Origin of the sequence: Micromonospora fiedleri (genome assembly GCF_016774385.1) — a bacterium.
In the GTDB taxonomy this organism is placed as follows: domain Bacteria; phylum Actinomycetota; class Actinomycetes; order Mycobacteriales; family Micromonosporaceae; genus Micromonospora; species Micromonospora gifhornensis.
Genome location: NZ_JAETXL010000009.1, coordinates 227,601 through 285,271, shown reverse-complemented (window position 1 = coordinate 285,271; position 57,671 = coordinate 227,601). Strand labels below are relative to the sequence as shown.

Below are 57,671 nucleotides of genomic sequence, written 5' to 3'. Positions count from 1 at the left end.
CGCCGCCCACGCCGTACGGGCTCGTCGTCGCGGTGACGAACAGCAGCGTGGCGGCGGCGAACCCGATGCCGGCATGCCACCGGGCGATGACTCCGGTACGGATGCCGGACGCCGACAGCCCGACCAGTGCGGTGGCGAGGAAGACCTGGTTGAAGCCGAACAGGGCGGTGTGCAGGCCCCACAGGCCGGCGACGCCGCCCGGCTCGTGCTGGGCGGCGGACATCAGGGCGAGGCGGGTGGCCTCTACGCTTGTGAACACCACCGACTGCATGAGAACTCCGGCCAGACCGACCAGGGACCACGGGTCGACGCGGCCACGCTCGTCGCGTCCGAGGCAGACGCACACCCCGACGGCGAAGAACGTGGCCAGCAACCAGGCGGCCGGCAGCAGCGCCGAGGCCAGTCGCAGTGACCCGGAACTCGCCGCGAAGACCGTGGTGATCTCGTCGACGGATGCCGCTTCGGACGGGGTGGGAAGACCCGCTGCGGCCAGCAGGACGTTGGCCGTGACCAGGATGGCGACGAAACCTGTCCCGGCCACCCCGGCAAGACGAGAAAAACGCATGAGGGTCGACCTCCGTTCGACGTTACGCCGACGTGTGCACGAGCCGGTGGAAGGCGGGTAGGGCCCGCATCCCGTGGGCGTCGAGGCGGGCTCGTACGAAGCGATGGAAGCTCGGACGGGTGAGTTGCCCGACCAGGAAACGGATCGGCCCGGCCGGCAGTCGCACATAGTTGACCAGGGCGAACGGCGAAGGCTCGGTGGGCCGTAGGGCGGTGGAGTTGTCCACTGCGGTCTTGGTGGTGTACCAGCCGGTGACTGATCGCCAGACGGCTTCGGCGTCGGTGCCGGGCGCGGCGGTGAAGTGGTTGAGCAGGAAGACTCCGTCGGTGCGAGCCTCAGTGTCGCCTATCCGGGCGACGTTGACGCCGGCGAGGAGCTGCTCGCCGTCGAGGGCCGAGACCTCGCCGCAGGTGCGTACCGTTTCCAGGTCGTCCACGTGCTTCGTCCGTACGAGCATGGCGAGGTCGTAGCGGGGCGCGCCTGGCAGCGGCGGGATGAACACCGCACGGAAGACGCGCACAGACGCCACGTCCGGGCGGTGCAGGAGTACGGGACGGCCTGAACGAGCCGCGCCGCCGCCTGTTGCCGGCGCGCGGTACGGGTGTAGACGGGTGCCTGTCGCGGGGGCTCGGCCTGGAAGCCCAGATAGATGAATCCGTGTGACTCCGGCTCGACGAACTGGGGCAGCGGGTAGGACATCCGGATCCTCCGGCGTAGACGGGACAGTGCGGTCAGCCTTATCTGATCCCCAACTGCGGAGCAGTGGTAACTGTTACCGTATAAGATAGTCAGGAAGGCGTACAATAATCGGGTGTCCGATGATCTCGCACCCGGCACGGACCGGCCGCTGGCCGGCCGGGCCAACTTCCTGCTCTCCCAGCTCGGATTCCACACCGCGCAGACCTTCGCGACGCGACTGGCGCCGCTGGGCATCGCACCGAATCACTTCGGGCTGCTCATGCACCTTGAGCGCGGCGAAGGAAGCACCCAGCAACAGCTCGCCGACGTGCTGGGCATCCACCGCAAGGTCATGGTCGGACTCCTCGACGACCTCGAGCATCGCGACCTGGTCGAGCGTCGCCGACACCCCACCGACCGCCGCGCCCACGCCATCCACCTGACCGACGCAGCACACGACCTGCTACCCCGCGCCCGCAGGATCGCCGACCAGCACGAGGATGAAATCCTCACGCCGCTCGATGCCGACGAGCGCGCACATCTCGTCGCCGTCCTGCAACGGCTCGCCGAGCACACCGGCAACCCGGCGGGCGTCCACCCCGGTCTGCAGAACAGCGCGCGATCAGCGACGCGGTGACCCCGGCGGCAGGACCGGCAGGACAAGGAACACCTCAGCAAGCACGGGTGCACGCCGAGAGCCGAACGTAACAAGGATGGTTGCTTCTGGGGTGGTGGTCGGGCGAGACTGTCGGGATGGCGGCCAACAGCAGGGTGACGATCGCGGCCCACGCGTTGGCGTGGCTGGAACTGGCCAGACGGCGCGGTCGCGAGGTGCTCACCTCTGAAGAGGTGGCGGCCAGCGTCAACACGAACGCGGTCATCATCCGACGCAGCCTCGGTGACCTCCAGCGGGCCGGCCTGGTGACGGCACGCCGCGGCAACGGCGCCGGCTTCTCCCTCGGGCGGCCGGCAGCAGAGATCACGTTGCTGGACATCTGGCTCGCCGTCTCGCCGGAGCCGCTACTCGCCCTGCACCACTCCGAACCGAACCTGGAGTGCCCGGTCGGACGCGGCATCCGCCCGGTGCTCACCGACCTGTACGACGAAGCGACCGACGCGTTCCGGGCGGCGCTGGCGGGCTGGACCGTCTCCGACGTCTTGGAAAGGACCCTGGCATGATCGTCGAATTGCGCCGTTACACCCTGCGTGCGGGACGCCGCGACGAACTGATCGACCTCTTCGACCGCGAGTTCGTCGAAACCCAGGAAGAACTGGGGATGGCCGTGCTGGGCCAGTTCCGCGACCTCGACCGGCCCGACCAGTTCGTGTGGCTGCGCGGATTCGCCGACATGCCATCACGCCGGACCGCCCTGACGGCCTTCTACACAGGACCGGTGTGGGCGGAACACGGACCAGCGGCGAACGCGACGATGCTCGACTCGGACAACGTACTGCTGCTCCGCGAGATCGTCGCGGTGCCGGTACCGGACCGCAGCACCGCCAACCCCGACTCGGTCCTGTACGCGACAATCTGGTACGGAAGCGGTCCTTTCCCCGATCCCGCCCACAGCTCGACGGACACGCTGGCCGTGTTGAAGACCGAGTACAGCGCGAACAACTTCCCCCGGCTGCCGGTCCGTGAGCAGGAGCACGCCCTGGTCTGGCTCACCCGCTCGCCCCTACCGGCAGAGCCTCCCGCAGGGGTGATCACGACCGAAAACCTCCGCCTCAGCCCCACCCACCGCTCCAGGCTTCACTGACAAACCCCACAGCGGGCTCCGCCGACGTCGACGCGCCGGGACAAGGCGCTCACTCCACCCCGGACGGCTTGTACGCGATGACGAGTTCCCAGGTGCCCGGCAGCACTGCCACGTCGTGGAAGCCGACCTCGGTGAGCAGCTTGGTGTAGAAGTCCGCCTCGCGGAGTCGGCTGACGCTGCTGTCGACGCCGATCAGGAAGTAGCTCCAGAAGAACTGCATGGCCAGCCGGTCCGGGGTGCGGAACTCCTCGCAGATCAGGATCAGCCCGCCCGGCTCCAACGCCGCGTACGCCTGCTGGACCAGTTCGCGGGCCACCGCGTTCGGCCAGTCGTGCAGGACCCGGACGAAGGACAGCGCGTCGTAGCCGCCCGGTAGGGGTTCGCGGAAGAAGTCGCCGCCGACGAAACCGAGCCGGTCGGCGTGGCCACGGGCGTCGCGGGTGGCGGCCACCAGTGGTGCCACCGCCGGCAGGTTGTACACGTCGGCCCGCAGGTCCGGCGCGGTGTCGAGGATGTGGGCGGCGAGGCTGCCGTCACCACCGCCGACGTCCAGCAGCCGGTGCCGGTCCGACCAGAGTCGACTCGAGTGCCGGCGTACCGTCTCGATCGCCGGTCCCAGCCCGAGGGCCATGCTGCGCTCGAACTCGGCGGTCTGTTCGGCCGTCTTCGGCGGCCACGCGAACCCGTCATCGATGCTGACCTCACCCCGCAGGCTCTCGGCCAGTCGGCCGTGCAACTGCCGCCACGGGTAGCGGTCTCTGTCCCGCTCGGTGGCGTCGGGACCGACCACCGCGTTGACCGCGTCCCGCAGCCCCGGCACGGCGCGGTAGCTGGTCGCGCCGATGTCGTCGTCGGGCTCGTCGCGGGTCAGCAGGCCGAGGCTCTCGATGCAGTCGAGGAACTTGTACAGCCGCAGCGGAAGCACCCCGAACCGGGTGGCCAACGCGTCGAGGCGGACCGGTCCGGCCTCCAACGCGTCGAGCAGTCCCAGGTCGAGTGCCGTGTGCAGCACGTCCGTGGCCTTGGGGCCGTTGACGAGCAGACTCATCAACGCCCGGGGCGAGAGGGTGACGGTCACCGGTGCAGCTCCTCTTCCAGCGCATCCATGAACAGGTCGATCTCGTCGACGGTGTTGTAGACATGCGGGCCGACCCGCAGGTAGCCGCGCCAACTGCAGATCACGTCCCGAGCGGCCAGCCGCTGCTTGACAACCTCGCCGCCGGGGACGTCCAGACACACCACGCCCCCTCGGGCAGCGTCGGTGGGGCTGACCACCGCGATGCCGGCGGCGTCGGCCCGGTCCAGCAGCCGCTGGGTGAGCGCCAGCGAGTGCCGCCGGATGGCGTCGGCTCCGACATCGAGCAGCAGGTCCAGGCCGACCTGGGAGATCAGCGAGGTGACCGGGTACGGTGTGCCGCCGGCGAAGCGACGGATGCCGGGCGCCCAGCCGGGCGACGGTCGGAACGTCAGCGCGCGGTCGCCGGCCTGCCAGCCGGTGGCTGCCGGAGTCAGCAGCGGCACCAGGTCCGGCCGGACGTAGAGGAACGCGGTGCCAGCGCCGCACAGCCACTTGTGGGATCCGCCCAGGACGACGTCGACGCCGAGCGCGGTGACGTCCAACGGCACCACCCCGACGGTCTGGAAGGCGTCCACCACCACCAGCGCACCGACCTCGTGGGCTCGGCTCACCAGCCGGGACAGGTCGACGGTCGCCCCGGAGGTGAAGCTGGCGTGCGGCACGCACACCAGCAGCGTCCGCTCGTCGATCCGGGCTTCCAGCGCGTCCTGGTCCAGGTGGGGACCGCCGGTGCCGACCACGTCGAGCTGCGCGCCATATCGGGCGTACGCCCGGAAGATGAACGACACCGTCGGGTAGTCGAGATCCGTGATGACCACCCGGTTGCGGGGCGGGCGGTAGTCGAAGCAGGACGCCACCCGGGCCAGGAAGGTGCTCAGGTTCGCGTCGGTGAGCACGCTGCCCGGCGGCGCGCCGAGCAGGGCGGCCACCGAGTCGGCGTACCGGTCGAGGCCGACGTGCCAGTCCTGCCAGACGTCGTCGCGCCAGCTGCGCAGCGTCTCCCAGTAGTCGTGCAGCACCTTCTCGACGCCTCTCGGCACCGCGCCGGTGGAGTTGCTGTTCAGGTAGACGCAGCTCGCGAGCAGGGGGAACTCCGCGCGCAGGGCGGTGTGTACGGCAGCGTCGAGGCACCGGGATTTCTGCTCGGGCCGGCTCACGCGCACCGCCTTTCGTCCTGGTCGGGTGTGGCGGCGTCGGTGGTCACGGCGGCGAAGACCGGTGCGGTGCTGACCGCCGCCAGGTAGGGCGTGCCCTCGGTGTAGCCCGTGCCGGACCGCGCGCCGAGCATCCGCACCGCGACCCGCAGATGGGTACGACGCCACTGCGTCAGGGCACCAGCGAACGCGGACATCCGCCGTGCCACCAGGACGGCGTCCGCTCCGGTGAGCCGGCCGTCGGCAACCGCCCGCCGGTACGTCTGGTCCACCGTCGGCTGGCCGTCGCGTACCCGGGCCTGCACCTCCGGCACCGACTGGTAGGCGACCGACTCCAGCCGGCCCACCTCGGGCGTACGACACAGCGACTCGACCAGCTTGTAGGAGCGGGACTGGATCGCGCTGGCCCCCTCGGTGTACTGCCGGAAGGTGCGGAACGACTCCGGTTGCATGGTGGCCAGCAGGGAGAAGAGGGGCCCTGCGGTGCGCAGCAGGTCACCCGCGTGGCCGAGCCGTTCGGCGGCGGTGGCCGGCGTGTCCCCCGCCAGGGCCGTCACCGCCGCGCGAAGTTCCTCGGCGACGCCGGCGAAGATGCACTCGTACGCCTGGAGCACCCGGATGAACAGGTACTCGTCGTGCGTCACATGCACCGGCAGCATGCTCAGCCGCAACGACGGGTCCCCCGGGGAGACCAGCTCACCGGCGACGGCGAGCAAACCGGCGGCAGCGGCCGGGGTGCCCGCGCCGACCGCCTCGACCAACCCGAGACGAGCCAGCGCAGGGGCGACGGCTCGCACCCCCAGCCGGCACCGTTTGGCCACCAGCACCGGCCCGGGCCGCTCCTGGGGAAGCAGCCCGGTGGTGTGTGCGGCGGCGGCCAACTCGAACGCCAGCGTGTCGGCGACCAGGCGGACGAGGAGCCGGTCCCGGGCCCGCCGCCCGTCAACGGCCTCCACTGTGGGCGGATGGTCGGCGGAGTCCGGTAGTCGAAGCAGCCGCAGAGCCAGGTAGCTGCGATAGTCGTAGCGGCCGTCCCACTTGTCGAGTGCGATGTCCAGGAAGTCGGTCAGCTGCCGGGTCGCGGCGTCGCCGCCGACGGTGGCCCGGCGAGCCACTGCCTGCCGGGCGCTGTCGAGCAGGGCGAGGCAGTCCTTTTCGACGAAGTGCTTACCGAGTCGGTGAAATTCGGCAAGCACCGGTGCGTAGGGAAAGCTGTGCGGTTCACTCGGGCCGGACAACCAGGAAGTCAACGCACGCACATGCCACCCCTCGAAACGTGAAAATACGAATACCTGCCATCGACCGCAGACGCTGAGGTTGAGCAGGGTTATTCGTTGGTGGTGAGGCTCGTCCGCGCCTGCCACAACTCGGGAAAGAATCGGTGACCGGCGAGTTTCGCCAGCATGTTCGCCGCGCTACCGGGGCTGCCGGCCGGCCGATGACCACCAATTCGCAGGGCCACCTGGTAATGGCGGACCCGCCACACCGACACCCGTTCGTCCCACTCCACCATCGCCTCGGCGAGTCGGTGCAGCGGGTCCGACAGGTCGGTCGGGCACAGAGCCGTGGCCGCGATGCCGCGGGTGGTGAGCTGCTCGTCGAACGCCCGGCCGAGCTTTCGGCTGGCCCCCTGGACGTCGCGCCAACCAGGTGATTCCGCACCGGAGCCGTTGCCCAGCGCCGGCTGCATCGCCTGGAAATCCACTGGTGACAGGTATCGCAGCATCTCCAACTGGTCGGTGATCAAGCGTACGGCGAGCGTCGCCCGGACCAGGAACGCCTCCGCCGCCGCCAGCCGCCCCGCAGCCACCTGGGCGGTCGCCTCCGCCAACTCCGCCGCCGCCAGTTTGAGCCACAACTCGGTTGACTGATGCACCACCTGGAAAAGCAGTTCGTCGCGATGTATGACCTCGTCCGGCGACCGCTGCAAACCGAGCAGCGCATCGATACGCATGTAGCGCGCATAGTCGGTAGCGCCCTGACCTGGCAGGACAGGCGAATGGTCGTGCTTCACGGAATAGCCCTCCGTCTGGGCGCTGGCGCCGAGATCAACGTCGTGTACCGGCGGTCATCATCCAACGACGGACAGCAATGCGCCAGCCCTTGGTCGCCATGAGTTTCGGATCAATCCACTCACCGTGATTTGCGCCACCCACCCGTCGGCACACACTTAATGCCGCTGACGTGCGTCGATACGATGACGTTGCCGCTCTGGCTCACCTCGCGGTGGGAGCGGATCCGATGGTGACCACGCGCGCCCATTCCGGTGGTGAGTCCGGCACGTAGTCGGGGTCGTCCTCGTCCCACCGCCTGTCCCGGGGAAACAGCCCCACCACGGTCCGACAAGGCGGGCGTGACGTCGGCCAGGGTGTCTGCCCGTCGGTCAGCACGACGATGACATCCGGACCCGGCCGGTCTCGCAGTGCCCGGGCGAAACCGGCGCGCAGGTCGGTACCGCCGCCACCGATGAGGGGGATGTCCTCGGTTCGGCACACTGCGCGTACGACCTGGGGTGCCGCGTCACAGGGCAGGACACTGACCAGGTCGCGGCGACCACCCACGGCCCGGGAGATCGCGGCGACCTCCAGCAGGGCGCTGCCGAGTTCGACGTCGCTGACCGAGCCGGAGGTGTCGATGACGACGCGTACCCGTGGTGGCCGGCGGCGCAGCGCGGGCAGGACCACGCCGGGTGTGCCGGCGGAGCGCCGCGACGGCCGCCCGTAGGTGTAGTCCTCCCCCACGCCGGGCGCGGATACTGCCGAACGGACCGCGGCTCCCAGGATTTCCCGCCACGGTTGCGGTGGATGGAACGCCCGTTCCGCCCACCGTCGCCAGCCCTGGGGGACGTCTCCGGGTCGACCGGTGATGCCCTCGGCCACCCGGAACCGCACCGCGTCCCGTTCCTGCGGGCTGAGGGCGTGCGCGCCGTCCGGCCCGAGATCCCACCGCCGTTGCATTCCGTCGGCGCCGCTGCCGCAGTCCAGCCAGGCCAGATGCTGTATGCGCGGCCCGAGCCGGAACTGCCGCAGATAGTCCTCCATCAGCTGGCCCGCGGGCAACTGCAGGTCACCGGGCTCGACGGCGCCTTCCGGGCGGGCGAGCCCGTCACCGAAGATGTCGTCGTTGATCTCGCAGTCCGCGGCGATGTTCATCCTCAGCCGCTCCCCCGGCCCGGTCAGCCCCTGTTCCCGTGCCACCCGCTCGCTGCGCCCATGGTGGTCACGCAACAGGTGCGAGACCTCGTGCACCCACACTCCGGCGAGTTCCTCCACGGGTGTGCGGTCCACGAACCTCGGCGAGACGTAGCACCGCCAGTGCGGGTCCACCGCCATCGTCGGCACCCACCGGGACTCGACCACGTGCAGGGCGAACAATGCCGTCGCCAGGTACGGCCGGGCCCGGGCGGCGTGCAGCCGGGCGGTGAAGAGCTTGTCCCGGTCCAGCGTCCCGGCGTGGGCGGTACTCATCGGCCGCTCCCCGCGACCGCCGCGACCCGGGCCGCCGTCCGGTCGGCCCGCCGGGACACCGCGACCGCCCCGGCGAGTTGCTCGATCGACGCGGGCACGTCCCAGCCTTCCTGACGCAGTCGGGCGAGGGTGGACGCGGGCACCACCACCAGATCCGGGGCACCTGTCTGCAGCGCGCGGACCAGCACGTCCCAGGCCGCGTCCCAGCGGTCCCGCTCCGGGCGTCGGCGTACCGCCTCCACCACGGCGTCGAGGACGGCCTGACGTAGGTCGCCACGCTCGGGCAGTACGGCGGCGGCCGGGTCGGCGAGCAGCACCTCGGGGTCGGGAAGGTCCATCCGATCCAGGCTGGCCAGCAGTTCCAGTCCGGGACCGTCACCGACGGCCCCTCGGACCAGCAACGACAGCACCTCCCGCGAGGAGCCGGCGGCGGTCGCGAAGGCGACCAGGCGCAGCGTCATCTCCCAACTGCGCGGTGACGGCCACGGGCCGCCCCGACCGGCCTCACCGGCGGGCAGCCGGTGCACGAGCGCCGGGCGTGCCGACAGCAGCCCGCACACGGCACGGCGGGCGAAGGTGACGGCCTCCGGCAGCCGCTGCGGATCGAGCCGGGGCAGCACGGCCCGGGGCCAGGTCCCGCCCAGCCCGCGTACGACGGTCTCGTGGTCGTGGGTCCACTGCAAGTGGACGAAGCGGTTCGCCAGCGGCGGGCTCAGCTCCCAGCCGTCGGCGGCCGAGGATCGCGGATTGGCCGCCGCCACGATGCGGACTCCGGCCGGCAGGCGCAAGCTGCCGATCCGCCGCTCCAGCACCAGACGGAGCAGGGCGGCCTGCACCGCCGGCGGGGCGGTCGACAGTTCGTCCAGGAACAACAGCCCGCGGCCGGCGCGAACCAGGCGCACCGCCCAGTCCGGTGGGGCCATCGGCACACCCTGGTTCGCCGGGTCATCGCCGACGACGGGCAGCCCCGCGAAGTCGGACGGCTCATGGACGCTGGCGATCACCGTCGTGAGTGGCAGGTCCAGGGATGTGGCGAGCTGGGTCAGCGCAGCGGTCTTGCCGATTCCGGGCTCACCCCAGAGCAGCACCGGCAGGTCGGCGGCAACGGCCAGGGTCAGCGCCTCCAGCTGCGGGTCGCAGCGGGTCTCCGTGGTGGTGTCGGACAGCAGCGCGAGCAGGTCGGCGGCGACGTCGAGCTGCGGGGTGGGGTCGATCGAGGTACGGCTGGAAGACATATGTGATCACCTTGTGAGGTCGTCGTGGATCGGCCCGAGGGCCGAGCGAGGAGGAAGAGCGGTCCGGTCAGCGGGCGATCGCGTGACGTGGGTGCGAGCGGCGGTCCCGCTTGGGCTGCCAGTCCCGGTAGCAGGTGGCAGGTCCCGACCCGATCAATCCGGCGCGGAACAGCCCGTACGTGATCCGCCGCGTCGCGGCGTTCTCCAGTTCCTCCCGCAGCTCCCCGTAGCGCAGCAGCGCATCGGGTCCGAGGAGGGCCTCGACGGCGGCCAGCGCGCCGGCCGTGTCCCCGTGGTCCAGTCGGGCACGGATGTCGGGGAGACACTGCGGGCTGCGGTGCGCCTCGTCGATTGCCCGCAGGCATGCCAGCGGGGTGCCGGTCAGCGCGGCCAGCAGCTCCTCCCGGCGGATCTCCGCCGGGTCGTGGTCGAGGGGTGTGAGCACACCGTCCACCAGGCCGATGCGGTGCCAGGCCCCCCGGCAGGCCACGAGACGAGGCGCTGCTTCCGGGCCCGGGGACGGCAGGGTGGCGGACGGTCGGTGACCGGGCACGAGCGCGGCGGCCACCAGCGGGTGCAGCCGGTCGACCTCGATCAGCCCATGACGCAGCAGTTCCACATCGGGTGGCGTCCAGGTCGCCGCGTCGGGCAGCACCGGCACGCCGGGGACACCACCGGCCCGTGCGGCCCTGCCGAGGCGCGCAGCAGGCGAGCGTACGTCCGTGCTCTCCGCAGCGACGTCCACGACCAGACGACGCCGAGGGCCGAGCCGCACCACCACCGAACCGTTGGTGCGGCCCTCCTGTCGGAGCAGCAACGTCGCCTCGGCCGCCCACCGGTCCACCGCGTAACCACGTTCCCGCAACGCGTCCCACGGCGGGTCGGGGCGCACCGTGTTGTCGGAGGCCGACGACGGCAGACCCGAACGGATCCGCAACTCGTCGGTTCTCCGCGCATCCCACAGGTGGCGGTGCAGGTCCAGGCGGAAGCGACGGTCCGGGCGCGGATGCGGATGCGAGTTGTCGGTCCGGTCGGGGAATCCGGCAGCCCACACCGCCAGGCTGATTCGCTGGCCCGCGTCCGCCCAGGCCGGTGGAGTCCGGGCGACCAGGTGCACCGCCTCAGCACCGTCGTGTTCCGCCGGGCCGTACCGGGTCAGCGAGATGGTCAGGCCCGGGCGCAGCAGTCCGTCAGGGGCGACCCTCGGCATGTGCCAGCGCAGCAGGTCCGGCGCGAGGTGACGGAGATCGGCCCGCAGCAGGTTGGCCAGGTCCCGACCGTGAGTACGGGCAACGGCACGCAGGTCCAGGTCGACATCGACACGGGCGGCGGCGCACGCCCCGGCCCAGTCACCGACGTGACGTCGCGCAGTTGCGGCTTCGATCATGGACGGCGGTACGGCGTACTCACGTAGACGCCGCCAGAGGGAGAGACGGGAATCCGCGGTCGCGGTCGGGGAGCGCATCAGCACTCACCTTGTGCGAACCGGGCCCCCAATCTGAGAGAAGGTTTCATCGCGGCGGAGCATAACGTCCGCCGCGGGCTACGCCAAGACCCGATGTCGATCCGGGCACTGCCGCTCTCTTGTCGGGACGACGTCGCCTACGGTGCGATCGTGAGGCGGGTGATCGAGTCACCCTCCAGGGTGAACAGGTAGTGCAGGTCCGCCGAGCCGCCCGGGAAGTTCCCCTCCAGGTGTTGCAGCACATCGAACTGCGCCTCACCGATCCGGTGAGCGCCGACGAATTCCGTGGTGTACGTGTACTGGCTGCCGGCGTTGCTCAGCCAGCTCCGGATCTCGTCCCGGCCCCGGTAGGTGTGGCCCTCGTCCGTCACCACCGCGTCTGCGGCGAACGCGCGCACGGCGGTCTCGGTGTCCCGGGCTTCGTGGGCGCGAAGGTACACGGTGATCACGGTCGGCAACTCGGCCCAGGTGAGGGCGGTTTCGCGGTCTGGTGTCATGGTCATACTCCCAACGGTGGGGTCTCCCCCGGCGAGAAGGTCAAGTGCGCCGCTGCGGTGCCTCGGTCGGCGTCAGCCGGGAGTGAGTCGGAACACCGGCCAGCCGATCTCGGTACGCCACCGCCGGGCGTCCCCGGTGTCGCGGGGACCCGCCAGGTATGTCTCGTGGACGGGCCCGTCGATGCCCAGGGCGTGGGAGACGACCCAGTCCCCCAGCCGGCCGTAGGTGACGTCGATGTCGTCGTGCGGACCCGGGTGGACGGTCACGGCCAGGTCGGCCGCCGGGAACTCGACAACCTCCATCCGGCCGCCGCCGCGCGGGCTGCGGACCGGTCGGAAGACGGTCATGACGCCGACGCCGTCGGTGAACAGTTCGTTGGCGTACCGGCCACCGGGCGGCCCGGCACGTTCGGGCTGCGGGAAGGCGGCATCCAGCTCGTCCATGGCCGTGTCGAACCAGGCGAGTGAATCGTCGATCCGGACCGTCGCGCTGATGGCGACCACGGTCCGCGCAGGCACGGAACGCAGCTCGACGTCGAGTGTCGCGGCGTCCGGTTGCAGCAGTTGGCGCAGGGACACCACCGCCGCGCGCGTACGGTCGAGCTCGGCCTCGAGCCGGCGCAGGTGACCCGCGATGAGCTCGGCGCGCTGGCGCGGATCGCCGGTCGTGATGATCGACCTGACTTCGGCCAGCGGCACGTCGAGCTCGCGGAGCCGATGGATGACCTGCGCCGTCGCGATCTGGTCGGGCAGGTAGTACCGGTAGTTCGTGTGCGGATCCACAGTCGCCGGCACCAGCAGTCCGCACTCGTGATAGCGCCGCAGGGTCCGTACGCTCAGGCGCGTCACGGTGGCGAACTCGCCGATGGTCAAGCCCTTGCGCAACGTCACGGTGTCATCCTCGCGCCTCCCCCGGGGAGAGGGTCGACATTCGGCGTCTCGACGGTCTCCCGCGCGGTCGCCGACCGGGCAGCAGATGCCGTACCCCCGAAGGTCGGTCAGGCGGCCGGGAAGTCGGCTCCCCGGGACAGCGCTTCGCAGGCGCGGATGTCGTCGAGATTGCGTTCGAGCGTGGCGACGGCCGTGTCGAATCCGTCGCTGCCGAGCACGAGTCGGTGCGGGGGCGTGGCCTGGGCCATCGCGGCGATCACCGCCTGCACTCCGCGTTGCGGGTCACCGGGCTGCTTACCGTCCTGATCGATCATGGCGGCGCGTACCTGCTCCAACATCGGCAGGTACGCCGGGATGGTCTCCGCGACGGCTTCGTCGGCGAAGCCGGCATAGGCGCGGGTACGGAAGGCACCCGGTTCCACCGCCAGCACCTGGATGCCCAGCGGCGCGACCTCCCCGCGCAGCACCTCGGTGATGGCTTCGAGCGCGAACTTGGCGGCGCTGTAGTACCCGAATCCCTCGATACCGCGCAGCCCGGCCACCGAGGACATGGTGATGATCCACCCACTGCCTCGGGCTCGCATTCCGGGCAGGGCCGCCCGGATGACCGAGAGCACGGCAAAGAAGTTCAACTCGAACATGCGTCGGACGTCGGCGTCCGCCATGCCCTCGATCGACCCGAACCAGCCGCGTCCGGCATTGTTGACAAGCACATCGATGCCACCGAAACGTTCTTCGGCAGCACGCACGGCCTGCTCGACGGCCTCGGTATCGGTGACGTCCATGGGCAGGATCAGGACGCGGTCGTCGTATCGCCGGGCCCACGAGTGCAGCTCGTCGGGCCGCCTCGTCGTCACCGCCACCTGATCGCCGTTGTCGAGGGCGGCCTCTGCGTACGCGATGCCGAACCCGCCTGGGGTGCCTCCGGTGACAAACCACGTCTTCATGCTCATTCCACTCCCCCGTTGACGGCATCGGACGCTGGCTGGTCGGCGTCAGATTGCCTGGTGAACTCGCGCGTTCACCCGATCCTGAACGCTCCCCGTGCGGGAGGGTCCAGGGTTTCGATGTGGTCGGCGAGCCGGGCGGCCCCGGTGAGCAGGGCACGGCCGCGCGCGGTGAGTTGGTCCCGCCACTGGCGCAGCGACGCGGCGAGCGGTTCGGCGCCACCGGCTTCGCGTACCCGACGCAGCACGCCGGCGATGTGGTCGAGCCGGTAGCCGCCGCGACGCAGCAGGTGCGCGAGTTCGGCGTCGCGGACATCGTCTGCTGAGTAGACGCGGTAGCCGGTGGCCGCGTCGCGTAACGGCCGCAGAATGCCGGCCCGCTCCCACTTGCGCAGGGTCGCCGGTCGTACGCCGAGCCGGTGGGCCAGCACACTGATCGGTACGGCGGTGCGGCGCTGCGGTTGCGGCGGCGAGCCGGTGAGCACGGCGACGGCCGCCTCGACCGCGTCGAGGGTGTCCCGGTCGCGTTGCAGCAGCTCATGGCTGTGGTCGATGGTGCGCAGTGCCGCGTCGATGTCGCCACGGTTGACGGCCCGCATGATGTCGCCGCTGGCCGCGTAGCCGTGGCCGGGGATCAGCGCGAGGTAGGCGCTCAGCGCGGTGGCGTGCACCTCGGTGAACCGGCGGTAGCCGGACGGGCTGCGCTCGGCCGGCGGCAGGACGCCATCTCGTTCGTAGTTGCGTACCGCCTGCGCGGACAGCCCGTGACGGCGGGCGAGGTCGACCGGTCGGCGTACACCCGGGTTGGAGGGTTTCGGGGCGGTCACCGTGCTCCATCGGTTGAAAGCCTCAATCGGTGGCTCAACGATACGGTTGATGCAATGACGTCGCTTCTCGACCTGTTTGCCGTACCGCCGTCCCTGCTCGCGCTCGGTGAGCCGACGCACGGCGAATCCGCCTTCCTCCAGATCCGCAACGAGGTCTTCCTCTCGCTGGCCGAGCACGGCTACCGTTCGATCGCGTTGGAGAGCGACCGGGCTGCCGGGCTGATCGCCGACGACTTCGTGCAGGGCTCCGCCGCCGTCCCGCTCGACCGTGCGCTCGCCGAGGGGTTCAGTCACGGGTTCGGTGCCGCCCCGGCCAACCGTGACCTGCTGCTGCGGATGCGCGAATGGAACACCGGGCGGCCGGCTGCCGAACGCCTGACGTTCCACGGCTTCGACGCCCCGTTGGAACTGGAGGGTGCCCCCAGTCCACGGCGTCACCTGGTCCGGGTGTGTGAGTTCCTCGACCTGGACCGATCGGCGATCGACGACCTGGTCGGCGACGAGGCGCGCTGGAGCGACCCGGCAGCGATCTGGGAGCCGGGCAGGTCGATCGGGGGTTCGGCCGACGCCCAGCGCCTGCGGGTGATCGCCGACGACCTGCTGACCGAGTTGTACCTGCAGGCACCCCGTCGACCTGAGGGCTGGCAGGCGGCGTTCGTCCACGCCATGTCCGCCGTCGCGGTGCTGCGCTACCACGCCGCAGCCGCCGCACCACTGACCCAGGAGGCACGCTTCGCCCGCCTGGCCGGAGTCCGGGACGCGCTGATGGCCGAGAACCTGCTCGCCATCCGGTCGATGGAGGCACACCGCGGACCCACAGTGGTCTTCGCGCACAACACGCACCTTCAGCGCCAGTTGAGCACGATGACGATGGCCGGAACGGACCTGTCGTGGGCCGGTGCCGGCGCGATCGTTTCCTCGCTGCTGGGCGACCGGTACGCGGTGATCGTCGGAAGCCTCGGCGCGAGCCCCGCACTCGGCATCGAAGCGCCCGCCCTGTCGACCTACGAAGGCAGACTCCAGCAGGACACCGGGCTTCCCCGGTACGTCCGGGCGTCCGACATCGAACCGGCCGAGCGCAGAACGCACGACTACCGCTACTTCCCCCTCGATGACGCCACCGTCGCCCACGCCGACGCGGTCCTGCACATCCCGACCGGCATCGACGCGGCCACGCTCGCCGAGCGGATCCTCGCGCTGCCCGGCGTCGAGCAGGTCGTGGCGAGCCAGGAGAACGGATCACCCGAGGGCGCCTGGGGCGACCGGTTCTTCCACGTCGGCGCGGACCGTCGCCAACCGTTCGCCACCATCGTCGAACACGACGTGCCCGGCTTCGACGAAGCGTCCCAACTCGACCGTCCCGACGTCTTCCGCCTCAACCTCGACCTCGGCCGCGCCGAATTCGAGCGACTGTTCGGCTTCCCACCCAAGGACTTCGAGGAACACCGGCACGAGTTCGACTTCGCCCGGCTGGACACCGTCGTGCCGCACCCGGGCTACGCCCTGTACGGCTTCGCCAGCATCGTCATGCCCGGCCCGCACCTGCTGCCCGAGGTCGACCAGCTCCTCGCCGTCGCGCACGCCCGCGCGGTCGACCGCCACGAGCGCGCCGTACGCCGGGCGGCGGGCCAGCAGGAGTGAGGCCGCGAGCGGTACCGGCGCCTCGCTTGGCGCCGGCCGGGCCTCGCAACGAGCCTGAGCATCGAGGCCATGGGTGGAGATTCAGCCGAACCTCGTCCACTGCCCCTCGGACACCACGTCGACGGCGCCGTCGACGACCTTGATGGCCGTCTGTTCGTCGATAGCGTAGGCCGGGCCGCCGATGTCAGCCGCCCACCGCTGCGCATCGGCCGGCGTGTTCGTGGGGAAGAGGTTCAGGTGCGGGAAGATCGAGAAGTCGACGACGCCCAGAGTTCGGTCGTCCGGCGCCGACGCCCACTCGACGAAGTACGCCCCGATCCGCGGCGTCATCACCATGCTTCCCGCACTCACCCCCACCCAGACGAGGTCGGGCAGCGAGGGCAGCAGATCGGCCAGCCCGGACTCTCGCATCCAGTGACACAGGTACGTCGCATCGCCACCGTCGACCAGCAGCACATCGGTCTCCCGAACCCAGGGCACCCACCGCTGAGCGCCGATGCTGGGCAGCGCGGTCAACTCCAGGACACCGAGCGAACCCCAGCCCAGGCCGGACAGGTACCGCCAGTCGGACCCGGGGTCGGCGGCCACCAGACCCCGCACCGACGCCGGCCCGCACATCGGGTGGCCCCACTGTGCCGTCGGGATGCAGAGGGCGCGACACTCGGCGACCGGCTTACCGAGAAGCTGCCGGAGCGCGGTATGGATGCTCGGGTTCGTCACACCGCCGGACGTCAGCAACAGCTTCACGACATCTCCAAGATCGAGCGGAAGGACGATGCACCTCAGGGCCAGGGAGCCAGCCCATCGTAGGCCTGGCCACGCTCCGCCACGATCCCGAAGATGGCCCCCCAAAGATCACGCTCGATACATGATCGAGTGGCATCGGCGCGGCACCATCACCACTTGATCCCTGTTCGAGGGCGGTCTTGAGGTGCCGGGTCAGGCCACCGGGTCAGCGAACCGCTGGCGGGTAAGCTCCGCGACGATCTCGCCGTCCTCGTCCGGCTTCAACTCCTGGAAGCCGATCGAGCCGTAGAGACCCCGGGCCAGGTCGTTCGACGTGTGTACGGACAGCCGCACGCCCTGACAGTCGGGCCGCTCCATCAGCCAGCGCACCAGGGTCAGTACGGTGGCCCGGCCCAGCCCGGCACCCTGCCGCGACGCGTCGATGACCATCCCACCGATCCAGTAGCTCTGGTCGTCGTCGTCCCAACCCCACATGACGTGACCGACGACCTCGTCGTCGGCGCAGACCGCCAGCGAGTGCCACACCCCTTCACGCAGACTGAGCAGCAGATATCGCGCGGCCGACGGGGCGACGAAGTCCCGTTGGTCGTCGCGAGGTACGACGTCCGCCACCGCTCGCCAGTTGTCGTCGTCGACGGGCCGTAGCCGCACGCGTCGGCCCGCCCGGTCCGTCAGCCCAAAATCGATCATCTCTGCCGTACCTCGTGCCCGTTCATTTGCGGCGAAAAAGGCTGTCCCGCCGACTCGAAGGTGTGCTCGACAGGGACGTCGGCAAACCGGAGACGTCCTCCGAATCGCCCCGCAGCATACCGCCGGCGCCGTCGTGCCCGGCGGTCCCACCGGGCAGTCGATCTGTCCCGCGGGCCACGACCGGCTGCGTCGGTTCGCCTCGCCGGATGCAGCAGGCCACTTCGCGTGAAAAAGGCGTGAAGAATTGCGCGTTCGTCGTGATGATCGCGTTATAGCACCTGTCATTCCCGACCGGTCGGCGCTGTGATTGCCCGGCGCGGCCGACAGAAGCGGGCCGCGACGCCCCGGTCGGGAATGAGGAGTCGGTCGTGTCTGACGTGGTGTTCGTCGTGTTGACGGTGGCGCTGTTCGCGCTGCTCGCCCTGATGGTGAGGGGCGTGGAGAAGCTGTGAGCGTCGTCAATGTCGCCGGTCTGGTGCTGGCTGTCGGCCTGGCGGTTTTCCTGGTGATCGCCCTGCTGTTTCCGGAGCGGTTCTGATGAGCGGTACGAGCGCCGGGGTGTTGTTCGTTGTCTCGTTGGTGGCGGCCCTGGCCGTCGTGCACCGGCCGTTGGGCGACTACCTGTACCGCGTGGTGTGCGCCGAGCGGCATTCTCGGGTCGAGCGCGGGATCTACCGGCTGATCGGGGTGAACCCGGCCGCCGAACAGTCCTGGGGTGTGTACGCCCGCGCCGTCCTGGCGTTCTCCGCCGTTTCGGTGCTGTTCCTCTACGCCTTCCTGCGGCTGCAGAACCACCTGTGGCTGTCGCTCGGCTTCGACCCGGTGGTCGCGCACGGGGCCTGGAACACCGCGGTGTCGTTCGTGACGAACACGAACTGGCAGTGGTATTCGGGCGAGTCGACGATGGGCCATCTGGTGCAGATGGCCGGACTGGCGGTGCAGAACTTCGTCTCCGCCGCGGTGGGCATCGCGGTCGCGGTCGCACTGGTACGCGGCTTCGCCCGTAGCCGCGCCGGGACGGTGGGCAACTTCTGGGTCGACCTGACCCGGATCACGGTGCGGGTGCTGTTGCCGCTCTCCGTGCTCGCGGCGCTGGTCCTGATGATCGGTGGCGCGGTGCAGAACCTCTCCGCCGGTACGGAGATCACCACGTTGACCGGGGGCGGCCAGAGCATCACGGGTGGGCCGGTGGCCAGCCAGGAGGCGATCAAGGATCTCGGCACCAATGGTGGTGGCTTCTACAACGTCAACAGCGCGCATCCGTTCGAGAACCCGACCGCCTGGACGAACTGGTGGGAGATCTTCCTGCTGCTGGTGATCCCGTTCAGCCTGCCGCGGGTGTTCGGCCGGATGGTCGGTCAGGTCCGGCAGGGCTACGCGATCGTCGCGGTGATGGCGACCCTGGCGCTGGCCAGCGTCGCGCTGACCACCGCGTTCGAGATATCCGGTCACGGCACGGTGCCGCAGGCGGTCGGGGCGGCCCTGGAGGGCAAGGAGGTGCGGTTCGACGTGTCGAACTCGGCGACCTTCGCCGCCGCGACCACGCTGACCTCCACCGGTTCGGTGAACTCGTTCCACGACTCGTACACCGCGCTCGGTGGTGGGATGCTGCTGGTCAACATGATGCTCGGCGAGGTCGCGCCCGGCGGTGTCGGCGCGGGCCTGTACGGGCTGCTCATCCTCGCCGTGATCACGGTCTTCGTCGCCGGGCTGATGGTCGGCCGGACCCCGGAGTACGTGGGCAGGAAGATCGGAGCACGCGAGATCAAGCTGGCCTCGCTGTACTTCCTGGTCCCCCCGGCACTGGTGTTGATCGGTACGGCGGCGGCGTTCGCCACCGGCAACCACGTCACCGCGCTGAACGCCGGCCCGCACGGGCTCTCCGAGGTGCTCTACGCGTTCACCTCGGCGAGCAACAACAACGGTTCGGCGTTCGCCGGTCTGACGGTGAACACGCCGTGGTGGAACACGGCGCTCGGGTTGTGCATGCTGATCGGCCGATTCGCGCCGATCATCCTGGTGCTGGCGTTGGCCGGTTCCCTCGCACGGCAGCAACCCACCCCCGCCTCCCCCGGCACCCTCCCCACCCATCGCCCGTTGTTCGTCGGGATGGTCGTCGGCGTCACGGTGGTCCTGGTCGCGCTGACGTTCCTGCCCGCGCTGGCGCTCGGCCCCCTGGCCGAGGGGCTGTGATCAGCATGAGAGAGAAGGACATGACCGTCACCGCGCACCCCAGCGCCCCGGGCTCATCGGCCACCCACGGCAACCGGGGTGGCGGGCTGCTCGACCCGAGGCAACTCATCCGTTCGCTGCCCGACGCGTTGGGCAAACTCGACCCGCGTTCGCTGTGGCGCAACCCGGTCATGCTGATCGTCGAGATCGGTGCGGCCTTCACCACCGTCCTCGCGGTGGCGCAACCGTCGGTGTTCGCCTGGGCGATCACGGTGTGGCTGTGGCTGACCGTCGTCTTCGCCAACCTCGCCGAGGCCGTCGCCGAGGGCCGGGGCAAGGCGCAGGCCGCCGCGCTGCGTACGGCGCGGGCCGACACCGTCGCCACCCGCGTCCTCGACTGGACCGCGGGCGCCGCCCCCGGCGCCCACCGCACCGAGAGCGTCCCGGCCCCGCAGCTGCGGCAGGGCGACATCGTGGTGGTCGAGGCCGGCGAGACCATCCCCGGTGACGGTGACGTGGTCGACGGCATCGCCAGCGTCGACGAGTCCGCGATCACCGGTGAGTCCGCGCCGGTGATCCGGGAATCCGGTGGCGACCGCAGCGCGGTCACCGGCGGCACGAAGGTGCTCTCCGACCGGATCATCGTCAGGATCACCCAGAAGCCGGGCGAGAGCTTCATCGATCGCATGATCGCCCTGGTGGAGGGCGCCAACCGGCAGAAGACCCCGAACGAGATCGCGCTGAACATCCTGCTCGCCGCGCTCACGATCATCTTCCTGCTGGCGGTCGTCTCCCTCCAGCCCCTCGGCATCTTCTCGAAGGACTTCCAGGCCGCCGCCGCGGACAGCGCGGCGATCACCGACGGTGGTGTCACCGGCATCGTGCTGGTCGCGCTGCTGGTCTGCCTCATCCCGACCACCATCGGCGCGCTGCTGTCGGCGATCGGCATCGCCGGCATGGACCGCCTGGTGCAGCGCAACGTGCTCGCCATGAGCGGGCGGGCCGTGGAAGCCGCCGGCGACGTCAACACACTGCTGTTGGACAAGACCGGCACGATCACGCTCGGCAACCGGCAGGCCGCCGAGTTCCTGCCGGTCGAGGGCGTCACCGCCGGTCAGGTGGCCGACGCGGCCCAGTTGTCCAGCCTCGCCGACGAGACCCCGGAGGGCCGGTCGGTCGTGGTGCTCGCGAAGAACGAGTTCGGACTGCGGCAGCGCGAACCGGGCCTGATGCCGCACGCCACGTTCGTGCCGTTCACCGCGCAGACGCGGATGAGCGGTGTGGACCTGACAACTGGCGACGGCGGCCCGGCCCGACGCATCCGCAAGGGCGCCGCCGCCGCCGTGATGCAGTGGGTACGCCAGCACGGCGGCCACCCCACCGCACAGGTCGGCCAGGTGGTGGACGAGATCAGCGGCATGGGCGGCACGCCCCTCGTGGTGGCCGAGCACGTCGACGGTCAGCCGGCCCGCGCCCTGGGCGTCATCCACCTCAAGGACGTGGTCAAGGCCGGCATGCGGGAACGCTTCGACGAGATGCGCCGGATGGGCATCCGCACCGTCATGATCACCGGCGACAATCCGCGTACCGCGCAGGCGATCGCCGACGAGGCCGGGGTGGACGACTTCCTCGCCGAGGCCACACCGGAGGACAAGCTCGCCCTGATCCGTACGGAGCAGGCGGGCGGCCGACTGGTCGCGATGACCGGCGACGGCACCAACGACGCCCCCGCGCTCGCCCAGGCCGACGTGGGCGTCGCCATGAACACCGGCACCTCCGCCGCGAAGGAGGCCGGCAACATGGTCGACCTCGATTCCGACCCGACCAAGCTGATCGAGATCGTGGAGATCGGCAAACAACTGTTGATCACCCGAGGGGCGTTGACCACCTTCTCTATCGCCAACGACATCGCGAAGTACTTCGCGATCATCCCGGCCATGTTCGCCGGGCTCTACCCGAGTCTGGACGTACTCAACATCATGCGCCTGTCGGGTCCGGAGTCGGCGATCCTGTCGGCGGTCATCTTCAACGCGATGGTCATCGTCGCGCTGATCCCGCTCGCGCTGCGCGGCGTGCGGTACCGGCCCGCCGCCGCGTCGCGTCTGCTGCGCCGCAACCTGCTGGTCTACGGCCTCGGCGGCATCGTCGTGCCGTTCCTCGGCATCAAGCTCATCGACCTGCTCATCCAGTTCGTCCCGGGGATCTCCTGATGCGCCTACCCACCTGGCTCGCCCACCATCTCGCCGCCCTGCGCGCGCTGCTGGTCTTCACCGCGCTCGCCGGAATCGCCTACCCCCTCACCATGGTCGCCGTCGGCCGCCTCCCCGGCCTCGCCGACCGTGCCGACGGCTCGATCATCGAGGTCGACGGCCGCGTCGCCGGCAGCGCCCTGATCGGGCAGTCCTTCACCGACGCGGACGGCAGGGCCGTACCGCGCTACTTCCAGTCCCGTCCGTCGGCGGCCGGTGCCGGCTACGACCCCACCTCCACCAGCGCCACGAACCTCGGCCCGGAGGACGTCGTCGACGTCATCGCCACCGACCCCGACGAGAGCAGACAGAGTCTGCTCACCCAGGTCTGCACCCGCAGCAGGGCGGTCGGCGAACTCGATGGCGTCGACGGTCGCCGGCCGTACTGCACCGCCGACGGGGTGGGGGCGGTGCTGGCCGTCTTCCGTGCCGACGGGCTGACCGGCCCGGTCGTCCGGGTGGTCAGCGTCAACCAGACCGCACCGGCCACCCCGTTCCTCCCCGGCTACGCGGGCGTGCCGGTGGAGTTGGCCCAGCCGGGGCAGGACTACCGGGCCGCGGGGGCGAACATCGTCCCCGTCCGAGGTGACGCACCGGCCGTGCCCGCCGTACCGGCCGACGCGGTCACCGCCAGCGGCAGCGGCCTCGACCCGCACATCAGTCCGGCGTACGCGCGGCTGCAGGTCCCGCGGGTGGCCCGGGAGCGCGGCGCGGACCCGGCTGCGGTCGAACGTCTCGTCGAAGAGCACACCACCGGCCGTACGCTCGGCTTCATGGGCGCGCCCGGGGTGAACGTGCTGGAACTCAACCTCGCCCTCGACGAGACGTTCCCGCCACGCTGACGCCAGCGGGCCGGGATCGGAGTGTCCCGGCCCCGGCACCGGTACCCCGGCCGCCGACCATGTGGAGAGGACCACTGCTGTGCCGCGAGGGGAACTGCGCATCTACCTCGGTGCCGCACCCGGCGTCGGGAAGACGTACGCCATGCTCGAAGAGGCCCAGCGGCGCGCCGAACGCGGCACCGACGTGGTGATCGCCCTGGTCGAGACCCACGGCCGCCCGCACACCGCCGCCATGATCGGTGACCTGGAGGTGATCGCCCGCCGCACCGCCACCTACCGGGGTGGCACCTTCCAGGAGATGGATCTCGACGCCGTCCTCGCCCGTCACCCCGCGGTCGCCGTCGTCGACGAGTTGGCCCACACCAACGTGCCGGGGTCGCGCCACGCGAAGCGGTGGCAGGACATCCAGGAACTGCTCGACGCCGGGATCAGCGTGCTGTCCACGGTCAACATCCAGCACCTGGAGTCGCTCAACGACGTCGTCGCCCAGATCACCGGCACGACCCAACGCGAGACCGTGCCCGACCAGATCGTGCGGGCCGCCGCGCAGGTCGAACTGGTCGACATGACCCCCGAGGCGCTGCGGCGGCGGATGGCGCACGGCAACGTCTACCCACCGGACAAGATCGACGCGGCGCTGGGGAACTACTTCCGGGTCGGCAACCTCACCGCGCTACGGGAGCTGGCCCTGCTCTGGCTCGCCGGCACCGTCGACGAGCAACTCGACGCGTACCGCGCCCAGCAGGGCATCTCGGCCACCTGGGAGGCCCGCGAACGGGTGGTCGTCGCGCTCACCGGCGGCCCGGAGGGCGCCACGTTGATCCGCCGGGCCGCGCGCATCGCCGCCCGCAGCAAGGGCGCCGATCTGCTCGCCGTACACGTGGCCCGCAACGACGGCCTCGCCGGCGCCGACCCCGCCCACCTGGCCCGGCAGCGGGTGCTCGTCGAGAGCCTCGGCGGCACCTACCACCAGGTCCTCGGCGGTGACGTCCCGGCCGCGCTGCTCGATTTCGCCCGCGGCGTCAACGCCACCCAACTCGTCCTCGGCGCCAGCCGGCGGGGCCGCTTCGCCCAGGTGTTCTCCCGTGGGGTCGGGGTCACCACCACCGCGCTGTCCGGGCCCATCGACGTCCACCTGGTCACCCACCCCGAGGCCGGGCGAGGTCGGCGTACGGCCGGGGTGCCCGCGGCGTTGTCCCGGCGCCGCCGGCTGCTCGGCTTCGCACTCGCCGTGCTCGGCATGCCGGCGCTGACCGCATCGCTCACAGCGCTGCCGGATCTCACCCTCACCAGCGACATCCTGCTCTTCCTCGCCGCCGTCGTCGGCGTCGCGCTCGTCGGTGGGCTGTGGCCGGCGCTGCTCGCCGCACTCGGTGGTTCGCTGCTGTTGAACTGGTTCTTCACGCCGCCCTTCGCCACGTTGACCATCGCCGGGGCCGACAACCTGCTCGCGTTGGCGGTCTTCGTCGGCGTCGCGGTCGCCGTCAGCGGGGTCGTCGACATGGCCGCCCGCCGCACCCGGGACGCGGCCCGGGCCTCCGCCGAGGCGCGGACCCTGGCCACCGTGGCCGGGAGCGTGTTGCGCGGCCAGCGCCCGCTGACCGCCCTGCTGGATCGGCTCCGCGAGACGTTCGCGCTGCGTGCGGTGAGCGTGCTGGAGTTGGTGGATGCGGCCGACGGTCGGCCCGACCGGGCTCGCGAGGAGGCGGCCTGGCGGCTTGTCGCCAGCGTCGGCGAGGCGCCGGCGACGAGTCCGGGTGCGGGCGAGACCGCCGTGCCGGTGGACGACCGACTCACCGTCGTGCTCTGCGGCCGCCGGCTGGCGGCCTCCGATCGGCGCGTCGTCGAGGCCTTCGCCGCCCAGGCCGCCGTCGCGCTGCGTCAGCAACGCCTGGCCGCGCAGGCCGCCGCCGCCCGGCCGCTGGCGGAGGCGGACCGGATGCGCACCGCGCTGCTCGCCGCGGTCAGCCACGACCTGCGTACGCCGCTCGCCTCGGCCAAGGCGGCCGTGTCCAGCCTGCGCAGTCACGACGTCGAGTTCGACGCCGCCGACCGGGACGAGTTGCTCGCCACCGCCGACGAGTCCCTCGATCGGCTCGGCCGACTCGTCGCCAACCTGCTCGACATGAGCCGCCTACAGGCCGGGGCCCTCGGCGTACACGCCGTCGCCATCGGTGTGGAGGACGTCGTACCTCGGGCGTTGGACGAACTCGGGCCGCCCGCCGCCGGGGTCCGCACCGACATCCCCGCCGACCTGCCGGCCGCGACCGCCGATCCCGGCCTGCTGGAACGGGTCCTGGTCAACATCGTCGCCAACGCCCTGCGACACAGTCCACCGCACCGGCCGCCGCTGGTCACCGCCAGCGCCCACGCCGGCCAGGTCGAGCTGCGGATCATCGATCACGGCCCCGGCATCCCCGCCGACCAGTGGGAACACGTCTTCCAACCGTTCCAGCGCCTCGGCGACCGGGACAACACCGCGGGAGTCGGCCTCGGCCTCGCCCTGTCCCGCGGCCTCGCCGAAGCCATGGGCGGCAGCATCACTCCCGAGACCACCCCGGGTGGTGGACTGACCATGGTGCTGCGGCTGCCCGCCGCCGCATCCGTGACCGCCATGGAGGGACCGCCGGCATGAACCGGATTCTCGTCGTCGACGACGAACCGCAGATCCTGCGCGCCCTCGGCATCAACCTGCGCGCCCGTGGCTACGACGTGCAGGTCGCCGCCACCGGCACCGACGCCCTCAAGGCCGCTGCCCGGCATCCGCCCGACCTCGTCGTGCTCGACCTCGGCCTGCCCGACCTCGACGGCGTCGACGTCATCCGAGGGCTGCGCGGCTGGACCGGCGTACCGATCATCGTGCTCTCCGGCCGGGCCGGCAGCGACGACAAGGTCACCGCCCTCGACGCCGGCGCCGACGACTACGTGACCAAGCCGTTCGGCGTCGACGAGCTGCTCGCCCGCATCCGCGCCGTCACCCGCCGCCACACCACCGCTGAGACCGCCGACGGCCGGGCGGGCAGCCAGGCACGCGTGGGGCGGCACACGGTCGACCTCGCCGAACGGATCGTGACCCGCGACGACGGCACCGAGGTCCGACTCACCCCCACCCAGTGGGGTGTCCTCGAACGACTGCTGCGCCACCCCGGCAAGCTGATCACCCAACGTCAACTGCTGCAGGACGTGTGGGGACCGGAGTACCAGAACGAGACCGGCTACCTGCGTCAGTACATGGCCCAGCTTCGCCGCAAGCTGGAAACCGACCCCGCCCGACCACGACACTTGATCACCGAGCCCGGCATGGGCTACCGCTACCGCCCCTGACGTGCGGCGGTAGCGGTAGCGGCAGGCTGACCGGCGATGATCAGGCGTGGGCGTACGGTGCGGCGACGTCGAGGATCCAGGTGATGCCGAAGCGGTCGGTCAGCATCCCGAACGCCGGCGCCCACTGCGCCGGGCCGTACGCCTCGATGACCGTGGCGCCGTCCGCCAGCTTCTCCCACAGCGCGCCGACCTCTTCGACGGTCTCGCCGCGGACGGACAGGAAGAACGGCTCGCCGGTCAGCGTCATGCCGTTCTCGCGGCGAGTCGAGGGCTGCGGCGCGCCGTCGGCGACAGCGTGGCCGGGCACGTCGTACGCCATGACGCGGAAGCCGTCGGCGGCCGTGACCTGCCCCCAGACGACCTTGCCGGCGTCGGGCAACTCCTTCGGCATCCCGAAATCGCCGTACGTGACGATCATGATGTCGCCGCCGAACACCGAGTGGTAGAACTCCAGCGCCTCCCGGGCGTTGCCCCGGAAATTGAGGTGGGCGGTAGTGGTGATGCTCATGAGACTCCTGGTGAGAATCCCGGTCGGCGCGTCCGACCGGCGTCGTCCCCCAGATTCGACGACTGTGGTGACAGGTTGTGTCACCTACTGCGGCTAGGGTTCACGCCCATGCCGAAGACCTCCGCGCGACTGCTGGCGCTGTTGTCGCTGCTGCAGACGCGCCGCGAGTGGCCGGGCGCGCTGCTGGCCGAGCGGCTCGACGTCAGCCTGCGGACGGTGCGCCGCGACGTCGACCGGCTGCGCGAGCTCGGTTACCCCATCGCCGCCGTCAAGGGCCCCGATGGCGGCTACCGGCTCAGCGCCGGCACCGAGCTCCCGCCGCTGCTGTTCGATGACGAGCAGGCCGTCGCTCTCACCGTCGCGTTGCAGATCGCCGCCACCACGCGGGGCGACAGCGCCGGGGAAGCGGCAGCCCGGGCGTTGACCACCGTCCGGCAGGTCATGCCGTCCCGGCTGCGGCACCGCGTCAAGGCTCTCCAGATCACCGCCGTCGACCGGCCTGCCACCCGACCAGCCGCCCCGATCGACACCGGCGTGCTCCTGGCGATCAGCTCCGCCGTGCACGCGCGCGAGATCCTCCGCTTCGACTACGGCCCCGAGACCGCCGAGCAGCCGCCGCGCCGCGTCGAGCCACACCACGTCATCACCTGGGACGGGCGGTGGTACCTCGTCGCGTGGGACCTCGACCGGTCGGACTGGCGCACCTTCCGCGTCGAGCGGATCAGCCTGCGCATCCCCAACGGACCCCGCTTCACGCCCAGGCAGCTACCCGGCGGCGATGTCACCACCTTCGTCACCGGCAGGTTCCACGGCGCGGACGACGGCACCACCGGCTGGCCCTGCCAGGGCACCGTGATCCTCGACCTGCCCGCCGCCGCCGTGGCCCGCTACACCCGAGAGGGGATCGTCGAGGAGGTCGGCCCGGGCCGCTGCCGGCTCACGCTCGGCTCCTGGTCCTGGCCCAGCCTCGCCGCCGCCCTCGCCCGCTTCGACACCGAGATCGAGGTCGCCGGCCCCGCCGAGCTCACCGATGCCTTCGACCACCTGGCCCGCCGCTTCGCCAGGACGGCCGCCGGCCCGCCCCCGGTGGGGCATGTCGATCAGGTTCGCGCTCGTAGCCGCTGACCGCTTCGTCGTTGGTCTCACCCACAGAATCTTTCGTTGACAGCGAAACAATCATGAAGGATTGTGATATCGACGCAGGTCACTTCGCGACCGTGCTGAGCCACAGTCGACCGAAGGGGCACCCCCCTCTCACACCGGGGCCCACCGACCGACGTCTCCGGTGGTCGTTCGCCGACGAGCGCCGGGCGATCCCCACGCGGTCGGCTCTGGGCGCGTGGCCCTCGCCAGGGAAGGTAGACATGACACCGGCTAGACAACGCAGGCGCTCCCTGCTCCGCTCAGGCATCGTGGCCGCAGCGATCGTGCTGGCCCTCACCGCGGCCGCCGTACCCGCGGTGACAGCCCCGGCCGAGGGGCAGATCCTCGCCGCCGGCGGCCCGAGCGCGGTGACCGACTCCTACATCGTCGTGTTGCGGGACACCGCCGTCAGGGCCCAGGCCGTGGACAGCACCGCCCGTGACCTCGCCGTACGACAGGGTGGCAACGTCGGCCTGGTATACCGGCACGCCCTGCGGGGCTTCGAGGTCCGACTCTCCGAACGCGGTGCCCGTCGGCTCGCCGCCAACCCGGCCGTGGCCTCGGTGACGCAGAACCACACGGTCTCTGTGTCGGACGTGCAGAGCCCCACCCCGTCCTGGGGTCTGGACCGCATCGACCAGCGATCGTTGCCGCTGGACAACTCGTTCACCTACCCCCGGGTCACCCCGGCCGTACGGGCGTACGTCATCGACTCCGGCATCAACGTGGCGCACACCGACTTCGGCGGGCGGGCCGTGTCCGGCTGGGACTTCATGGAGGGCGACGCCGACGCCAACGACTGCCACGGCCACGGCACCCACGTGGCCGGCACGCTCGGCGGCTCCACCTACGGCGTGGCCAAGGACGTGCAACTGGTGGCCGTACGCGTGTTCAACTGCAGCGGCCGGGGCACCACCGCGCAGGTGATCGCCGGGGTCGACTGGGTGACCGGCGACCACGACCCCGGGGAACTGGCGGTGGCGAACATGAGCCTCGGCGGCCCGGCGTACCAACCCATGGTCGAGGCCGTGCAACGGTCGATCGCCGACGGCGTCACCTACGCGGTGTCGGCGGGCAACGAGAACGGCACTGACGCGTGCACGACCACCCCGGCCTCCGTCCCCGAGGCGATCACCGTTGCCGCCACCGGCCCCGACGACACCCGCGCACCCTTCTCCAACATCGGTCCGTGTGTGGACCTGTTCGCACCCGGCGTCGACATCACCTCGGCCTATATCGACGGCAACACCTCCACCCGCACCGCCTCCGGAACCTCGATGGCCGCCCCGCACGTCGCCGGGGCCGCCGCGCTCATCCTCGCCAACAACCCCACCTACACCCCGGCGCAGGTGACCCAGGCGCTCCTGGACAACGCCACCCCCGGCGTGGTGACCGACCCGGGCATCGGCTCACCGAACCGGCTGCTCCACGTCAACTCCACCGTGCCGGCCAACGACTTCACGCTGACCGCCACCCCGGCCAGCGGCACCGTCACGCCCGGTGGCTCCGTCTCGACCACGATCACCGGCACCGTCACCCGGGGTGTCGCCCAGCCGGTCTCCCTGGCGGTCAGCGGTCTGCCCGAGGGGGTGACGGCCACCTTCCAGCCGGCGAGCATCTCCTCGAACGGGAGCACCACACTCACGGTCAGCACCGCGGCGACGATGCTGGCCGGCAGCTACACCATCTCGGTGATCGGCACCGGAACCGACGCGATCCGGCCGGTGGCGTACCAGTTGCGCATCGACAACCCGCCCGGCTGCGTCGCCTCGGACGGCACCGACCGGGTGATCAGCGAGGGCCAGAACCTGTACGCCCCCATCACCATCACCGACTGCGCCGGTCGCGCCGCCCGCAACAGCACGATCGAGCTGCACATCGGCCACGCCAACATCAGCGAACTCGACGTGCGGCTGATCTCGCCCGCCGGCACCTGGTACTACCTGCTGGATCACACCGGCGGAGGCGCCAAGCGCGTCGACTACACATTCACCTATGACTTCTCCTCGGAGACGGCGAACGGCACCTGGCAGCTCTACGTCAGTGACAACATGTACCAGGGCACCGGGTTCCTCGACTCGTGGACACTCAACCTGGCGGGCGTCGACCTCCCGCCGCCGGCCTGCGGCGGTATCGCCACCGCCGACGTACGGATCCCGGAGAACGGCACGATCGAATCGCCGATCAACGTGGCCGACTGCGGCCGGGCACCATCGACCACCAGCTACATCGAAACCAACATCGGTCACCAGTACAACCGAGACCTGCGGCTCTCCCTCATCGCACCGGACGGACAGGCCTTCCTGCTCAAGGAGAGCCTCGTCGGGTCGTATCGGGCAAACGCCCGCGAAGCCTTCATCGCCGACCTGTCGAGCAAGCCGACAGCCGGCACCTGGAAGCTACGAATCCAGAACGTCGCCTCGTACGCAGGCATGCTTGAAGGCTGGAAGCTGACGCTCGACGGCGGTCCGCCGGCCACCACCCCACCGCCTACCACGCCTCCCCCTACCACGCCTCCGCCCACCACCCCACCCCCGACCACCCCGCCGCCCACCACCCCACCGCCCACGACCCCACCCCCGACCACGACGCCGCCGCCCACCACCCCACCGCCTGCTGGGTCCTCCTGCACCGCGGTCTACACCGTCCAGGACCAGTGGAACGGTGGATTCGTCGCCCAGGTCACCGTCACCGCGGGAACCACCGCGCTCAACGGCTGGCGGGTCACCCTCAACCTGCCGAGCGGCGCGTCGGTGGTCAACGTCTGGAACGGCGTCCGCAGCGGTACGAGCGGCGCCGTCACCGTCACGAACGAGCAGTACAACGGACAACTGGCCGCAGGTCAGAGCACCAGTTTCGGATTCCAGGGCGCCGGTAACGGCAGCGGAACCACCGCCACCTGCACCGCAAGCTGACATCCCACAACTGCCGAGCCATCCTCGTCCCGCGCACCGACGGGTTCACCCGGGCGCAGGACGAGGATGGCTGGTCACCGGCGCCGTACGAGCCGCCAGCCCAGCAATCCGTACCAGATCATGACGGGTAGCTGGAGGGCGTAGCCGAGATGTTCCAACGTTGGTGACATGCCGTTGGTCCCGGTGGTCCACGGAACGGCGACGGCGGCGAGGCCAGCCAGTGCGGCGAGCCCTCCGGCGCGGCGGAGCCGGTCCGGTAGATCGACGCTGATCGCGGTGACCGCGGCGGCGGCCGCCCAGAGCAGCCCAGCGAGATTGACCGTCCACTTCGCGGTGAGCAACACCGCGCCTGCCACATCGGCGACGGTGTCCGCCGGCGTCGCGGCGAGCTGGGTCACCGCGAGGTTGCCGGCGTCGTGGAGCAGGCCCGCCAGCCCCGCGGCAGCCAGCAACCCACCCGCGAGTACGGCAAGGTGCGGCCTGACCATCACGTCGGGCTTGCCGGCCAGCACCAGTCCCGCCGCGGTCAACGCCAGCCAGCCGAGTACGTCGAACGCGAGTTCGGTCAGATGCAGCCCGACGTGATCGCGTACGGCAGTCAATGTGGTGGCCGGATCGGCCGGATTCAGGGTCAGCCCCGATGGCACCACAATCGCCGCTGCGGTCAGGATCGCCACCAACGAGATCAGAAGGAGCATGCCGGCAAGCCGCGCACCCGGGTCATTGTCAGCCAGTGTCATGGTGGGCGACGCTAGAACTCTGCCGCAGGGAGAAGGTCAAGCATGTGGCGAATCGGGGAACTCGCCCGGATGACCGGCGCAAACGAACGAGCCCTGCGCCATTACGACAAGATCGGGCTCCTGGTGCCGACGGCCATCGACCGTACGTCCGGCTACCGCTGGTACGGCGTCGCGGCGCTGTCCCGACTGGAACGAATCCGCGGACTCCAACGCCTCGGCCTGTCCCTGCGCGACATAGCCGACCTGATCGACGCACCCGAGGCACACGTGCGGCAAGCAGCACGCGAAACAGTGGCAGGCATCCGCCGACACATCACGGCCCTGGACCAGACAGCGGACCGCGCCGAGGACTACCTCGCCACACCCGCGCCGCTCCTACCACAACAGGCCACCGTCGGCACCCGCCACCTGCGCGTCCGCCACCTCGAAGTCACCCACCCCGGCGAACTTGCGACCGTCTGCGCCGCGTACCCCACCACCACGCTGTTGACCTGGCTACGGGCACTCCCCCACGGCGGCTTCAGCGCCGCTGTCGACACCGGAGGCACCGGTGAGCGGCTCACGCTGCCGGCCCGCACGGTGGTACGCGCCGTCATCCCACCCGCCACCGGCATCATCGACGCCGGGCAGCACCTCTTCGCCTGGCTGCACCGTCATCACCTGGCCATCGCAGGCCCCACCGTCGAAGACCACCTCAGCGACGCCGACGGCGACCACGTCACAGTGCTGGAGGTGCCCATTGACACCACCCGACCAGCCGGCACCCCCGCTGGACGCCCGAAGGACCCGCTCAGCACACCCGACAAAGCTCGGGAACCAACCCCGCAGGAGCGGATGAAACACTCATGAGCCGGTGACGGCAGCGGCTATGACGGAGAAGAGAGCCGCGGCAAGCAGAACCAGTCCGACGGGCGCGCCGACAACGGCGCTCACCGTCAGCTTCCGGGCACGGGCAATCGGGAACGCGGCGAGCGCGGCGACCGTGATGAGCGCGGCAACCACGTAGATGATCGGATAGCCGATGAGGGCGGCGACCGGGAAGAGGTGCACCCCCACGACGAAGGCGATCCACACCGGGATGAGGTCCCGCCGGGCTCGGAGAACGAGCAGAAGGGATCCGAGAGCTGCGGTACCGAACTCGATGCCGACAACCACGCCGAACGCGCGGCTGGTGGTCTCGTCGAACGCGGTGCCGTCGTGCCAGTGTCGCCAGGTCAGCCAGCCACCGGCGACCGCCGTAAGGATGCTGGCCACCGAGCCGACCGCCAGGAGTCCACGCCACCGGCGAGGGGGCGCCTCCTGAGCCCAGCCGAACCAACTCGAAGCGAAAAAGCCGAAAACAACGGCGGTTGCCGCAAGATCACGCACATGCTCGGTGGTCACGCCACTCCCCGGTCCCCGGAGGACAATCCATCGAAGTCCAGGCAGTACGTAGCAGGCGCTGCCCGCACGGGGGAACGGGCAGCGCCTGAGCGGCAATGATAACCCAGGGCGTCAGCTCGGGCTCACGACGGCAGCCGGTACCCCCAGCAATGGGAAACCTCCACCCGACCTCTGGTCGAAGCCCCGCGGGAACTCCCCCGTTCCGGCAACGTCAGGGCCTCGCCCTCTCTTCGGAGGCGGGCTCACTGGAGAATCGGGCGACGGTTTCACGTACCAATGGCTCAGACAACGAGATCGATATCAACGCCAGCCTACGGGCGTCGGCCTCGACGTCGACGTGTGCAACCTTCGCCGGCTGTGGCTTCAAGGTCAGGTTCAACCTCACGCCGAACGACACGACCTTGTTCAAGGCGCCGTACGGCAACCAGAATCGCCGCCGCCTCACCAGCCGCTGCCGCCCGGGCCTGGTCCCAGCCGAGTTCAGCCGCCCGGCCTGAAGCGACGGCCCTCACCTGGGCGTCCTGCGGCCCCAGGGCCTGGATGCCATCACCGATCTCCACACATCGCCGGTACAGCCGCTGCTCCACGCCGAACACCCACCATGGATCACGCCTGGGCCGCCGCGGCGTCACCAGCACGATGTCCGGAACCGCCTGGTACAGCAGATACCACAGCGCATGCAGGTCCCGGTACATCGCGCTTCGACGAGGCCAGGCTCGAACGCCGTCCACCGCCTTCCACAACGTCGCCAGAACGAAGCTCGAACAGATCAACACCACCGAGAACGTGACAAGCGTCTGAGTCACCACCGGCTCTGGCCACGGAGGTGCGAGGTCGGCCAACTTCAGTCCGAGGAACAGCGCCTTGTGCGCAACGAACGCCGCGCCGAACGCCGCACCAGCGCTGAGCAGCAAGCCGGCGACCTGGCCTGTCCCCCACGAGAGAGCTGCATGGCCGGCATGCCGCAGTGCGATGTGCATCAGCTCGTGCAGGATCGTCTGGAGCCGGAGAATCGGCGGCGAGTCGCGGCCGTAGAGGACATAGTCGGTTTCGCCCGTGGCCACCCACAGTCCACACGGTTCCGTTTGCTCGACGCTCATGGCGACGAACTGAATGCGACGATGCCGTACCGCCTCCAGGGCCGCACCGGAACACCGTCTTGCCGTTTGTTCAGGATGTCCTGGTAGGGCGCTCGACTGTTCAGCCGAGCGCACGACCACAACAGTGGCAGACGCAAGCTGGCAGCTTAGCCAGACGAAGCCGGTTCCGGGGAGTTCCGCCGAGCGATGGGTCGTGGAGATTCCACCGCTGGGAGCAGAATGCAGATGTGAGCGTAGCCATCAGCAGTCAGGCTCGACGACCGGCCCACCGTGTGGCTCGCATCGCGACCGAAGTGTTCGCGCCTGCCCTCCTGGCCGCCGTCATGCCTATTGTGGTCGGAACCGCCAGCGCTCCGTCGATCCGTGAAGGCCTGCCATGGGCACTGACCGGAGCACTTTTCTGCGCCGTCATCCCGAACAGCTTGATCTGGTGGGGCGTACGTCGTGGTCGGCTGACGGACCATCACATTCGGGTCCGCGAGCAGCGGCGTACCCCGTTGGTCTACGGATTGTTGTCGGTCATCGCCGGCATTGCCCTGATGGTCAGCTTCGACGCTCCCCGACGACTCCTCGCCATGGTTGTCGTGATGCTCGCCATCGGCGTGGCAGTCACCGTCGTCAACCTTATCTGGAAGCTCAGCATTCACGCGGCGGTAGCCGCGGGCTCCGCCGCAGTACTTGTGATCGAGTTCGGTCCGACGCTCCTCGTGTCGGTGCCCGTAGTGGCGCTCGTCGGCTGGTCACGGGTCCGCCTGGGCGAGCACACCACCGGTCAGGTCCTCGCCGGCACCATCGTCGGCCTGCTCGTCGCAGTGCCGACGTTCGGTCTGCTGCGCTAGGCCGGCGGCCTATTCTGGCTGGTTTCGCCGACCCGATGCCTTGCTCTGCGCCTCCAGTGCGGCGACCTGTTCGACTATCGCGCGCAGGCTCGCCCGAGACGGCCCGGCAGGCATCCGTCGGGCGAGCACCGTGATGGTCTCAAGGTCAGGATCGGCTTCCATCTCGACGTTCGCGCTGACAACGTCCGGTGCGACCGAGTCGAAGAAATAGTTCGGCTGTACTCGGAAGAAGTTCGCCAACTGCTGAATAGCCGACCGCGTGGGGTTGTCTCTCTCCGATAGGCGCTGCTCACGTGTTTGACTTGGCCGCACCCGACCACTGTTGTGGCAGTGACACCGTAGCGGACAACCAAAGTGAAGCAACAGGTGAACCCGACATCAGGTATGTCGACGCCACATACCGCACAGTCGGGGCGGTGAACGCCGATCGCGGAGGGGACGAAACGGGGGATGCGCAAGCCCGCCCAGAGTCCGCACCGCAGCACTCTGGCACTGGCACGAGGGGTTGAGAGCCGGTACGGCCGCAGCGCATCAGGGGGGATCGTGACCCGACGCGAATCGGCAACCGTGGCCCCGGGCCTTGACCGCCCGGGGCCACCACAACCGGTCGGCTTTCGGGAATCCGCCTGCGAAACCGGATCGCACGGCGGCGCGGCGCATGCCGAGCGCCATCTGGCACCATGACCACGTGCGGCGAGATCCCCCCAGGCCACCGGCCTCCGTGCTGGCGGGCGCCGACGTGGTGCTCGTGGGCCTGTTCTCGGCGAAGGACACAGGGGTCGGCGCGAAGCTCGATCTACTGGCGACGTCGGTGCAGGCGTACGGTGGGCGGGTCGTGAGTCGGCACGTCCAGCGGCGCGGTGTCTCACATGGCGGTGCGGCGAAGATGAGTCTGCCGTACTCCCGCCGGACACTGCTCAGCCCTGGCAAGGCACGCGAGATCGCGACAGCATGCCGGGCTGCGCAGATCGGCGTCGCGGTCTTCGTGAACCCGCTGACGACACACCAGCAGAGCGTCCTCAGCGAGATGTTCGGATGCCTGGTGATCAGCGCTGCGGACCTCCCCACCGCCGGCCGGTGAACACTCCACATGCTGCCGACCGTGAAACGCACGACAGATGGTCTGCTGCGGTCAGGTAAGTACGGTGGCGTCGTCGAACACCAACGGTGACCACTGCGGTCGGCGCATCCGCCGACATCACCAATGATCATGACCTTCGCCATGCGTCCTCCGTACGCCTGATGCCCCGGCTGGTAGCGGTGCCGCCGGTTCCTGATTGACTCACCCCATGGAGCTGGTTGTCGATGCCGGCGATGTGTCCCTGCCGGCCACGCTTGACGTGCCGGCGGACGGGCCGGCGCGCGGCGCGATCGTCGTCCTGCACGGCTCCGGCGAGCCGCGCCGCTCGTACTTCCTCTACGAACACCTGGCACGGGTGTTTCCGGCGGCCGGTGTGGCGGTGCTGCGCTTCGATCGTCGTCCGCGTGAGCGGGGCGACGTGCCGTACGCCGTCCAGGCCGACGACGCCCTGGCGGCCGTCGCCCAGGTGCGTCGTCACATCGGTGACGTTCCCGTGGGGTTGTGGGCGTGGAGCCAGGGCGCCTGGCCCGCGTCCGCGGTCGCGGCCCGTCGACCGGAGCTGATCTCGTTCCTCGTGCTGGTCGCCGCGAGCGGGGTGAGCCCGGCGGCCCAGATGCGGTACGGGACCGCGCAGCAGTTGCTCCTCAACGGCTACGCAAGCGCGGAACTCGACGACCTGACCCGCCTGCGGGAAACGCTGGAGAACGTCGTACGCGGGCACCTCGATCGCACGACCGCGCAGGCGGTCATCGACAGGTACGCCGACCGGCCGTGGTTTCCGCTCGCCTACGTCCCACGCGACCTGGGCGACCATCCCGGCACCTGGGCGGACATGGACTACGACCCGGAGCCGGTCATCGCGCAGGTGCGCTGCCCGACGTTGCTGTTCTACGGCGAGGCCGACGAGTGGACTCCCGCCGACGACAGCATCGCCGTGTGGCGGCGCGCCGCCGCCACCGACGACCTGACCGTGCACCGGCTCGCCGGCTGCACCCACCTGCCGACCGCAGGCGGGGTCGAAGCGCTCGAGTCGATCAGCGCCGACTACCGCAGCACGATGCCCACCTGGGTCCAGCAACGAATGCGCCGTTGACCCGTCAGCGTCAGGCCCTAGATCAAGCGGCGCCGTACCCGCCACACCACCACGCCGATCAGGATCGCCGCGACGGCGACGAACAGGGCCGCCTCGATGAACTGGAACGTCCAGAACCGGTCGGCCGGGTGGTAGACCCCGAACTGCTGGATGCCCCGCGCGTGCAGGAACTGGTTGACGTTGGTGCCGGCCTGGTTGGCGGCCTCCTCCAGCTCGTAGTACTCGGTCGAGCTCAGCCTGCGCCCGGTGGCGTCCGCGTAGCCGCGTTCGATCGTCCAGTCGGCGACGCTGTGCCCCGCCTGCTCTCTTGAGCCGCCGACGGGGACCGGCGCCATGGTGGTGAGCGGCGTGGCGTACGCGGGGCGGGCCAGCAGCGCCACCGACATCCGGGCAGCGAGGAACGCCCCGAACGCGACGCCGAACGCGGGCAGGCTGCGCCGCAGGATCGCCCCTGCGGCGGTGGCGACGCCGAACGCGAACAGCGCGTACGCCATCGGCACGAGCCCTTCCAGGTCGAAGGCGTCGTACTGGAACCGCCCTTCCCAGGCGTCGAACGGCTGACGGAACCAGGTGAGCACCGCGGTGAACATCCCGGTGAGCGCGACGGTGACGCCGGCCAGTGCCGCGAGCTTGGCCGCCAGCCAGCGCATCCGCGGCACGGCCTGCGTCCAGGCGAGCTGCCAGGTGCCCTCCTCCAGTTCGCGCGCGAGCAGCGGCGCACCGAGGAACGCACCGACGACGACGGGGACCAGGTAGAAGGCCGCCAGGAGGTTCTCCAGGTACCCGTACTCCTCGTCGAGCTTGCGGAAGGCGGCTGTGCAGGCCTCGTCGACACCGGCCTCGCCCGCACAGCGGGCGGGACCGCCGGGGAACAGGTCGTGGGCCTGTGTCCCGAGCACGAGCAGGGCGACGCCGAACAGGCCGACGAGCAGACCCAGGACGCAGACCTCGGTGCGGTGCTGGCGCCAGATCAACCACCTCATGCCGCCACCTCCGACGTGACCGCGGCGTTCGGCTCGGACGGCCGACGCAGGTACGCCAGCACCAGCTCCTCCAGCGCGACCGGCTGGGCCTGCCAGCCGGGCGCGGCCGGGAGCCCGCCGTCGCGTACCAGCAGGGTCGTCTGCCGGTCGCTGTGGACGGCCTGCACGACGGTGCCGGCCCGGTCCAGGTCGGTGGCCGTACGCGGGCCGACGAGCAGCCGGTGCTCGGCGAGGAGGGTGTCGATGTCACCGGTGAGCGTGACCCGGCCACGGTTGAGCACGACCAGGTGGTCGCAGACGCGCTCCAGCTCGTGCACGACGTGGGAGGAGAACAGGACGGTCACCCCGCCTTCGGCCACCGCGCCCATCAGGACCTGGAGGAACTCGTGCCGGGCCAGCGGGTCGAGGCTGGCCACCGGCTCGTCGAGGACGAGCAGGTCCGGCCGCTTCGCCAGGGCCAGAGCCAACGCGACCTGGGCCTGCTGCCCGCCGGAGAGCGTGCCGGCCCGACGGTCGAGCGGGATACCCAGCTTCGCCAGCCGGCGCTCGGCCAGCCCCTGGTCGAACCGCAGGTTGCAGGCCCGGCCGAAGCGGAGCATCTCGGCGACCGTGAAGCGCTTGTACAGCGGATGATCCTGGGCCAGGAACCCCACCCGGGACAGGGTTTGCGGGGTGCTGGCGGTGACGTCGTGACCGAGGACCTCCACCGTGCCGGTGCTCGGGGCCAGCAACCCCACGACCAGACGCAGCAGCGTGGTCTTGCCCGCGCCGTTCGGCCCGACCAGGGCGATCACGCCGCCCGCCGGCAGGGCCAGGGTGCAGTCGCGCAACGCCCAACCCTTCCGGTACCGCTTGCCCACACCGTCGGTGCGCAGCGCGAACTCGGTCCCTGTCACGCCACGTCCTCGTTCCTCGTCTGCTGGTGGACGGACGTGAAGAGCGCGGTGACCGCCTGCTCGTCGAGGCCGGCCGCGTAGGCGCGGCGCAGCCAGGTCGCCAGGCCGCGTTGCAGCGAGGTGTACGTCGCTGCCGACATCGCGGCCGACTGCTGTGCGTTGACGAACGTGCCCTGGCCGGGCCGACCGGTGACCAGGTTCTCCTGCTCCATCTGCCGGTACGCCTTGGCGACGGTGTTCGGATTGATCGCCAGGTCCTCGACCACCTCGCGGATGAGCGGAAGGCGGTCACCGGGTTGGAGAAAGCCGAGCAGCACCGCCTGGCGGACCTGCTGGACGAGTTGCAGGTACGGCGGCACCCCGGAGCGGGTGTCGAGCCGGAAGACGAACACGGGTGACTCCTCACTGCTTTACTAGGACCATAGTAAAGCAGTGAATCACTGGACAAGGGAGCCGACGCGCCCGTCTGTGTGCGGTCAGGGCACTAGTAGTGCTTTGTTAGGTCGTTGTGGCGTGTCGCTTGTATGAGCGTCGTGCTGGTGTTTGGGTGCGTGCGTGGATGAGCGGGAAATCGCTCGGGTGCGGGCGCAGTTGGAGGACTTCGCGGCAGGGGTGTTCGCGGGGTTGCGGCGGTCGGACCAGCGAGCAACCGGTCTGCGGTATCTGCGTGGGCTGATGCTGGACGGCCGGCGTAAGTCGATGCAGCCGATGGCCGGACGACTCGGGGTCGATCACCAGCAGTTGCAGCAGTTCCTGACTTCCTCGACCTGGGATGTCGCCGGTGTACGACGGCGGCTGGCGGCGGCCGCGGTCGACCTGGTGGCGCCGCAGGTGTGGGTGGTGGACGACACCGGGTTTCCCAAGGACGGCAAGGCATCGGCGTGTGTGGCCCGGCAGTATTCCGGCACGCTCGGCAAGGTCGCCAACTGCCAGATCGCCGTCAGCGTCCACGCGGCGACCGACGCCGCCTCGGCGGTGCTGAACTGGCGGCTGTTCGTGCCGGAGTCATGGGACGACACCTGCGTCCCCGGCCCGGACGGCAAGCCCGCGAACGCGCACGCCCGCAGGCTGCGCCAGCAGCCGGTCACGCGCGACCAGGCCGGGGCGAAGAAACCACATGTGCGTGTGCAGGTGCCGCCTGCCGAGCAGATCGACCAGATCCGCCGGCGGCGCACGGCATCGAAGGTCCCCGACGCCGAGCGGTACCGGCCGAAGTGGCTGATGGCCCTGGAAATGCTCGACGAGTTGGCCGTATGGGGGCTGCGTCCGCCGCTGTTGACCGCGGACGCCGGCTACGGCCAGGTCGCGGAGTTCCGTCAGGGCCTGACCGAACGCGGCATCAGCTACATCGTGGCGACCACGTCGAGCACCACGGCTCAACCCGGTGACGCCCAGCCCGTCGAGGTCCCTTACGCCGGAGTCGGCCCCCATCCCACACCGAAGTACCCCCACCCTGCTCGCAGCCTGAAGGACCTGGCCCTCGCCCACGGCGCCGACGCGGCGCGTCTGGTGCGCTGGCGTGCCCGGCTACCCGCACCCGACCGCGACCCCGACCGGCCCGTCGGTGACCTGTCCGGACACTTCTTCGCCCTGCGGGTGCGCCCCGCCGGCCGGGCCGTCCGACGCGGACCGCACCGCGGTGACGACGGTGTCCTGCCCGAATGCTGGCTGCTCGTGCAGTGGCCTCCCGGCCAGGACGAACCCAGCGACTACTGGCTGTCCGACCTGCCCGCCGACACACCACTTGCCGAACTGGTCCGCCTGGCCAAGAGCCGCTGGCGCGTCGAGCACGACTACCGCGAACTCAAGACCGCCCTCGGCCTCGACCACTTCGAAGGACGCTCCTGGATCGGCTGGCACCGCCACGTCACCCTCGCCGCGGCCGCCCAACTGTTCCTCACCCAACTGCGGCTGGCGCGCCCAAAAGCAGTGGGGCAGACCTGAGCCTGTACGCCGTCCTGCGGCAACTGCAGTACCTACTCGCGACCTGGCTCGGGTTCTGCCCCCTCTGCCGCCAACTCGTCCCAACCTAACAAAGCACTACTAGTCCTCGTACCGGCGGTCGGCCTGCGTCACAAATTTTGGCGTGACGACCATCTGTCTGAAATATTATCGGCAGAGCCGAGCATTTCACTGAGCGAAGACAGCGGCACCCGCCCGCCGAGGGCCGGCTGCGACAGAGGTCAGACCGCGCGGAGGCGACTCCTCGCGGGCACGAGTCCGGGATGAGGAATGGTCATGGAGATCGGCATCGCTCTCGACGTGTCACGGTTGGCCCACGCGCCGCAGGAGACCGTCGCGCTGGCCCGCCTGGCCGAGGAACGCGGCCTTGACCTGGTGGTCGTCGCCGACGCGACGGCGGAGCGGTCCACCGGCCTCGACCCGTGGACGGCGGCGGTCTGGCTCGCCGGATCGACCAGCCGGATCACCATCGGCGTCCCCGGCGGCGGCACGTCACCACCCGATCCGACCGACCCCGAGGCGCCGTACCCGAAGGTCCAGGCCAAGGCAGAGGACAGCCTCGACGTCCTGGCGCCGGGTCGGCTCATCTGCGACCCGGCGGGCTGGGTCGTCGCGCCACGGGACGCGACGCCGGAGGATCTGGCCGGCGCCGCCGATACCGATCTGCCCGTCGTGGTCCCGGTGCAATCGCGCGAAGAGGTCGAGCGTCTCGCCGCGCTGGTCGCCGGTCGCGACGACCGAGCCGGGGTACGCCGACGTCCGGCGGCGGTACGCGCGCACCGCAAGCCGGCCATCGACTACGACGGCGTACCAGCGTCACTCGCCGGCACGGCGGTCGAGCCCGGTGACCCGCCCTACCGCACCCTGTCCTCGACCTACCTGCGCGGTGGGGCGCCCGGACTCGTGCTGCGACCCCGGACACCGGCGGAGGTCTCGGACGCGATCGAGTTCGCCCGGCGACACCGGCACCTGCCGCTGGGCATCCGCAGCGCCGGCCACGGCATCAGTGGCCGCTCGACGAACCGTGGCGGCCTGGTGATCGACCTGGGCGCGATGAACACGATCGAGGTGGTGGACCCCGCCCGCCGGCTCGTACGCACCGGTCCCGCCGCGACCTGGAAGCAGGTCGCCGCGGCCCTGACCCCGCACGGGTGGGCCCTCGGCTCGGGAGACTACGGCGGGGTCGGCGTCGGCGGGCTCGCCACGGCGGGCGGGATCGGCCTGCTCTCCCGCAACCACGGCCTGACGATCGATCATCTCCGGTCGGTGGACCTCGTGCTCGCCGACGGACGGCAGGTGCGGGCGAGCAGGGAGCAGCACCCGGAGCTGTTCTGGGCCGTACGGGGCGCGGGTGCCAACTTCGGCATCGCCACCTCGTTCGAGTTCGAGGTCGACGAGGTGGGCGAGGTCGGCTGGGCGCAGCTCGCCCTGGTCTCCACCGACATTGAGCAGTCGCTCCGGCGCTACGGCGAACTGGCCAGTGCCGCGCCGAGGGACACGACGGTCTTCCTCGTCACCGGGCAACCCCGCGACGGCCTCTCGACAGTCCAACTCTTCGCGGTGGTCGACAACCCGGATCCCGACATCGTCGTGGCGCGCCTGACACCGTTCCTGGAGCTCGGCATGCTCGCCCGCCAGCAGGTGGTGATGACGCCGTACGCGGGCGTGATGGGAAGCGCCGCCGACGTCGGACCGGACGGCCAGCACGGTTTCGGTGAGCCGAACTCCCGGTCGGCGTTCCTGCCCACCCTGACCCCCGAGTTCGCCCGCGACGCCGCCGCGATGCTGCGCAGCGGAGCCGTCTACTTCTTCGAGCTGCGGGCGATGGGCGGCGCGATCGCCGACGTGGCACCCGACGACACCGCCTTCACCCACCGCACCCCGGCCTTTCAACTGGCCGCGATGGGCCAGAACGACAAGCGCCTGACCGCGGTGTGGGAGCCACTGCGCCGGCATTTCGACGGGCTCTACCTCAGCTTCGAGACCGACCGCAGCCCGGCGCGGCTGCTCGACGCCTTCCCGGCACCGGTGCTGGAGCGCCTGCGCGCGTTGAAACGCCGGTACGACCCGGACAACCTCTTCCGGGACAACTTCAACATCGACCCGAGCGTCGACCCCACAGCGGTGCAGGAGGCACACGCATGACCGACTACGGACACGACCTGCTCTTCGGCGTCTTCGCCACGCCCGTCGCGCAGCAGGCCCGACAGGTTGTCGACCTGGCCGTCACCGCCGACCGGGCCGGTCTCGACCTGGTCAGCTTTCAGGACCACCCGTACCAGCCCTCGTTCCTGGACACCTCGACCCTGCTCGCCTTCACCGCGGCCCGCACCGAGCGCATCCACGTCAACGCCAACGTCGCCAGCCTGCCGCTGCGGCCGCCGGCGGTGCTGGCCCGGGCCGCCGCCTCGCTCGACATCCTCAGCGGTGGCCGCTTCGCACTCGGCATCGGCGCCGGTGCGTTCTGGGACGGCATCGCCGCCATGGGGGGACGGCGGCTGAGCGCCGCCCAGGGCGTCACCGCGCTGGGCGAAGGCATCGAGATCATCCGCGAGATCTGGGACACCGACGCCCCCGGCGAGGTGAGCTACGACGGGCGGTACTACTCGGTGCAGGGGGCCCGACGTGGTCCGCGGCCCGCCCACGACATCCCGATCTGGGTCGGCGCGTACAAGCCGAAGATGCTCGCCCTCACCGGCGCGGTCGGCGACGGCTGGCTGCCCACCATCGAGTACCTGCCCCGGGGAGCCGATTCCCTGCCCGAACTCAACGCCCGGATCGACGCCGCGGCGCACGACGCCGGTCGCGACCCGGCCGCCGTACGACGGCTGATGAACTTCATGAATGTGCAGTTCTCGTCGGCGCCGCGCGGGCTGCTTCACGGCCCGGCCGACGCCTGGGTCGAGCAGATCGCCGACCTGGCCCTGCGGCACGGCGTCAGCGCCTTCATCATCGGCGGCGACGACCCGAGCATGACGCAGCACTTCGGCGCCGAGATCGCACCCGCGGTACGGGCGATCGTCGAGCGGGAACGCCGACCCGCCGCGCCGGATCGGGCGCAGGGCGAGAGGTGACCGCGTGGTGGGGTGGCCCGACCCACCCCACCACGCGGGGATCAGCTACGCAGGGACCACTGCTGGTTGGTGCCGCCGTGGCAGGCCCAGAGGTGGACCTTGGTGCCGTTGGCGGTGCCGTAACCGCTGGCGTCGAGACAGAGCCCGGACGCGACACCGGTGATGGTGCCGTTGCTGTTGACGTTCCACTGCTGGTTGGTCTGGCCGTTGCAGTCCCAGATGATCGCCAGGGTGCCGTTGGCGGTGCCCTGGCCGGACGCGTCGAGGCACTTGTTGCCGTACACCATCAGTTGCTTGCCGGCGGTGTAGGTCCACCGTTGGTTGGTGCCGCCGTGGCAGTCCCAGAGCTGCGCCTGGGTGCCGTTGGTGGTGCTCGACCCACCGATCTCCAGGCAGCGGCCGGACTGCCCGCCGACGATCTGCACGCTCTGCGGCGTGCCGCCGCCGCCCTGCGGCCCGGCGGCGGCCATCACGGCCTGGGCGCCCGAGGGCCAGTTGCCGCCCGTCACCGTCACGTTGCCGGAGACGACGTTGCCCCGGTCGCCGTTCGTCACGTTGGTGCTGCCGTTCGTCGACCAGTTGTTGGTGACGGTGAAGTTGCCCATGTTCTCGGCGTACCAGTAGTTGGCCGTGGCCCACGTGCCGGTGGAGGAGAAGACGTTGTTGCGGGCGGTGAAGAAGCGGGAGCCCTCGTCGAAGTAGAGCCCGAAGTGGCCGTTGGTCCGCAGGCAGTAGTTGTCGCTGATCAACGCGCCCGGGTTCGCCGACAGGGTGTAGATGCAGCCGCCGTCGTTCATCTGCTGCATGACGTCGTGCACGTAGTTGCCGATCAGCCGGTTGTTGGCCGCCGTGGTGGCGGTGGTGTAGCGCGGCTGGTAGTTGTACAGGCCCCGGTTGGCGTAGTGGTTGCTGCCGCCGGCGTCGTTGGAACCCCAGCCGTAGCCGATGGACATGCCGGTGTACGGCATGTTGTAGACCTCGTTGTACGAGATGGTGGCGTTGTTGACGTACGTGGTCAGCACCGACACGATGCCCCGGTACTCGATGCCCAGGTCGTGCAGCCGGTTGTTGCTGATGGTGATGTCCCGGTTGACCATCCGCTGGTCGCTCGGGTGATGGGCGTCGGCGCGTACGCCGCCGACGACGATGCCCCCGGCCGCGTTGCGGGCGATCTCGGATCTGGTGACGGTGATGTTGCTGGCCCCGAGGCCGACCCCGCTGGCGTGGGCGTTGGCGTCGTTGCCGATGCCGATGGCCGTCTGCCCGAGGTTGACGAACGCGGAGTCGGTGAAGGTGATGTTGTCGGCGGCGGAGATCTGCACGGCGGCCGGCATCTGCTGCCAGTTCGGTCGGGTCGCCTCGAACTGCGAGCAGCCGTTGTGGCACGAGCTGAAGGCCGGCCAGTTCCAGTTGCCGTAGATGTACGCGCCGGTCTGCTGGTCCACGTAGCCCTGGTTGCTACTGGCGCCCAGCCAACTCGTGCCGGTGAAGGTGATCCCGGAGAACGTCACGTGATGCGCGGGCGCGGCGTACGTGCCGCCGAGTTGGAGCAGGGACTGCAGCGTCGGCAACTCCACCCGGGCGGTGCTCATGTTCTGCCCGGCGAGCGGGATGTAGGACAGCGCGCCGCTGCCCGGATCCAGATACCACTCCCCCGGCGAGTCCAGGAACTCGTAGGCGTTGCTCAGGTAGAGCGGGCCGGGCCGGTGCGGGCTGGTGAAGGTGTCGTACCCGAAGTTGTTGTTGCTCCAGCCCGGCTGCTGCATCCGGATCTGATTGCCGCTGATGCTCTGCACCGACACGTACCGGTCGGTGAAGGAGTTGACGCTCTCCATCTGGATGCGGCTCTGGTTGGCCAGGTTGTTCAGGTAGCTCAACGCGCTGCTGGTGAACCGCATGCCGGTGCTGTCGGCGGTGAAGTCGGCCCGGTTGACCTGGGTACGGGCCCGGGTGGCGACGGCACCGTCGACGTAGAGTTGCCGGCTGTCCAGCCCGGCGCCGACGTTGGCCCGCCAGATGTTGCGGCCGGCGTCGACGAGCGACCAGCCGGTGACCGCCCGCGCGCCGCTGATCACGGGTCGGGCCGAGGGCGCCGCCTGCCACAGCACCCGGTAGCCGTTGGTGCCGGAGTCGGCGGCGGTGAACCGCAGTGGCGAGGACAGCCGGTACACCCCGTCGGCGAGTTGCACGACGATGTCGCCGGACATCGAGCTGTTCAGCGCCCGTACCGCGGTCTGCGCGGCGGTCAACGAGCACGGCTGGGCGGCGCTGCAACTGCTGCCGCTACCGGACGGGGACGCGTACAGGGTGGTGGTGGCCGCGAGGGCGGGTGCGGCGGAGGCGGCCACGACGGTGGCGGTGACCGCGCCGGTGAGTGTCACCGCCGCGAGCGCGGCCAGTACCCGTCGGGGTGCGGCCGACAAGGGAGGTACGGACACAGAGGTCTCCTTACCTGGGACGGGAGTGCGGTGGGTGGGGTGCGGGATCGGGCCTGCACGGGACGGGACGCTGCCCGTGGCTCAGCCGAGAATTCCGCGCAGGTGGGCCAGGCCGTCGAGGGCGAGCCGGTCCGGTGAGGGAGCCAGCGGTCGCCAGATCGAGGCGGCGGTGGCGATCGTGTCGTTGTCCGGGGTGAACGACTCGATGCAGACCGCGCCCCGGTATCCGGTCGTGGCCAGCACGGCGAGGAACCGGGGCCAGTCCAGGTGGTCGGCGCCGGGAGCACCCCGGTTGGTGCCGCTGACCTGCACGTGCTTGATGTGCGGGCCGGCGACGGCGAGTGCGGCGTACGGGTCGGCCTCCTCGATGTTCATGTGGTAGGTGTCGATCATGAGACCGACGTTCGACGGCAGACCGTCGATCAGGTCCAACGTCTGCTCGATGGTGTTGACCACGCTCGTCTCGTAGCGGTTGAGCGCCTCCACACCGATGGCCACCCCCCGCTCCCCGGCGTAGTCGGCGACCGGCGTCAGCGCCCGACGGAAGTCGGCGTAGCAGGCGGCGCGCTCGGCCACGCTCATCCGCCAGGTCCGGCCCACCGAGGCGTAGACCGGCCCGCCGACCGTCGGCGCGCCGACGGCCACCGCAGCGTCCACACAACCCCGCAGGTACGCCCGGGTCGCCTCGATCACCTCCGGGGCGGCGTCGACCAGCTCCCGACCGGGCGGGGTGACCGCGCAGACCCCGGCCGCGGTCAGGCCGTGGGCCGTGAGCAGGTCCCGGGTCCGCGCCGGATCCCAGTCCCCGGGCTGCTCGATCGGCAACTCCACCGCGTCGAAGCCGAACCGGGCGATCCGGGGCACCAGGTCGGCGAGGGCCGCGTCGTCGACCGGTGAGGCCCACACCCACGGGTTGACGCCGATCTCGTACATCGGGCCTACTTCCAGCGCTGGGGGTATCCGGGCAGGTCGGTGCAGCCGCACATCGCGTAGTGCAGCGGCGGCATGTCCGCGTCGAGGTAGCTGTCGAGGTTGTCCTGCGTGATCGTCGGCTGGGGCAGCTTCCACGGGCTGGACACCTGCTGGCCGTCGAGGATGCGCAGCGCGGCGATGATCGGGGTGCGCCACTGGTAGGTCGGGTAGGTCGGCGCGATCGCGGTGAGACCGGCCTCCTTCCACACCTTCAGGAAGTCGAGCTGGTCCTCGCCGTTGATCGGGGGCACCGGCTTGCCGGCGTCCTGGAACGCCTCGACCGCCGCGACCGCGACCGCCCCGGCGTCCATCCAGACGCCGTCGATGGTGCCGTACCGCTGGAGGTAGTCGTCGACGATCTTCTTGGTCTTGGCCGGGTCGCCGTCGGTGAACTCGACCCCGACGACGTCGACGCCCGCCTTGTCGAAGGCGACCTTCGCAGCGGACCAGCGGGTCTCCAGCACGTCCACGCCGGGCAGGATGCGCAGGGCGAGCAGCTTGCCGCCGGGCTTCATCCGCTGGCTGACGAACTCCGCGCCGACGTGACCGAAGCCGTACCCGCCGATGGGGTTGATGAAGGTCACCGGGCAGTCGGTGTCGACGCCACGGTCGAAGACGATGACCGGCAGACCGGTCTGGCAGGCCGCTTCCACGGCCGGGGTGAGGGTGGCGGTGGTGTTCGGCGAGACGATCAGGGCGTCACAGTCCTTGCCGAGCAGGTCGTTGATGTCGGCGATCTGCTTCTGGTCCTTGCCCTCGGCCTCGACGTGCACGAACTCCTTGATCCGGTCGCCCTGCGCCGCCACCTCGGCCTGCATGGTCTTGTAACCGACCTGCCGCCACGGGTTGTTCAACGCCGCGTTGGAGAAACAGATCTTGTACGGGCCGGCCTTCTTGAACTTCGCGGTGTCCACCATCGTGGGGTTGAGCGCCTGCTCCCACGGCTTGTCCGCCGGCCCGGTCGCGGTGGCGTTAAGCAGGGCCAACTCGTTGTCGTAGTCGGCCTGGTCGAAGAACTTCGACTGCTCGCCGGTGCCGGCGCCGGCAGGTGCGGACCCGGTGCTCGACGGGGTGGTCACCGGCGTGTCCGTGGCGCAGCCGGTGAGCGTCAGCAAGGTCACCGCGGCGACCGCGGCCAGGCAACGTTTCATTGAGCAATCCCCTTTATCTGGATGAGAAACGCCGGGCCGAGACCGCCACGGCGAGCAGGATGATGGCGCCTTGCACGCTCGGTCTGAGCGCGCCGGAGACGCCGTAGAAATTCATCAACGCGAAGAGCAGTTCGAGGGTCAACGCGCCGAGCATCGCGCCGACGACCGAGCCTCGGCCGCCGCCGAGGGCGACCCCGCCGAGGACGACCGCGGTGATGGCGCCGAACTCCAGGCCCGCGCCGGCCTGGAAGGAGACGCCGCCGTAGCCGCCGATCAGGATCGCGGCGACCGCCGCGGCGAGGCCACTGAGGACGAAGGCGATGGTGCGGGTGCGCCACACCCGCACCCCGCTCAGCTGCGCCGTGCGCGGGTTGTCGCCGACGGCGACCAGGGTCCGACCGAAGTCGGAGCGCATCAGCAGCACTGCGGCCACCGCGAGGACCAGCAGGACCAGCAGCGCGTACGGCAGCCGACCGAGCACCGGTACGTCCTCGACGGCCCGGCGACCGAGTTGGCGGAACTGGTCGGTGAGACCGCCCTTGGGTGCGCCGTCGGACCAGAGGTAGACCGCGCCGACGAGGATCAGGAACATGCCGAGGGTGGTGACGAACGAGGGCACCCGCAGCCGGGTGGTGATCAGACCGTTGATCAGACCGACGAGCGCGCCCCCGGCGAGCAGCACCAGCACCACCGGCCAGGTCCGCGACGGGTCGCTGTCGATGAGCCGGGCGGCGACCACCACCTGCGCGGTGACCAGGGAGCCGACGGAGAGGTCGAACTCGCCGGAGACGATCACGAAGTACTGACCGGCGGCGAGCAGGATGATCGGCGCCGAGCGGCCGAGGAACGACATCAGCGACGGCGGGCTGAGGAAGTCGGGTTGGCGGGCGGCGACGAGGGCCAGGAGCACCACCAGCACCGCGAGGATCGGCAGGATCCCGCCGGCGTTGCGCCGTCGCAGCGGTGCGAGGCGGCGCGAGACGGTCTGTGTGGTCACCGGTCCGCCTTCCGCAAAGCCTGACGGGCGTAGACGGCCACGGCGGCGATGATGATCACGCCGCGGACGACCTGCTTGGCGAAGGCGTCCACCGCGAGTTGGTTGAAGATGGCGTCGATGCCGGCGAGCAGCAGCACGCCGCCGACGGTGCCGACGACCCCGCCCCGGCCGCCGGCGAGGGCGGTGCCGCCGATCACCACCGCGGCGATTGATTCCAGGTCGTAGAGGCCCTCGGTGCCGACCCGGGGTGCGCCGGAGCCGAGGCGGCTGGCGAGGTAGATCCCGGCGAGTCCGGCGCACAGGGAGCAGAGCACGTGGGCGGTCACCCGTACCCGGTTGTTGCGGACACCGGAGAGCCGGGCCACCTCCGGGTCACCGCCGACCGCGATCAGGTGGTGACCGAACCGGGTCCGCGACAGCAGGAACCAGCAGGCCCCGGCGACCGCGAGCAGCAGCAGGAAGGACAGCGGTACGGGCCCGACCCGCTGGTAGCCGAGGGTCTGCACGAGGGCCGGGGCGGTGCTGCCGGCCGGACCGTCGTACCTGCTGTCGAGATAGCCCTTGAGCAGCAGGCCGACGCCGAGGGTGGCGATGAACGGGTTGATCTGGACGGTGGTGACGAGCAGCCCGTTGAACAGCCCGATGCCGGCGCTGACGAGCAGGGTGAGGCCGATCGCGGGCAGCAGCGCCGCGTTGCTGCCGTTCATCGTCTCAGCCGCGACCAGGGTGCTGAGGCTGACCACGTACGCCACCGAGAGGTCCAGCGAGCCGCCGAGGATGACCAGGGTCTGGCCGACCGCGACGAACCCGAGCCCGGCGGCGACGTGCAGCAGACTCACCGTCGTCGACTGGTTGAACAGTTGGCCGCCGTCGATCGCGACGACCAGCCAGCCGATGGCGAGGGTGAGGCCCAGGGCCACGAACACGCCCGGCACCGGTCGGCGGGCGGGCAGCAGGGGCAGGGCGCTCACGCGGCCGTCTCCCGTACCGTGCCGACGGCGAGCGCGACGACGTCCTCCTCGGTCGCCCCGGCCGGCAGTTCACCGGCGATCCGCCCGTCGCGCATGACGATCATGCGGTCGCTCATGCCGAGCAGTTCGGGCAGGTCCGACGAGATCATCAGTACCGCCGCGCCGTCGCGGGCGAGTCGGCGCAGCAGGTCGTGGATCGCCGACTTCGCGCCCACGTCGATGCCCCGGGTGGGTTCGTCGAAGAGCAGGATCCGCGGGTTCACGGCGAGCCAGCGGGCCAGCACCACCTTCTGCTGGTTGCCGCCGGACAGGTACCGGATCTCCTGCTGGTCACCGGCGCTGCGGACCTCGACGGCGGCGAGCAGTTCCCGGACCCGTACGGTGCGGGCGGCGCGACCGGTGCGGAGGGCGAAGACGGCGCGGCTGGCCAGCAGCGCGTTGTCCAGTACGGACTGGCGGGCGACGATCCCCTCGCCCTTGCGGTCCTCGCTGACGTAGGCGACCCCGGCCCGCATCGCCGTACGCGGGGAACGCAGGCGGGTCGGGGTGCCGTCGACGACGACCTCGCCCGCGGTGAACGGCGCCACCCCGAACAGCGCCCGGGCCAGGGCGGAGCGCCCGGAGCCCTGGAGGCCGCCGACGCCGAGCACCTCTCCCGCGCGCAACGTCAGGTCGATGTCGCGCAGCTTGCGGTTGCCGCCCACGCGCACGGTGAGCCGGACCTCGCCGATGTCCTGCGGGGTGGCTCGCGGCGGGTAGTAGTGGGACAGTTCCCGCCCGACCATGTGCCGGACCAGCTCGTCGGCGGTGGTGTCGGCGGTGGGCACGGTGGTCACCCGCCGGCCGTCCTTGAGCACGGTGATCCGGCTGGACAGGTCGAAGACCTCGGTGAGCCGGTGCGAGACGTAGAGGATCCCGATGCCCTGCTCCTGGAGGCGGCGTACCAGGCGGTAGAGCAGGGCCACCTCGTGGTCGGCCAGCGCGGCGGTGGGTTCGTCCATGATGATCAGTCGCGCGTCGAGGGCGAGCGCCTTGACGATCTCGACGACCTGTTGCTGGGCGACACTGAGGCGTCCGACCGGCGCGTCGGCGGGCAGGGCCGTCTCGCCGATCGAGGCCAGCAGGCGTCGGGTGGCGGCGAGCATCTGACGCCGGTCGACCAGGCCGCGGCGTACCGGCTCGTGGCCCAGGTAGACGTTCTCGGCGACGGTGCGCTCCGGCAGCAGGTTGAACTCCTGGTGGATGATGCCGACGCCGGCCCGCTGGGCGTCGCGTGGGCTGCCGAACACCTGTGGCTGCCCGGCCAGGGTGATGGTGCCGGCGTCCGGGGCGTACCCGCCGGAGACGATCTTCATCAGGGTGGACTTCCCGGCGCCGTTCTCGCCGACGACCGCGTGCACCTCGCCGGCCGCGACGTCGAGGTCGACCTCGTGCAGGACACCGACGCCGAGGAAGGACTTGCTGATGCCCCGCAGGGCGAGCAGGGCACCGGCGTGTCCATCTGGCATCGTCGAAATCCCTTACGGATAGTAGTCAGAATCGGGGTGCATCGGCGGCGCACAGGGCACTTCCGCGTCGGCGACCCGCCCGTTTTCGTCGCCGAGCACGGCACTTCCTGTGGTCGTGCTCAAACTTTCGCTTGACACAACCGAAACATCACACGTATGAAGATAGATGTTCGGGTATGAGTTCGCAATCCCCTACCTGGCAGCGGCTTTCGATCATCTCGCCGCCCAGGTGAGCGTGCATACGGGCACCTTCAGGACGCGCGCTACCGCACCACACCGCTTCAGATGTTGTCGTTAACATCAACGACTTCCCATATATAGAGCTTCCGACCCCGGCCCTCCCGACCACGGGACGGCAACCGATCCGGCATGACGCTGCGTGACCGCCGGCCGTGCGACCGGGCGACGCCAGGCACGACGACGCGACCGGGCTCGCGCCCACCGCACGGCACCCGCGCCGTGCCCGGACCGGTGACCGGCTCCGTGGTCGCACCACAGTTGCCCCGCCCCGCTCCACACCGCCCGCACCGCACCGCCACAGAGGAGACGGAATGCGTCGTAAGACAACAATCATCGGTGTGACCCTGGGTCTGTTACTGGCGCTCGCGCTGGTCAACCCGGCGTCGGCGGCACCCGCCTTCCGGGCGCTGCTGTTCACCAAGACCACCGGCTACCGGCACGACTCGATCCCCGCCGGGGTGTCGATGTTCCAGCAGCAGGCGGCAGCCGACAACTTCGAGCTCGTGCACAGTGAGGACTCGAACGTCTTCACCCCGGCCAACCTGGCCACCTTCGACGTCCTCATCATGTTCCAGACCTCCGGCATGGTCTGGACCTCGGCCGCCCAACGCCAGGCGGTGGAGGGCTACCTCGCCTCCGGCAAGGGAATCGTCGCCATCCACAACGCCACCGACATGGGCATCGAGGGCGAATACCCGTGGTGGGACCAGACCATCAACGCCGGCGCGCACATGCCCGAGCACTCCCCGGGCGTACTGCCCGGCACCGCGATCGTGGCCGACAAGAAGCACCCCTCCACGGCCAGCCTGCCGGACCGCTGGAACCGCAGCGAGGAGTGGTACAACTTCGACAAGAACCCCCGCGGCGACGTGCACGTGCTGGTGACCGCCGACGAACGGACGTACAACCCCGGTTCCCGGGCGATGGGCCCGGACCACCCGATCTCCTGGTGCCGCAGCGTCGGCGGCGGTCGGGTCTGGGCCACGGCAATGGGTCACGCCATCGCGTCCTACAGCGAGACCCACTTCCGCAACCACGTCCTCGGCGGCGTCAAGTGGGCCGCCGGCAACCAGCCCGGCGACTGCGGTGGCACCGTCTGGGGCAACTTCGAGAAGCGCACCCTCGACGACAACACCGTCGACCCGATGGCGCTGGCGGTGGCACCCGACGGTCGGGTGCTCTACGTGCAACGCGGCGGCCAGGTCAAGATCTTCAAGCCGAGTACGAACAGCACCGTCACCGCCGGCACGCTGAGCGTCTACACCGGCGGCGAGGACGGACTCACCGGGCTGGCCCTGGACCCGAACTTCGCCAGCAACGGGTACGTCTACCTGTACCACTCACCGGCCAGCAGCAGCACGGACGTCAACCGGGTGTCCCGCTACACGTTGACCGGTGACACGCTCAACATGTCCAGCGGTGTCACCATCATCGACATCCCGGCGTACCGGGACCGGACCTACCCGGAGCCCGGCCACACCGGCGGGTACATCGACTTCGGTCCGGACGGCAACCTCTACATCGGCACCGGCGACGACGTGGCACCGAACCTCGACCCCAACTGGCAGGGCTACGCCCCGCTGGACTGGCGGTCGGGCAAGCACATGCTCGACGCCGCCCGTACCGCCGGCAACACCAACGACCTGCGCGGCAAGCTGCTGCGGATCCGGCCCTCGGCCGGCGGCGGCTACACCATCCCGTCGGGCAACCTCTACCCGCAGGGCACCGCGCAGACCCGTGCGGAGATCTACGCGATGGGCTTCCGCAACCCCTTCCGCTTCTCCATCGATCCGGCCAACGGCTGGGTCTACCTGGCCGACTACGGGCCCGACCGCAATCCCCCGACCACCAACCGCGGCCCCGAAGGTCTCGTCGAACTCAACGTGATCAAGGCGCCGGGCAACTACGGCTGGCCGTTCTGCCACGGCGACAACCAGCCGTACGCGCCGTACAACCCGGACACCGGTGTGGTGGGTGCCAAGTTCAACTGCGCGGCGCCGGTGAACAACTCGCCGAACAACACCGGCCTGACCAGCCTGCGGCCGGTGGTCGCGCCCAACATCTGGTACGGCTACGGCACCTCGCAGGCCTTCCCCGAGCTGGGCTCCGGCGGCTCCGCCCCGATGGGTGGACCGGTCTACCGGTACAACGCGGCGAACCCGTCGGCGACCAAGTTCCCGCCCTACTACGACGGCGTCCACTTCTTCTACGAGTGGTCCCGCAACTACATCAAGGAGGTGCACTTCGACTCCGCCACGGCGGTCACCCGCACCAACCCGTTCCTGCCGACCACCCGGTTCAACAAGCCGATGGACATGGAGTTCGGCCCGGACGGTTCGCTGTACCTGCTGGAGTGGGGCACCAACTTCGGCGGCGGCAACAGCGACTCCGGTCTCTACCGGATCGACTACATCCAGGGCGGACGCACCCCGATCGCGAAGGCGACCGGGACGCCGACCAGCGGCAACGCCCCACTGACCGTGCAGTTCTCCAGCGCCGGGTCGATGGACCCGGACCCGGGCGACACGCTCAGCTACCAGTGGACCTTCGGTGACGGCACCACCTCGACGGCGGCCAACCCGTCCAAGGTCTACACCAGCAACGGCAACTACACGGCCCAGTTGAAGGTGACCGACAGTTCGGGCAAGAGCGGCTTCGCCAACGTCCAGATCACCGTCGGCAACACCGCTCCGGTGGTCACCATCACCACCCCGGCCAACGGGGGCATGCTGACCTTCGGTGACCGGGTCTCGTACCAGATCACCGTCTCCGACCCGGGTGGCGCGGCGATCGACTGCTCCAAGGTGTTCCTCAACCCGGCGCTCGGGCACGACGACCACGCCCACGAGACCACCGACTATCCCGGCTGTTCGGGCACGATCCCGACCGACCTGCTCGGCGGGCACCCCGACGGCGCCAACCTGTTCTACGTGCTCAACGCCCGCTACACCGACAACGGCGGGGCGGGTGGCGCGGCACCGCTCACCGGTCACGCACAGGTGATCCTGCAACCCAAGCACAAGCAGGCCGAGTACTACAGCAGCCAGTCCGGCACCCGGGTCGTCGAGCAGGCCGGCGCGCAGAGCGGCAAGCGCATCGGGGACATCTCCAACAACGACTGGGTGGCGTTCACCCCGATGAGCCTGTCGGGGATCAACACGGTCAGCTACCGGCTGTCGTCGCCGTCGGGCGGCGGCACGATCGAACTGCGGGCCGGCTCACCCACCGGCACGCTGCTGGCCACCACGCCGGTGCCCGCCACCGGCGGCTGGGACAACTACCAGTCCACCGCACCGGTGAACGTCACCGCCCTGGCCGGGACCCACACCCTGTATCTCGTGTTCAAGGGCAGCGGCAACAACTGGTTCGACCTCGACTCGCACATCTTCGGTGGCCCCGGCGTCGGCACCGGCGGCCCTCCCCCGGGTGACGGGGTGGCGGGCCGGACCTGGACGTTGACCGCGCAGCACAGCGGCAAGCTGATGGACGTCAGCGGGGTCTCCACCGCCGACGGCGCACAGATCCATCAGTGGGCGTCCACCGGCGGCAACAACCAGAAGTGGCAGGCCGTCGACGCCGGTAATGGCGCGGTCTACCTGAAGGCGGTGCACAGCGGCAAGTGCGCCGAGGTGATCGGCGGCTCCACCACAGCGGGGGCCTTCCTCCAGCAGGCCACCTGCAACAACAGCAACCAACAGAAGTTCACCGCCACCCCGACCGGCACCTCCGGGGTCTACACGGTGAAGAGTGTGCCGAGCGGGCTCTGCCTGGACGTCAACTCCGCCGCCACCACGGACGGGGCCCGACTGTTGCAGTGGACCTGCCACGGTGGCACCAACCAGCAGTGGCGGCTCAGCGCGGCCTGACCGGCCACAGCTGACCAGTGACACCTCCGATCGGGACCGGCGTCGCACCACGGCGCCGGTCCCGACACCGCTGGCTCCCGAGTCGCTCAGGGAAGTAGCCGGCGCCCCTCCCAGGTTCCGTGTTCGGACAACGGGCGGAATCGCATGAACGCGGACTCGTGGTGGAAGTCCCGGCGATTCTGTTCGACCATGGCGACGGCGTGCGTGTCAGCCTGTGGGACGGCGCTACGGCCGTGGACCATGTCGGTCATCTCGCGGACGCTGCGCCAGATCGTGAAGGTGGAGAAGGTGTGGGGCGGGCGCATCGCTGCGGTGGCGAAGGTGGCGCCAGGGTGGCTGGCGACCAGGCGTTCGACCGGTCGCCCCCACTTCAGGAACCGGGGCAGTTCGAGAAGCTTGAGCCGGGCGAGGGTGACGGCCACCATCGGCTCCTCCGGATCCCACCGGCCCGCCTGCACCGGCAGGCCGGCGAGCGCAGCCACCTCGCCGTAACGCCGCAGGTACTGCAATCGCACATGCCATCCGTCAGCGAGTCGCCGCCCCAGCGCGTCGTCTGCGAGGAACCGTTCCAACGCCGATTCATCGGCCCACTCGGCGAACATCGCCAGGCGTCGCAGCTGCATCCGTTCCACCGACAGCACCGGGGAACCGAGCCGCATGAGCGGGAACATTCGGCATGCCGCAGCCCAGCCGCCCGAGGCCCACGACCCAGGGTGCGCAAGGTCAAGGCCGGCGCAAGCAGTGCGAGATGAAACGAATGGATCATCGGCCCATCATTCCAGCCCGCCGCACCCGCCTCCCCGTGCGTCACACGGCGGGGAGCGCCAGCATCACGAAGGCATTTATGGGTTTGTATGGGATGTCCCCACCCTGTCCCCCACCGCGCGACTCTCGTCAGCAAGACCCGCCCGCAGACGGGCGCTAGGCGGTTTCACAAGCGTTGGGGAGGAAACGATGCTGAGATTGCTACCGCGAAAACGCCGAACACGACTCGGGCTGATCGGTGCCACGATCGCGGCTGTCCTACTGACGATGGGAGTCGTCCACACCGGCGGTAAAGCGGAGCAACCCGCCACGCAGGAGAATCTCCTGGCTTGGCATGCGCAGATCGTCGAGGCCCCGCGGCCATCGCTGGACGGGTGCTTCGACGCGACCTATCCCAAGGTGGTATGGCGGGAGACCGCGTGCGTGGACCAGCCGGCGATCCCGATGTCCCCGAACCGTGTACCGGCTGCGCGGCGGGACATCGGTGGTGGCACCGGGATGGGCGTCGTGACGGAGCGACCCGCGGATGCCGGTGACATCACCAGGGCGACCGGCACGTTCGAGGATGTCAAGGACAAAGACCTGCTGACGGTGAACTCCTCCCCGACCAGCGGGCCGGTGATGGCGAACAGCTACACGCTCCAGCTCAACACCAACCGCCTCAAGGTCAGGGAGTGCGCCAGTTCACCGACTCCCGCGTTGTGTGAGGGCTGGAAGCAGTTCATCTTCGCCAACACCCCGCAAACCGTTCCGAATGAGCCACCCAGCCGTCTCTACATCGACTACTGGTTGCTGGCTTACAACCCGGATGCGAGCC

The 57,671-nt window shown here is 70.1% G+C and carries 51 protein-coding genes (2 of these 51 cut by a window edge); 21 read left to right on the top strand and 30 right to left on the bottom strand.

Translation table 11 applies throughout. The features are described from left to right. Positions 1-565 carry the 5' portion of a hypothetical protein gene (locus JMF97_RS24750; RefSeq protein ID WP_203223687.1) on the bottom strand. The gene continues 113 nt to the left of window position 1, outside the view, so 565 of the gene's 678 nt are visible here — the first part of the coding sequence; it begins with the start codon at positions 563-565; its stop codon lies off the left edge, out of view. Positions 566-587: 22 nt separating this feature from the next. Continuing rightward, the gene (locus JMF97_RS24745) at positions 588-1,094 is read right to left on the bottom strand and encodes a hypothetical protein (RefSeq protein WP_238360034.1); all 507 of its coding nucleotides are present in this window, start codon (positions 1,092-1,094) and stop codon (positions 588-590) included. Between the two features lie 282 nt (positions 1,095-1,376). Between JMF97_RS24745 and JMF97_RS24740 the strand changes: the two genes are divergently transcribed. From JMF97_RS24740 to JMF97_RS24730, 3 genes are all read left to right on the top strand, one after another. Continuing rightward, a complete protein-coding gene (locus JMF97_RS24740) occupies positions 1,377-1,880 on the top strand; it encodes a MarR family winged helix-turn-helix transcriptional regulator (protein ID WP_203223686.1) in 504 nt (167 codons plus the stop codon). A 116-nt stretch (positions 1,881-1,996) separates the two neighbouring features. Continuing rightward, positions 1,997-2,422, top strand: a complete 426-nt coding sequence (locus tag JMF97_RS24735; protein WP_203223685.1) for an Rrf2 family transcriptional regulator — start codon at positions 1,997-1,999, stop codon at positions 2,420-2,422. Continuing rightward, complete coding sequence (locus JMF97_RS24730; protein WP_203223684.1) at positions 2,419-3,003, top strand: NIPSNAP family protein; 585 nt, start codon at positions 2,419-2,421, stop codon at positions 3,001-3,003. The genes JMF97_RS24735 and JMF97_RS24730 overlap by 4 nt, the downstream gene beginning before the upstream one ends. A gap of 49 nt (positions 3,004-3,052) precedes the next feature. On the opposite strand, the gene JMF97_RS24725 is transcribed toward JMF97_RS24730, so the two are convergent. The 11 genes from JMF97_RS24725 to JMF97_RS24675 form a co-directional block, all read right to left on the bottom strand. Then, on the bottom strand, positions 3,053-4,081 hold the full coding sequence (locus tag JMF97_RS24725) for a methyltransferase (RefSeq protein ID WP_203223683.1): 1,029 nt from the start codon (positions 4,079-4,081) through the stop codon (positions 3,053-3,055). Next, positions 4,078-5,238 carry an aminotransferase class V-fold PLP-dependent enzyme gene (locus tag JMF97_RS24720; protein WP_307817097.1) on the bottom strand — a complete coding sequence of 387 codons (1,161 nt, stop codon included), beginning with the start codon at positions 5,236-5,238 and terminating at the stop codon, positions 4,078-4,080. The genes JMF97_RS24725 and JMF97_RS24720 overlap by 4 nt, the downstream gene beginning before the upstream one ends. Beyond that, positions 5,235-6,494 carry a tryptophan 2,3-dioxygenase family protein gene (locus JMF97_RS24715; protein ID WP_203223681.1) on the bottom strand — a complete coding sequence of 420 codons (1,260 nt, stop codon included), beginning with the start codon at positions 6,492-6,494 and terminating at the stop codon, positions 5,235-5,237. The genes JMF97_RS24720 and JMF97_RS24715 overlap by 4 nt, the downstream gene beginning before the upstream one ends. A gap of 68 nt (positions 6,495-6,562) precedes the next feature. Beyond that, positions 6,563-7,249 carry a tryptophan 2,3-dioxygenase family protein gene (locus JMF97_RS24710; RefSeq protein ID WP_203223680.1) on the bottom strand — a complete coding sequence of 229 codons (687 nt, stop codon included), beginning with the start codon at positions 7,247-7,249 and terminating at the stop codon, positions 6,563-6,565. Positions 7,250-7,451: 202 nt separating this feature from the next. Beyond that, entirely contained in the window at positions 7,452-8,702 is a 1,251-nt protein-coding gene (locus JMF97_RS24705) for a vWA domain-containing protein (RefSeq protein WP_203223679.1), read from the bottom strand. Then, positions 8,699-9,937 (bottom strand): AAA family ATPase, encoded by a 1,239-nt coding sequence (locus JMF97_RS24700; protein WP_203223678.1) that lies wholly within the window; start codon positions 9,935-9,937, stop codon positions 8,699-8,701. The genes JMF97_RS24705 and JMF97_RS24700 overlap by 4 nt, the downstream gene beginning before the upstream one ends. A gap of 67 nt (positions 9,938-10,004) precedes the next feature. Continuing rightward, positions 10,005-11,402, bottom strand: a complete 1,398-nt coding sequence (locus JMF97_RS24695; protein ID WP_203223677.1) for an amino acid adenylation domain-containing protein — start codon at positions 11,400-11,402, stop codon at positions 10,005-10,007. A 137-nt stretch (positions 11,403-11,539) separates the two neighbouring features. Beyond that, positions 11,540-11,905: a nuclear transport factor 2 family protein gene (locus tag JMF97_RS24690; protein ID WP_238360032.1), complete on the bottom strand. Its 366-nt coding sequence runs from the start codon at positions 11,903-11,905 to the stop codon at positions 11,540-11,542. Positions 11,906-11,971: 66 nt separating this feature from the next. Further along, on the bottom strand, positions 11,972-12,790 hold the full coding sequence (locus tag JMF97_RS24685; RefSeq protein WP_203223676.1) for a MerR family transcriptional regulator: 819 nt from the start codon (positions 12,788-12,790) through the stop codon (positions 11,972-11,974). A gap of 107 nt (positions 12,791-12,897) precedes the next feature. Then, entirely contained in the window at positions 12,898-13,737 is an 840-nt protein-coding gene (locus tag JMF97_RS24680) for an SDR family NAD(P)-dependent oxidoreductase (RefSeq protein WP_203223675.1), read from the bottom strand. Between the two features lie 74 nt (positions 13,738-13,811). Beyond that, positions 13,812-14,564, bottom strand: coding sequence for a TioE family transcriptional regulator (locus JMF97_RS24675; RefSeq protein WP_203223674.1), 753 nt, complete (start codon positions 14,562-14,564; stop codon positions 13,812-13,814). 54 nt (positions 14,565-14,618) lie between these two features. On the opposite strand from JMF97_RS24675, the gene JMF97_RS24670 reads away from it, so the two are divergent. Beyond that, positions 14,619-16,205 (top strand): DUF6194 family protein, encoded by a 1,587-nt coding sequence (locus tag JMF97_RS24670; protein WP_203223673.1) that lies wholly within the window; start codon positions 14,619-14,621, stop codon positions 16,203-16,205. A gap of 81 nt (positions 16,206-16,286) precedes the next feature. Here the strand turns inward: JMF97_RS24670 and JMF97_RS24665 are convergent, their stop codons facing one another. Continuing rightward, complete coding sequence (locus JMF97_RS24665; RefSeq protein WP_203223672.1) at positions 16,287-16,952, bottom strand: Type 1 glutamine amidotransferase-like domain-containing protein; 666 nt, start codon at positions 16,950-16,952, stop codon at positions 16,287-16,289. Positions 16,953-17,144: 192 nt separating this feature from the next. Further along, positions 17,145-17,642, bottom strand: coding sequence for a GNAT family N-acetyltransferase (locus tag JMF97_RS24660; RefSeq protein ID WP_203223671.1), 498 nt, complete (start codon positions 17,640-17,642; stop codon positions 17,145-17,147). A gap of 448 nt (positions 17,643-18,090) precedes the next feature. Here JMF97_RS24660 and kdpF point away from each other — a divergent pair, with 448 nt between their 5' ends. From kdpF to JMF97_RS24630, 6 genes are all read left to right on the top strand, one after another. Then, positions 18,091-18,180, top strand: a complete 90-nt coding sequence (kdpF, locus tag JMF97_RS24655) for a K(+)-transporting ATPase subunit F (RefSeq protein WP_203223670.1) — start codon at positions 18,091-18,093, stop codon at positions 18,178-18,180. Further along, positions 18,180-19,835: a potassium-transporting ATPase subunit KdpA gene (gene kdpA / locus JMF97_RS24650; protein WP_203223669.1), complete on the top strand. Its 1,656-nt coding sequence runs from the start codon at positions 18,180-18,182 to the stop codon at positions 19,833-19,835. The genes kdpF and kdpA overlap by 1 nt, the downstream gene beginning before the upstream one ends. Positions 19,836-19,855: 20 nt before the next feature. Beyond that, a complete protein-coding gene (gene kdpB / locus JMF97_RS24645) occupies positions 19,856-22,024 on the top strand; it encodes a potassium-transporting ATPase subunit KdpB (protein ID WP_203223728.1) in 2,169 nt (722 codons plus the stop codon). Continuing rightward, positions 22,024-22,905 carry a potassium-transporting ATPase subunit C gene (locus tag JMF97_RS24640; protein WP_203223668.1) on the top strand — a complete coding sequence of 294 codons (882 nt, stop codon included), beginning with the start codon at positions 22,024-22,026 and terminating at the stop codon, positions 22,903-22,905. The genes kdpB and JMF97_RS24640 overlap by 1 nt, the downstream gene beginning before the upstream one ends. A gap of 79 nt (positions 22,906-22,984) precedes the next feature. Further along, on the top strand, positions 22,985-25,540 hold the full coding sequence (locus JMF97_RS24635) for a sensor histidine kinase (protein ID WP_203223667.1): 2,556 nt from the start codon (positions 22,985-22,987) through the stop codon (positions 25,538-25,540). After that, on the top strand, positions 25,537-26,229 hold the full coding sequence (locus JMF97_RS24630; RefSeq protein WP_203223666.1) for a response regulator: 693 nt from the start codon (positions 25,537-25,539) through the stop codon (positions 26,227-26,229). The genes JMF97_RS24635 and JMF97_RS24630 overlap by 4 nt, the downstream gene beginning before the upstream one ends. Before the next feature lie 40 nt (positions 26,230-26,269). On the opposite strand, the gene JMF97_RS24625 is transcribed toward JMF97_RS24630, so the two are convergent. Continuing rightward, a complete protein-coding gene (locus JMF97_RS24625) occupies positions 26,270-26,737 on the bottom strand; it encodes a VOC family protein (RefSeq protein ID WP_203223665.1) in 468 nt (155 codons plus the stop codon). 108 nt (positions 26,738-26,845) lie between these two features. Between JMF97_RS24625 and JMF97_RS24620 the strand changes: the two genes are divergently transcribed. Together JMF97_RS24620 and JMF97_RS24615 are read left to right on the top strand one after the other, a co-directional pair. Further along, positions 26,846-27,862: a helix-turn-helix transcriptional regulator gene (locus tag JMF97_RS24620; RefSeq protein WP_203223664.1), complete on the top strand. Its 1,017-nt coding sequence runs from the start codon at positions 26,846-26,848 to the stop codon at positions 27,860-27,862. A 287-nt stretch (positions 27,863-28,149) separates the two neighbouring features. Continuing rightward, positions 28,150-30,795, top strand: a complete 2,646-nt coding sequence (locus tag JMF97_RS24615) for a S8 family serine peptidase (protein WP_307817095.1) — start codon at positions 28,150-28,152, stop codon at positions 30,793-30,795. Positions 30,796-30,869: 74 nt separating this feature from the next. On the opposite strand, the gene JMF97_RS24610 is transcribed toward JMF97_RS24615, so the two are convergent. Next, positions 30,870-31,535: a hypothetical protein gene (locus tag JMF97_RS24610; RefSeq protein WP_203223662.1), complete on the bottom strand. Its 666-nt coding sequence runs from the start codon at positions 31,533-31,535 to the stop codon at positions 30,870-30,872. A gap of 42 nt (positions 31,536-31,577) precedes the next feature. On the opposite strand from JMF97_RS24610, the gene JMF97_RS24605 reads away from it, so the two are divergent. Beyond that, positions 31,578-32,384, top strand: a complete 807-nt coding sequence (locus JMF97_RS24605) for a MerR family transcriptional regulator (protein WP_203223661.1) — start codon at positions 31,578-31,580, stop codon at positions 32,382-32,384. Here the strand turns inward: JMF97_RS24605 and JMF97_RS24600 are convergent. Beyond that, complete coding sequence (locus JMF97_RS24600; RefSeq protein ID WP_203223660.1) at positions 32,379-32,918, bottom strand: hypothetical protein; 540 nt, start codon at positions 32,916-32,918, stop codon at positions 32,379-32,381. The two genes, JMF97_RS24605 and JMF97_RS24600, sit on opposite strands and share 6 nt — an antisense overlap. Positions 32,919-33,229: 311 nt before the next feature. After that, complete coding sequence (locus JMF97_RS24595) at positions 33,230-34,018, bottom strand: DUF6545 domain-containing protein (RefSeq protein WP_203223659.1); 789 nt, start codon at positions 34,016-34,018, stop codon at positions 33,230-33,232. A 272-nt stretch (positions 34,019-34,290) separates the two neighbouring features. Between JMF97_RS24595 and JMF97_RS24590 the strand changes: the two genes are divergently transcribed. Then, the gene (locus tag JMF97_RS24590) at positions 34,291-34,857 is read left to right on the top strand and encodes a phosphatase PAP2 family protein (protein ID WP_203223727.1); all 567 of its coding nucleotides are present in this window, start codon (positions 34,291-34,293) and stop codon (positions 34,855-34,857) included. 9 nt (positions 34,858-34,866) lie between these two features. Here the strand turns inward: JMF97_RS24590 and JMF97_RS24585 are convergent, their stop codons facing one another. Next, positions 34,867-35,097 carry a hypothetical protein gene (locus JMF97_RS24585; protein ID WP_238360031.1) on the bottom strand — a complete coding sequence of 77 codons (231 nt, stop codon included), beginning with the start codon at positions 35,095-35,097 and terminating at the stop codon, positions 34,867-34,869. A 448-nt stretch (positions 35,098-35,545) separates the two neighbouring features. Between JMF97_RS24585 and JMF97_RS32090 the strand changes: the two genes are divergently transcribed. Then, the gene (locus JMF97_RS32090) at positions 35,546-35,938 is read left to right on the top strand and encodes an HflX-like GTP-binding protein (protein WP_203223658.1); all 393 of its coding nucleotides are present in this window, start codon (positions 35,546-35,548) and stop codon (positions 35,936-35,938) included. A gap of 208 nt (positions 35,939-36,146) precedes the next feature. Then, on the top strand, positions 36,147-37,031 hold the full coding sequence (locus tag JMF97_RS24575; RefSeq protein WP_203223657.1) for an alpha/beta hydrolase: 885 nt from the start codon (positions 36,147-36,149) through the stop codon (positions 37,029-37,031). Positions 37,032-37,048: 17 nt separating this feature from the next. Here JMF97_RS24575 and JMF97_RS24570 read toward each other — a convergent pair whose 3' ends face one another. Genes JMF97_RS24570 through JMF97_RS24560 form a run of 3 tightly spaced genes read right to left on the bottom strand, consistent with a single transcriptional unit; the run spans position 37,049 to position 39,302 of the window. Next, positions 37,049-38,014, bottom strand: a complete 966-nt coding sequence (locus JMF97_RS24570) for an ABC-2 membrane transporter-related protein (RefSeq protein WP_203223656.1) — start codon at positions 38,012-38,014, stop codon at positions 37,049-37,051. Further along, on the bottom strand, positions 38,011-38,910 hold the full coding sequence (locus JMF97_RS24565) for an ABC transporter ATP-binding protein (RefSeq protein ID WP_203223655.1): 900 nt from the start codon (positions 38,908-38,910) through the stop codon (positions 38,011-38,013). The genes JMF97_RS24570 and JMF97_RS24565 overlap by 4 nt, the downstream gene beginning before the upstream one ends. Beyond that, positions 38,907-39,302, bottom strand: coding sequence for a GntR family transcriptional regulator (locus tag JMF97_RS24560; protein WP_203223654.1), 396 nt, complete (start codon positions 39,300-39,302; stop codon positions 38,907-38,909). The genes JMF97_RS24565 and JMF97_RS24560 overlap by 4 nt, the downstream gene beginning before the upstream one ends. Before the next feature lie 163 nt (positions 39,303-39,465). Here JMF97_RS24560 and JMF97_RS24555 point away from each other — a divergent pair, with 163 nt between their 5' ends. The 3 genes from JMF97_RS24555 to JMF97_RS24545 all read left to right on the top strand — a co-directional run bounded on the left by JMF97_RS24555 (position 39,466) and on the right by JMF97_RS24545 (position 43,946). Beyond that, positions 39,466-40,854, top strand: a complete 1,389-nt coding sequence (locus JMF97_RS24555) for an IS701 family transposase (protein WP_203220259.1) — start codon at positions 39,466-39,468, stop codon at positions 40,852-40,854. A 294-nt stretch (positions 40,855-41,148) separates the two neighbouring features. Further along, positions 41,149-43,017, top strand: a complete 1,869-nt coding sequence (locus JMF97_RS24550; protein WP_203223653.1) for an LLM class flavin-dependent oxidoreductase — start codon at positions 41,149-41,151, stop codon at positions 43,015-43,017. Then, positions 43,014-43,946 carry an LLM class flavin-dependent oxidoreductase gene (locus JMF97_RS24545; RefSeq protein WP_203223652.1) on the top strand — a complete coding sequence of 311 codons (933 nt, stop codon included), beginning with the start codon at positions 43,014-43,016 and terminating at the stop codon, positions 43,944-43,946. The genes JMF97_RS24550 and JMF97_RS24545 overlap by 4 nt, the downstream gene beginning before the upstream one ends. Before the next feature lie 41 nt (positions 43,947-43,987). On the opposite strand, the gene JMF97_RS24540 is transcribed toward JMF97_RS24545, so the two are convergent. The 6 genes from JMF97_RS24540 to JMF97_RS24515 form a co-directional block, all read right to left on the bottom strand. Next, positions 43,988-46,384, bottom strand: coding sequence for an RICIN domain-containing protein (locus JMF97_RS24540; protein ID WP_203223651.1), 2,397 nt, complete (start codon positions 46,382-46,384; stop codon positions 43,988-43,990). A gap of 81 nt (positions 46,385-46,465) precedes the next feature. Beyond that, the gene (locus JMF97_RS24535; protein ID WP_203223650.1) at positions 46,466-47,317 is read right to left on the bottom strand and encodes a sugar phosphate isomerase/epimerase family protein; all 852 of its coding nucleotides are present in this window, start codon (positions 47,315-47,317) and stop codon (positions 46,466-46,468) included. A 5-nt stretch (positions 47,318-47,322) separates the two neighbouring features. Then, the gene (locus tag JMF97_RS24530; RefSeq protein ID WP_203223649.1) at positions 47,323-48,507 is read right to left on the bottom strand and encodes a substrate-binding domain-containing protein; all 1,185 of its coding nucleotides are present in this window, start codon (positions 48,505-48,507) and stop codon (positions 47,323-47,325) included. 13 nt (positions 48,508-48,520) lie between these two features. Beyond that, entirely contained in the window at positions 48,521-49,504 is a 984-nt protein-coding gene (locus JMF97_RS24525; RefSeq protein ID WP_203223648.1) for an ABC transporter permease, read from the bottom strand. Then, positions 49,501-50,475, bottom strand: coding sequence for an ABC transporter permease (locus JMF97_RS24520; protein ID WP_203223647.1), 975 nt, complete (start codon positions 50,473-50,475; stop codon positions 49,501-49,503). Before JMF97_RS24520 ends, JMF97_RS24525 begins: the two co-directional genes overlap by 4 nt. Next, a complete protein-coding gene (locus JMF97_RS24515; RefSeq protein ID WP_203223646.1) occupies positions 50,472-51,983 on the bottom strand; it encodes a sugar ABC transporter ATP-binding protein in 1,512 nt (503 codons plus the stop codon). The genes JMF97_RS24520 and JMF97_RS24515 overlap by 4 nt, the downstream gene beginning before the upstream one ends. A 551-nt stretch (positions 51,984-52,534) precedes the next feature. Here JMF97_RS24515 and JMF97_RS24510 point away from each other — a divergent pair. Next, positions 52,535-56,089 carry a ThuA domain-containing protein gene (locus tag JMF97_RS24510; RefSeq protein ID WP_203223645.1) on the top strand — a complete coding sequence of 1,185 codons (3,555 nt, stop codon included), beginning with the start codon at positions 52,535-52,537 and terminating at the stop codon, positions 56,087-56,089. A gap of 86 nt (positions 56,090-56,175) precedes the next feature. Here the strand turns inward: JMF97_RS24510 and JMF97_RS24505 are convergent, their stop codons facing one another. Continuing rightward, positions 56,176-56,748, bottom strand: a complete 573-nt coding sequence (locus JMF97_RS24505; RefSeq protein WP_203223644.1) for a hypothetical protein — start codon at positions 56,746-56,748, stop codon at positions 56,176-56,178. A 295-nt stretch (positions 56,749-57,043) separates the two neighbouring features. On the opposite strand from JMF97_RS24505, the gene JMF97_RS24500 reads away from it, so the two are divergent. Then, positions 57,044-57,671, top strand: partial view of a cellulose binding domain-containing protein gene (locus JMF97_RS24500; protein WP_203223643.1) — the 5' portion only. 1,673 nt of this gene lie beyond the right edge of the window; the window shows 628 of its 2,301 coding nt (coding positions 1-628); its start codon is at positions 57,044-57,046; the stop codon falls past the right edge of the window.

Excerpts from the sequence above, each read along its gene's own strand:
- JMF97_RS24735 (WP_203223685.1), top strand. The coding sequence starts at position 1,997 with ATGGCGGCCAACAGCAGGGTGACGATCGCGGCCCACGCGTTGGCGTGG.
- JMF97_RS24730 (WP_203223684.1), top strand. The coding sequence starts at position 2,419 with ATGATCGTCGAATTGCGCCGTTACACCCTGCGTGCGGGACGCCGCGAC.
- JMF97_RS24705 (WP_203223679.1), bottom strand. The coding sequence starts at position 8,702 with ATGAGTACCGCCCACGCCGGGACGCTGGACCGGGACAAGCTCTTCACC.
- JMF97_RS24700 (WP_203223678.1), bottom strand. The coding sequence starts at position 9,937 with ATGTCTTCCAGCCGTACCTCGATCGACCCCACCCCGCAGCTCGACGTC.
- JMF97_RS24695 (WP_203223677.1), bottom strand. The coding sequence starts at position 11,402 with ATGCGCTCCCCGACCGCGACCGCGGATTCCCGTCTCTCCCTCTGGCGG.
- JMF97_RS24690 (WP_238360032.1), bottom strand. The coding sequence starts at position 11,905 with ATGACCATGACACCAGACCGCGAAACCGCCCTCACCTGGGCCGAGTTG.
- JMF97_RS24680 (WP_203223675.1), bottom strand. The coding sequence starts at position 13,737 with ATGAAGACGTGGTTTGTCACCGGAGGCACCCCAGGCGGGTTCGGCATC.
- JMF97_RS24670 (WP_203223673.1), top strand. The coding sequence starts at position 14,619 with ATGACGTCGCTTCTCGACCTGTTTGCCGTACCGCCGTCCCTGCTCGCG.
- JMF97_RS24660 (WP_203223671.1), bottom strand. The coding sequence starts at position 17,642 with ATGATCGATTTTGGGCTGACGGACCGGGCGGGCCGACGCGTGCGGCTA.
- kdpA (WP_203223669.1), top strand. The coding sequence starts at position 18,180 with ATGAGCGGTACGAGCGCCGGGGTGTTGTTCGTTGTCTCGTTGGTGGCG.
- kdpB (WP_203223728.1), top strand. The coding sequence starts at position 19,856 with ATGACCGTCACCGCGCACCCCAGCGCCCCGGGCTCATCGGCCACCCAC.
- JMF97_RS24640 (WP_203223668.1), top strand. The coding sequence starts at position 22,024 with ATGCGCCTACCCACCTGGCTCGCCCACCATCTCGCCGCCCTGCGCGCG.
- JMF97_RS24630 (WP_203223666.1), top strand. The coding sequence starts at position 25,537 with ATGAACCGGATTCTCGTCGTCGACGACGAACCGCAGATCCTGCGCGCC.
- JMF97_RS24625 (WP_203223665.1), bottom strand. The coding sequence starts at position 26,737 with ATGAGCATCACCACTACCGCCCACCTCAATTTCCGGGGCAACGCCCGG.
- JMF97_RS24620 (WP_203223664.1), top strand. The coding sequence starts at position 26,846 with ATGCCGAAGACCTCCGCGCGACTGCTGGCGCTGTTGTCGCTGCTGCAG.
- JMF97_RS24610 (WP_203223662.1), bottom strand. The coding sequence starts at position 31,535 with ATGACACTGGCTGACAATGACCCGGGTGCGCGGCTTGCCGGCATGCTC.
- JMF97_RS24605 (WP_203223661.1), top strand. The coding sequence starts at position 31,578 with ATGTGGCGAATCGGGGAACTCGCCCGGATGACCGGCGCAAACGAACGA.
- JMF97_RS24595 (WP_203223659.1), bottom strand. The coding sequence starts at position 34,018 with ATGAGCGTCGAGCAAACGGAACCGTGTGGACTGTGGGTGGCCACGGGC.
- JMF97_RS24575 (WP_203223657.1), top strand. The coding sequence starts at position 36,147 with ATGGAGCTGGTTGTCGATGCCGGCGATGTGTCCCTGCCGGCCACGCTT.
- JMF97_RS24570 (WP_203223656.1), bottom strand. The coding sequence starts at position 38,014 with ATGAGGTGGTTGATCTGGCGCCAGCACCGCACCGAGGTCTGCGTCCTG.
- JMF97_RS24550 (WP_203223653.1), top strand. The coding sequence starts at position 41,149 with ATGGAGATCGGCATCGCTCTCGACGTGTCACGGTTGGCCCACGCGCCG.
- JMF97_RS24545 (WP_203223652.1), top strand. The coding sequence starts at position 43,014 with ATGACCGACTACGGACACGACCTGCTCTTCGGCGTCTTCGCCACGCCC.
- JMF97_RS24535 (WP_203223650.1), bottom strand. The coding sequence starts at position 47,317 with ATGTACGAGATCGGCGTCAACCCGTGGGTGTGGGCCTCACCGGTCGAC.
- JMF97_RS24530 (WP_203223649.1), bottom strand. The coding sequence starts at position 48,507 with ATGAAACGTTGCCTGGCCGCGGTCGCCGCGGTGACCTTGCTGACGCTC.
- JMF97_RS24515 (WP_203223646.1), bottom strand. The coding sequence starts at position 51,983 with ATGCCAGATGGACACGCCGGTGCCCTGCTCGCCCTGCGGGGCATCAGC.
- JMF97_RS24510 (WP_203223645.1), top strand. The coding sequence starts at position 52,535 with ATGCGTCGTAAGACAACAATCATCGGTGTGACCCTGGGTCTGTTACTG.
- JMF97_RS24505 (WP_203223644.1), bottom strand. The coding sequence starts at position 56,748 with ATGCGGCTCGGTTCCCCGGTGCTGTCGGTGGAACGGATGCAGCTGCGA.